General features: G+C 64.2%; 56 protein-coding genes, 1 tRNA gene and 1 other RNA gene (2 of these 58 cut by a window edge). 30 read left to right on the top strand and 28 right to left on the bottom strand.

The window, feature by feature from the left end; translation table 11 throughout:
- The 3 genes in view from MTX35_RS07165 to MTX35_RS07155 are tightly spaced (at most 23 nt apart) and all read right to left on the bottom strand, a layout consistent with a single transcriptional unit that may run on beyond the window.
- Window positions 1–362, bottom strand: partial view of a hypothetical protein gene (locus tag MTX35_RS07165; protein WP_243594309.1) — the 5' portion only. The gene continues 106 nt to the left of window position 1, outside the view; the window shows 362 of its 468 coding nt (coding positions 1–362); it begins with the start codon at window positions 360–362; its stop codon lies beyond the left edge, outside the window.
- Window positions 363–385: 23 nt separating this feature from the next.
- Window positions 386–1,300, bottom strand: coding sequence for a S9 family peptidase (locus MTX35_RS07160; RefSeq protein WP_243594308.1), 915 nt, complete (start codon window positions 1,298–1,300; stop codon window positions 386–388).
- Complete coding sequence (locus tag MTX35_RS07155) at window positions 1,297–2,307, bottom strand: PHP domain-containing protein (protein ID WP_243594307.1); 1,011 nt, start codon at window positions 2,305–2,307, stop codon at window positions 1,297–1,299. Before MTX35_RS07155 ends, MTX35_RS07160 begins: the two co-directional genes overlap by 4 nt.
- Window positions 2,308–2,427: 120 nt before the next feature.
- On the opposite strand from MTX35_RS07155, the gene MTX35_RS07150 reads away from it, so the two are divergent.
- Complete coding sequence (locus MTX35_RS07150; protein ID WP_243594306.1) at window positions 2,428–3,117, top strand: YceI family protein; 690 nt, start codon at window positions 2,428–2,430, stop codon at window positions 3,115–3,117.
- Here MTX35_RS07150 and MTX35_RS07145 read toward each other — a convergent pair.
- The gene (locus MTX35_RS07145) at window positions 3,098–4,003 is read right to left on the bottom strand and encodes a sterol desaturase family protein (protein WP_243594305.1); all 906 of its coding nucleotides are present in this window, start codon (window positions 4,001–4,003) and stop codon (window positions 3,098–3,100) included. The two genes, MTX35_RS07150 and MTX35_RS07145, sit on opposite strands and share 20 nt — an antisense overlap.
- A gap of 113 nt (window positions 4,004–4,116) precedes the next feature.
- Between MTX35_RS07145 and MTX35_RS07140 the strand changes: the two genes are divergently transcribed.
- The 7 genes from MTX35_RS07140 (at window position 4,117) to tgt (ending at window position 13,432) form a co-directional block, all read left to right on the top strand.
- Window positions 4,117–4,752 (top strand): heme-binding protein, encoded by a 636-nt coding sequence (locus MTX35_RS07140; RefSeq protein ID WP_243594304.1) that lies wholly within the window; start codon window positions 4,117–4,119, stop codon window positions 4,750–4,752.
- Between the two features lie 60 nt (window positions 4,753–4,812).
- Window positions 4,813–5,271 (top strand): Rrf2 family transcriptional regulator, encoded by a 459-nt coding sequence (locus tag MTX35_RS07135; protein WP_243594437.1) that lies wholly within the window; start codon window positions 4,813–4,815, stop codon window positions 5,269–5,271.
- Window positions 5,272–5,357: 86 nt separating this feature from the next.
- The gene (locus tag MTX35_RS07130; RefSeq protein WP_243594303.1) at window positions 5,358–6,041 is read left to right on the top strand and encodes a TetR/AcrR family transcriptional regulator; all 684 of its coding nucleotides are present in this window, start codon (window positions 5,358–5,360) and stop codon (window positions 6,039–6,041) included.
- A gap of 2 nt (window positions 6,042–6,043) precedes the next feature.
- Entirely contained in the window at window positions 6,044–8,332 is a 2,289-nt protein-coding gene (locus MTX35_RS07125; RefSeq protein WP_243594302.1) for an MMPL family transporter, read from the top strand.
- An 89-nt stretch (window positions 8,333–8,421) separates the two neighbouring features.
- On the top strand, window positions 8,422–10,155 hold the full coding sequence (locus MTX35_RS07120; RefSeq protein WP_243594301.1) for an ABC transporter ATP-binding protein: 1,734 nt from the start codon (window positions 8,422–8,424) through the stop codon (window positions 10,153–10,155).
- A gap of 95 nt (window positions 10,156–10,250) precedes the next feature.
- Window positions 10,251–12,110: an ABC transporter ATP-binding protein gene (locus MTX35_RS07115; RefSeq protein ID WP_243594436.1), complete on the top strand. Its 1,860-nt coding sequence runs from the start codon at window positions 10,251–10,253 to the stop codon at window positions 12,108–12,110.
- 83 nt (window positions 12,111–12,193) lie between these two features.
- Window positions 12,194–13,432 (top strand): tRNA guanosine(34) transglycosylase Tgt, encoded by a 1,239-nt coding sequence (gene tgt / locus MTX35_RS07110; RefSeq protein ID WP_243594300.1) that lies wholly within the window; start codon window positions 12,194–12,196, stop codon window positions 13,430–13,432.
- Here tgt and MTX35_RS07105 read toward each other — a convergent pair.
- Window positions 13,386–14,072, bottom strand: coding sequence for a pyridoxamine 5'-phosphate oxidase family protein (locus tag MTX35_RS07105; protein ID WP_243594299.1), 687 nt, complete (start codon window positions 14,070–14,072; stop codon window positions 13,386–13,388). The two genes, tgt and MTX35_RS07105, sit on opposite strands and share 47 nt — an antisense overlap.
- A gap of 137 nt (window positions 14,073–14,209) precedes the next feature.
- On the opposite strand from MTX35_RS07105, the gene MTX35_RS07100 reads away from it, so the two are divergent.
- The 3 genes from MTX35_RS07100 to MTX35_RS07090 are packed head-to-tail and all read left to right on the top strand — an operon-like array spanning window position 14,210 to window position 19,872.
- On the top strand, window positions 14,210–18,634 hold the full coding sequence (locus MTX35_RS07100) for an amino acid adenylation domain-containing protein (protein ID WP_279395734.1): 4,425 nt from the start codon (window positions 14,210–14,212) through the stop codon (window positions 18,632–18,634).
- Window positions 18,635–18,683: 49 nt separating this feature from the next.
- Complete coding sequence (locus tag MTX35_RS07095) at window positions 18,684–19,160, top strand: DUF2231 domain-containing protein (protein WP_243594297.1); 477 nt, start codon at window positions 18,684–18,686, stop codon at window positions 19,158–19,160.
- Window positions 19,153–19,872, top strand: coding sequence for a VIT family protein (locus MTX35_RS07090; protein ID WP_243594296.1), 720 nt, complete (start codon window positions 19,153–19,155; stop codon window positions 19,870–19,872). The genes MTX35_RS07095 and MTX35_RS07090 overlap by 8 nt, the downstream gene beginning before the upstream one ends.
- A gap of 2 nt (window positions 19,873–19,874) precedes the next feature.
- Here the strand turns inward: MTX35_RS07090 and MTX35_RS07085 are convergent, their stop codons facing one another.
- The 3 genes from MTX35_RS07085 to MTX35_RS07075 all read right to left on the bottom strand — a co-directional run bounded on the left by MTX35_RS07085 (window position 19,875) and on the right by MTX35_RS07075 (window position 21,624).
- On the bottom strand, window positions 19,875–20,756 hold the full coding sequence (locus tag MTX35_RS07085; RefSeq protein ID WP_243594295.1) for a M56 family metallopeptidase: 882 nt from the start codon (window positions 20,754–20,756) through the stop codon (window positions 19,875–19,877).
- The gene (locus tag MTX35_RS07080; RefSeq protein ID WP_243594294.1) at window positions 20,753–21,130 is read right to left on the bottom strand and encodes a BlaI/MecI/CopY family transcriptional regulator; all 378 of its coding nucleotides are present in this window, start codon (window positions 21,128–21,130) and stop codon (window positions 20,753–20,755) included. The genes MTX35_RS07085 and MTX35_RS07080 overlap by 4 nt, the downstream gene beginning before the upstream one ends.
- 122 nt (window positions 21,131–21,252) lie before the next feature.
- A complete protein-coding gene (locus tag MTX35_RS07075; protein WP_243594293.1) occupies window positions 21,253–21,624 on the bottom strand; it encodes a MerR family transcriptional regulator in 372 nt (123 codons plus the stop codon).
- A gap of 111 nt (window positions 21,625–21,735) precedes the next feature.
- Here MTX35_RS07075 and MTX35_RS07070 point away from each other — a divergent pair, with 111 nt between their 5' ends.
- The 4 genes from MTX35_RS07070 to MTX35_RS25980 all read left to right on the top strand — a co-directional run bounded on the left by MTX35_RS07070 (window position 21,736) and on the right by MTX35_RS25980 (window position 25,672).
- Entirely contained in the window at window positions 21,736–22,698 is a 963-nt protein-coding gene (locus MTX35_RS07070; RefSeq protein WP_243594292.1) for an aromatic alcohol reductase, read from the top strand.
- Window positions 22,699–22,792: 94 nt separating this feature from the next.
- Complete coding sequence (locus MTX35_RS07065; RefSeq protein WP_243594291.1) at window positions 22,793–23,647, top strand: tryptophan 2,3-dioxygenase; 855 nt, start codon at window positions 22,793–22,795, stop codon at window positions 23,645–23,647.
- Entirely contained in the window at window positions 23,644–24,855 is a 1,212-nt protein-coding gene (gene kynU / locus MTX35_RS07060) for a kynureninase (RefSeq protein ID WP_243594290.1), read from the top strand. Before MTX35_RS07065 ends, kynU begins: the two co-directional genes overlap by 4 nt.
- Window positions 24,836–25,672 carry a PaaX family transcriptional regulator C-terminal domain-containing protein gene (locus MTX35_RS25980; protein ID WP_243594289.1) on the top strand — a complete coding sequence of 279 codons (837 nt, stop codon included), beginning with the start codon at window positions 24,836–24,838 and terminating at the stop codon, window positions 25,670–25,672. The genes kynU and MTX35_RS25980 overlap by 20 nt, the downstream gene beginning before the upstream one ends.
- Here the strand turns inward: MTX35_RS25980 and MTX35_RS07050 are convergent.
- From MTX35_RS07050 to MTX35_RS07025, 6 genes are all read right to left on the bottom strand, one after another.
- On the bottom strand, window positions 25,669–26,412 hold the full coding sequence (locus tag MTX35_RS07050) for a queuosine precursor transporter (protein WP_243594288.1): 744 nt from the start codon (window positions 26,410–26,412) through the stop codon (window positions 25,669–25,671). The genes MTX35_RS25980 and MTX35_RS07050 overlap by 4 nt on opposite strands.
- 78 nt (window positions 26,413–26,490) lie before the next feature.
- Window positions 26,491–27,351 (bottom strand): hypothetical protein, encoded by an 861-nt coding sequence (locus MTX35_RS07045; RefSeq protein ID WP_243594287.1) that lies wholly within the window; start codon window positions 27,349–27,351, stop codon window positions 26,491–26,493.
- A gap of 103 nt (window positions 27,352–27,454) precedes the next feature.
- Window positions 27,455–28,315, bottom strand: a complete 861-nt coding sequence (gluQRS, locus tag MTX35_RS07040; RefSeq protein WP_243594286.1) for a tRNA glutamyl-Q(34) synthetase GluQRS — start codon at window positions 28,313–28,315, stop codon at window positions 27,455–27,457.
- Window positions 28,316–28,701: 386 nt separating this feature from the next.
- Window positions 28,702–28,857: a hypothetical protein gene (locus tag MTX35_RS07035; protein ID WP_243594285.1), complete on the bottom strand. Its 156-nt coding sequence runs from the start codon at window positions 28,855–28,857 to the stop codon at window positions 28,702–28,704.
- Between the two features lie 7 nt (window positions 28,858–28,864).
- Complete coding sequence (locus MTX35_RS07030) at window positions 28,865–29,224, bottom strand: 2-hydroxycarboxylate transporter family protein (RefSeq protein WP_243594284.1); 360 nt, start codon at window positions 29,222–29,224, stop codon at window positions 28,865–28,867.
- 182 nt (window positions 29,225–29,406) lie between these two features.
- A complete protein-coding gene (locus MTX35_RS07025) occupies window positions 29,407–29,700 on the bottom strand; it encodes a 2-hydroxycarboxylate transporter family protein (RefSeq protein WP_243594283.1) in 294 nt (97 codons plus the stop codon).
- A 252-nt stretch (window positions 29,701–29,952) separates the two neighbouring features.
- Here MTX35_RS07025 and MTX35_RS07020 point away from each other — a divergent pair, with 252 nt between their 5' ends.
- Genes MTX35_RS07020 through MTX35_RS07010 form a run of 3 tightly spaced genes read left to right on the top strand, consistent with a single transcriptional unit; the run spans window position 29,953 to window position 32,770 of the window.
- A complete protein-coding gene (locus MTX35_RS07020) occupies window positions 29,953–31,176 on the top strand; it encodes a CoA transferase (RefSeq protein ID WP_308198108.1) in 1,224 nt (407 codons plus the stop codon).
- Window positions 31,177–31,185: 9 nt separating this feature from the next.
- A complete protein-coding gene (locus tag MTX35_RS07015) occupies window positions 31,186–32,121 on the top strand; it encodes a hydroxymethylglutaryl-CoA lyase (RefSeq protein ID WP_243594282.1) in 936 nt (311 codons plus the stop codon).
- A 10-nt stretch (window positions 32,122–32,131) separates the two neighbouring features.
- A complete protein-coding gene (locus tag MTX35_RS07010) occupies window positions 32,132–32,770 on the top strand; it encodes a GntR family transcriptional regulator (RefSeq protein ID WP_243594281.1) in 639 nt (212 codons plus the stop codon).
- A 146-nt stretch (window positions 32,771–32,916) separates the two neighbouring features.
- On the opposite strand, the gene MTX35_RS07005 is transcribed toward MTX35_RS07010, so the two are convergent.
- The 3 genes from MTX35_RS07005 to MTX35_RS06995 all read right to left on the bottom strand — a co-directional run bounded on the left by MTX35_RS07005 (window position 32,917) and on the right by MTX35_RS06995 (window position 36,650).
- Window positions 32,917–34,158 (bottom strand): homogentisate 1,2-dioxygenase, encoded by a 1,242-nt coding sequence (locus MTX35_RS07005; protein ID WP_243594280.1) that lies wholly within the window; start codon window positions 34,156–34,158, stop codon window positions 32,917–32,919.
- Between the two features lie 36 nt (window positions 34,159–34,194).
- Window positions 34,195–35,259: a serine aminopeptidase domain-containing protein gene (locus MTX35_RS07000; protein ID WP_243594279.1), complete on the bottom strand. Its 1,065-nt coding sequence runs from the start codon at window positions 35,257–35,259 to the stop codon at window positions 34,195–34,197.
- A gap of 74 nt (window positions 35,260–35,333) precedes the next feature.
- Window positions 35,334–36,650, bottom strand: a complete 1,317-nt coding sequence (locus MTX35_RS06995; protein WP_243594278.1) for an MFS transporter — start codon at window positions 36,648–36,650, stop codon at window positions 35,334–35,336.
- A 250-nt stretch (window positions 36,651–36,900) separates the two neighbouring features.
- On the opposite strand from MTX35_RS06995, the gene MTX35_RS25975 reads away from it, so the two are divergent.
- Complete coding sequence (locus MTX35_RS25975; RefSeq protein WP_243594277.1) at window positions 36,901–37,617, top strand: IclR family transcriptional regulator; 717 nt, start codon at window positions 36,901–36,903, stop codon at window positions 37,615–37,617.
- A 34-nt stretch (window positions 37,618–37,651) separates the two neighbouring features.
- Here the strand turns inward: MTX35_RS25975 and MTX35_RS06985 are convergent, their stop codons facing one another.
- From MTX35_RS06985 to MTX35_RS06965, 5 genes are all read right to left on the bottom strand, one after another.
- Complete coding sequence (locus MTX35_RS06985) at window positions 37,652–37,894, bottom strand: hypothetical protein (RefSeq protein ID WP_243594276.1); 243 nt, start codon at window positions 37,892–37,894, stop codon at window positions 37,652–37,654.
- Between the two features lie 518 nt (window positions 37,895–38,412).
- Entirely contained in the window at window positions 38,413–39,444 is a 1,032-nt protein-coding gene (locus MTX35_RS06980; RefSeq protein ID WP_243594275.1) for an ABC transporter ATP-binding protein, read from the bottom strand.
- Entirely contained in the window at window positions 39,441–40,214 is a 774-nt protein-coding gene (locus MTX35_RS06975; RefSeq protein WP_243594274.1) for an ABC transporter permease, read from the bottom strand. The genes MTX35_RS06980 and MTX35_RS06975 overlap by 4 nt, the downstream gene beginning before the upstream one ends.
- A complete protein-coding gene (locus MTX35_RS06970; RefSeq protein WP_243594273.1) occupies window positions 40,211–41,050 on the bottom strand; it encodes an ABC transporter permease in 840 nt (279 codons plus the stop codon). The genes MTX35_RS06975 and MTX35_RS06970 overlap by 4 nt, the downstream gene beginning before the upstream one ends.
- On the bottom strand, window positions 41,047–42,258 hold the full coding sequence (locus tag MTX35_RS06965) for an ABC transporter substrate-binding protein (RefSeq protein ID WP_243594272.1): 1,212 nt from the start codon (window positions 42,256–42,258) through the stop codon (window positions 41,047–41,049). The genes MTX35_RS06970 and MTX35_RS06965 overlap by 4 nt, the downstream gene beginning before the upstream one ends.
- 168 nt (window positions 42,259–42,426) lie before the next feature.
- Here MTX35_RS06965 and MTX35_RS06960 point away from each other — a divergent pair, with 168 nt between their 5' ends.
- Together MTX35_RS06960 and MTX35_RS06955 are read left to right on the top strand one after the other, a co-directional pair.
- The gene (locus MTX35_RS06960; RefSeq protein ID WP_243594271.1) at window positions 42,427–43,095 is read left to right on the top strand and encodes a TVP38/TMEM64 family protein; all 669 of its coding nucleotides are present in this window, start codon (window positions 42,427–42,429) and stop codon (window positions 43,093–43,095) included.
- Window positions 43,092–43,703: a CDP-alcohol phosphatidyltransferase family protein gene (locus MTX35_RS06955; protein WP_243594270.1), complete on the top strand. Its 612-nt coding sequence runs from the start codon at window positions 43,092–43,094 to the stop codon at window positions 43,701–43,703. Before MTX35_RS06960 ends, MTX35_RS06955 begins: the two co-directional genes overlap by 4 nt.
- Here MTX35_RS06955 and MTX35_RS06950 read toward each other — a convergent pair.
- A complete protein-coding gene (locus tag MTX35_RS06950) occupies window positions 43,675–45,138 on the bottom strand; it encodes an NAD(P)/FAD-dependent oxidoreductase (protein ID WP_243594269.1) in 1,464 nt (487 codons plus the stop codon). The genes MTX35_RS06955 and MTX35_RS06950 overlap by 29 nt on opposite strands.
- Window positions 45,139–45,197: 59 nt before the next feature.
- Here MTX35_RS06950 and MTX35_RS06945 point away from each other — a divergent pair, with 59 nt between their 5' ends.
- Window positions 45,198–45,800, top strand: a complete 603-nt coding sequence (locus tag MTX35_RS06945) for a class I SAM-dependent methyltransferase (protein ID WP_243594268.1) — start codon at window positions 45,198–45,200, stop codon at window positions 45,798–45,800.
- Between the two features lie 4 nt (window positions 45,801–45,804).
- Here MTX35_RS06945 and MTX35_RS06940 read toward each other — a convergent pair whose 3' ends face one another.
- Window positions 45,805–46,527, bottom strand: a complete 723-nt coding sequence (locus tag MTX35_RS06940) for a hypothetical protein (RefSeq protein WP_243594267.1) — start codon at window positions 46,525–46,527, stop codon at window positions 45,805–45,807.
- Window positions 46,528–46,585: 58 nt separating this feature from the next.
- Window positions 46,586–47,494 carry a LysR family transcriptional regulator gene (locus tag MTX35_RS06935; protein ID WP_243594266.1) on the bottom strand — a complete coding sequence of 303 codons (909 nt, stop codon included), beginning with the start codon at window positions 47,492–47,494 and terminating at the stop codon, window positions 46,586–46,588.
- 137 nt (window positions 47,495–47,631) lie between these two features.
- On the opposite strand from MTX35_RS06935, the gene MTX35_RS06930 reads away from it, so the two are divergent.
- Window positions 47,632–49,029 (top strand): MFS transporter, encoded by a 1,398-nt coding sequence (locus MTX35_RS06930; protein WP_243594265.1) that lies wholly within the window; start codon window positions 47,632–47,634, stop codon window positions 49,027–49,029.
- Window positions 49,026–49,772, top strand: coding sequence for a 3-hydroxybutyrate dehydrogenase (locus MTX35_RS06925; RefSeq protein WP_243594264.1), 747 nt, complete (start codon window positions 49,026–49,028; stop codon window positions 49,770–49,772). The genes MTX35_RS06930 and MTX35_RS06925 overlap by 4 nt, the downstream gene beginning before the upstream one ends.
- Window positions 49,773–50,044: 272 nt before the next feature.
- On the opposite strand, the gene MTX35_RS06920 is transcribed toward MTX35_RS06925, so the two are convergent.
- Window positions 50,045–50,132, bottom strand: a tRNA-Ser gene (locus MTX35_RS06920).
- Between the two features lie 95 nt (window positions 50,133–50,227).
- Between MTX35_RS06920 and ffs the strand changes: the two genes are divergently transcribed.
- Together ffs and MTX35_RS06910 are read left to right on the top strand one after the other, a co-directional pair.
- An RNA gene (gene ffs, locus MTX35_RS06915) (signal recognition particle sRNA small type) lies at window positions 50,228–50,322 on the top strand.
- 54 nt (window positions 50,323–50,376) lie between these two features.
- Entirely contained in the window at window positions 50,377–51,663 is a 1,287-nt protein-coding gene (locus MTX35_RS06910; protein ID WP_243594263.1) for an aminotransferase class I/II-fold pyridoxal phosphate-dependent enzyme, read from the top strand.
- Between the two features lie 69 nt (window positions 51,664–51,732).
- On the opposite strand, the gene MTX35_RS06905 is transcribed toward MTX35_RS06910, so the two are convergent.
- On the bottom strand, window positions 51,733–53,250 hold the full coding sequence (locus MTX35_RS06905) for a DHA2 family efflux MFS transporter permease subunit (RefSeq protein WP_374230251.1): 1,518 nt from the start codon (window positions 53,248–53,250) through the stop codon (window positions 51,733–51,735).
- A 105-nt stretch (window positions 53,251–53,355) separates the two neighbouring features.
- Between MTX35_RS06905 and MTX35_RS06900 the strand changes: the two genes are divergently transcribed.
- Both MTX35_RS06900 and MTX35_RS06895 read left to right on the top strand, forming a co-directional pair.
- On the top strand, window positions 53,356–54,027 hold the full coding sequence (locus MTX35_RS06900) for a TetR/AcrR family transcriptional regulator (protein WP_243594262.1): 672 nt from the start codon (window positions 53,356–53,358) through the stop codon (window positions 54,025–54,027).
- Window positions 54,028–54,163: 136 nt separating this feature from the next.
- Window positions 54,164–55,441: a lipase family protein gene (locus MTX35_RS06895; protein WP_374230254.1), complete on the top strand. Its 1,278-nt coding sequence runs from the start codon at window positions 54,164–54,166 to the stop codon at window positions 55,439–55,441.
- 25 nt (window positions 55,442–55,466) lie between these two features.
- Here the strand turns inward: MTX35_RS06895 and MTX35_RS06890 are convergent, their stop codons facing one another.
- On the bottom strand, window positions 55,467–55,796 hold the full coding sequence (locus MTX35_RS06890; protein ID WP_094612013.1) for a YnfA family protein: 330 nt from the start codon (window positions 55,794–55,796) through the stop codon (window positions 55,467–55,469).
- Between the two features lie 105 nt (window positions 55,797–55,901).
- Between MTX35_RS06890 and phoU the strand changes: the two genes are divergently transcribed.
- Entirely contained in the window at window positions 55,902–56,555 is a 654-nt protein-coding gene (phoU, locus tag MTX35_RS06885) for a phosphate signaling complex protein PhoU (protein WP_243594260.1), read from the top strand.
- Between the two features lie 37 nt (window positions 56,556–56,592).
- Window positions 56,593–56,871, top strand: the start of a protein-coding gene (locus tag MTX35_RS06880) for a transglutaminase family protein (RefSeq protein ID WP_243594259.1). 525 nt of this gene lie beyond the right edge of the window; 279 of the gene's 804 nt are visible here — the first part of the coding sequence; it begins with the start codon at window positions 56,593–56,595; its stop codon lies beyond the right edge, outside the window.

The following is a 56,871-nucleotide window of genomic DNA, read 5'->3' as shown; positions in this document are numbered from 1 at the left end:
CCCTCGACCGACTTGGCGCGATCGGAGATTCCGGTTTGCTCCAGCGCATCGATGGACGGCATGAACTGGGTACAGGTCTGCTGGTAGAGCGCTTCACCGGTGACCCCTGAGGTCGCATCCGTCGGAGCTGCAGGCTCGGCAGCAGGCGGCGGATCGACGGCCGGAGCCGGGGCCGGTGCAGGAGCGGGTGCAGGCGCGTCGACCGTGGTGGTCTCGGCGACCGTCGTGGAGGCGGCGGCAGAGGTGGTCGTGGCGCCAGTTGTAGTGGTCGACGCTTCCTCGCTCGACGGGTCGCTGCTACATCCGACCACCGAGACGGCCATGATCAGCCCGAGCAATCCGGTCGCGATTCTTCGTTTCATCGCAACTGTGTACCACCTGGACCTCAGAGCAGGGTCTGCGCCCGCCCCGTGATGGTGCTGAGCGTCGTCGACCAGGCCACGTTCTTCGGGTCGAGGAACGCGCCGTGTCCGGCTCCGGGCAGAACGACGAGCTCGGGGTCGGTGCTGCCCGCCTTCGTGGCGGCGTCGACGTAGACGCGGCTCTGGTTGACCGAGACGGTTCGGTCGGCGTCACCGTGCAACGCGGTCAGCGGAACGTCGAGGGGGAGGTATTCGATGGGTGAGGCGATCTTGTAGCGACCGGGCACTTCGTTGGGCATGCCGCCGAGAAAGGCGGGGACGAACTTGTCGCCGCCGATGTTCGCCGCTCGTTTCATGTCGAATACGCCGGCCATGATGGTGGCGCTGCGTGGCCGGATTCTCGGTTCCGCTCCCGGTGCATCGACCGGCATCAGGTGTCGAGCGGCCACCCATGCGGCCAGCTGCCCGCCGGCCGAGTGTCCGGCAATGTGGACGCGATCGAGATCGAGCCTCCCGCCCGCTGCGTCCTGTACGACGGTTGCGAGCGCCTCGGTGGCGTCGTCGACGTCGGAGAGGGTGTTGGCCCAGTTGTTCGGCCCACGCCGATACTCGACGTTCCAGACGGCGATGCCCTCGTCGGCGATGGCCGTCGCCATCTGCTGGAAGTACGACAGGTCTGGTTCTTCCTGCCACCCTCCGCCGTGGATCATCACCACCACCGGGAGGAGGGTGGCGGTGTTGTCGGGGAGGTAGAGATCGCCGATGTTGTCCGGCTCGTACCCGTACTTCAATCTGAGTGGGTCGCTGGTCGGACTCGAAACCGGTTGCAGCGCTGCCGAATAGGTCTCTGCGGTGCTCGGTGAGGAGTCGGTGTCGGCCGAGCTGCAACCGACCAGTGCGACCGTCAGCACGCAGGAGAGGAAGTGGCGACGGTTCACGCGCGCCGAGCCGTCCACTCGAGCAGTTCGGCGAGCGGCCAGGTGTTGATCACGCGCTCAGCAGGGACGCCCTGTGCTTCGGCGCGGATGCAGCCGTAGCCCTGCCAGTCGAGTTGCCCGGGTGCGTGCGCGTCGGTGTCGATGGAGAACAGGCAGTCGCGTTCGAGGGCGATGTCGATCAGTCGCTCGGGGGGATCCTGGCGTTCGGGTCTGGCGTTGATCTCGACTGCGGTGCCGAATTGACGGCAGCCCTCGAACACCACGGGGGCGTCGAACGTCGATTCGGGTCGGGTGCCGCGTCCGCCCTCGACGAGCCGTCCGGTGCAGTGGCCGAGGACGTCGACATGAGGGTTGGCGATGGCGGTGACCATGCGTTTGGTCATGGTCTTGGAGTCGGCTCGCAGGTTGGAGTGCACGCTCGCCACCACCACGTCCAGCTCGGCGAGCAGTCCCTCGTCCTGGTCGAGCGAGCCGTCGTCGAGGATGTCCACCTCGATCCCGGTGAGGATGCGGAACGGTGCGAGCCGCTCGTTGAGTTCGGCGACCATGTCGAGCTGGGCGCGCAGACGCTCGGCGGTGAGGCCGTTCGCGACCTTCAGGCGTGGGGAATGATCGGTCAGCGCGCAGTACTCGTGTCCGAGCATCGCGGCGGTGCGCATCATTTCCTCGATGGGGCTGCCGCCGTCGGACCAGTTGGAATGGGTGTGCAGATCGCCTTTCAGTGCGGCGCGAAGATCGTTGTCGCCGATGGGCTCTGCGGCAGCCCGTTGCTCGAGCAGGTAATCCGGGACGTCCTGGGTCAGAGCCTGTCGAATGATCAGCGAGGTCTTGGCTCCGATGCCGGGCAGTGAGGACCAGGTGTCTGCCTTCTTGTGCTCGGATCGCTGTGCGGGACTAAGGGATTCGACCACATCTGCAGCCCTGCGGTATGCCTTGACGCGGTGGGTGTCCGAGCGTGATCGTTCGAGCCAGAAGCCGATCTCTCGAAGCGCGCCCACCGGATCCATGTGGACCATTGTGCCTGCCGGTACCGACACATGTTCACGGGGTAAACGGACAAAACTCTCAGGGAGTTGCCAGGCCGCTCGTTCCCCACCGGCTTGAAGCTGCAACTACCATCGGCAGTCATGACCAAGAAATGGTGGATCGTAGGAGTAGTTGTCGTCGCCGTCGTGGCGCTCGGGCTGTACTTCGGCCCCAAGATCTATGCGTCTCTGCAGGAAGACGACGCACCGGCAGCATCCGTGTCGACCTCCGGCGCGCAGGCCGCGAGCACCGAGAGCATCGACGGACGGTGGATCGTCACCCCGGGCGACGCTGCCAACACGACCGCCGCGGGCTATACCGTCGACGAGCTGCTCAACGGCTCCGACGTCACCGTGGTCGGATCGACGACCGAGGTGGCAGGCAATGTGGTCATCGCCGACGACACCCTCACCGAGGGCCAGGTGGTCGTGATGACCAACTCGATCAGCACCGACAGCGATCGTCGCGACGGCCAGTTCCGCGGCAACATCTTCGATACCGCCACCTACCCGACGGCGACGTTCAGCATCGACTCGCCGATCGATCTGTCCGACCTCCCTCGGGACGGAACCACCATGACCGTCACCGCGGAGGGCACGTTGACGCTCAAGGATCAGACGCGTCCGGTCTCGGTCGAGATGGAGGTACTGCAGTCCGGTGACACGCTCATCGCGTCGGGTGCCATTCCGACGACGTGGTCCGACTACGAGATCGAGCCGCCTTCACTCGGTTTCGTCACGGTCGATCCGTCCGGGACCATCGACTTCCTGATCAATCTGAATCAGCAGTAGCGCGTTCTCGGGGGCCGGCAGGCGTCCATCCCGGCGGTCCGACGAGATATCCGACGCGTTCCTTCCATGACCGCGATGCCGCAACATCCCGCGCGATGTTGCGGTATTCGTGTGTCTGGAGGGTCCAGATGTTGAACGTGTCGACCGGTTTCGTCAGGCCATAGTTGGGGCGCTCGACCTCCTCGGCGTACGTGCCGAAAAGGCGGTCCCAGATGATCAGGATGCCGCCGTAGTTCTTGTCCAGATACTGCGGATCGCGACCGTGATGGACGCGATGATGCGAGGGCGTGTTGAAGACGAACTCGAACGGACGCGGCAGCCGGTCGATGCGCTCGGTATGTACCCAGAATTGGTAGACGAGGTTGATCGAGAATCCGACGAACACCATCCACGGCGGCATTCCCAGCAGGGGGAGCGGAAGCCACATGATGACCTCGCCGCTGTTGTTCCACTTCTGACGCAGCGCCGCGGCGAAGTTGAAGTACTCGCTCGAATGGTGGGCCTGATGCGTCGCCCAGATCAGTCGGGTTCGATGCGCGATGCGGTGATAGCCGTAGAACAGCAGGTCGACGCCCAGGATCAGGATCACCCACGTGTACCAGGCGTCGGCCGGGAGATGCCACGGCGCGACGTAGACGTAGATCGCCGTGTACCCGACCAGGGCGAGTGCCTTCCACGCCGTGGTGGTCGCGATCGACACCAGGCCCATGCTGAGGCTGGCCCGCGCATCCCTCGCGGAGTAACTGCCCCGCGAACCGTCCTCGAGCTTTGCGGCTGCGATCCACTCGATCGCCAACAGCAGCGCGAATGCGGGAATGGCCAGCGCCACGGGATCGCGCAGCGGCTCGGGCAGTGCATTCCACGCCGTACCGACCCACTCGTACATCGAACCTCCAGTGCGTGACAGCCAGGTGGAAAGTGTAACGCTGTCGGCCCAGCTTTCCTACGGCTCGTACCGTGGAAGATGCGCACCTATCGGCAAAGAGAGCGGAGTCGGACTTGTTGCAGAAAATCGCGTCCACGGCCGGACAGGTAGTCGAGTCCGTGGTGGGTGTCGTCGGAATTCGGGTCGGCACCGAGGAACAACCGCACACGAGCCGGCGACTGACCGATGCGGTGGAGATTCGTCGCTACGAACCACGCATCGCGGCCCAGACCACCGTCGACGCCGATGAAGAAGAGGCACGCCAGGAGGGTTTTCGTCGCCTGGCCCGGTACATCTTCGGCGGAAACGGGGGTAAGCAGAAGGTCGCGATGACCGCTCCTGTCAGCCAGTCGTCCGCAGGCTCGCAGAAGATTGCGATGACGGCTCCCGTGTCGAGCACGTCCGGCAGCGACGGCTGGGTCGTTCGGTTCTTCATGCCGGCCGAGTGGACGATGGACACGCTGCCCACTCCCGACGACGACCGCGTGACGTTGACGGCGGTTCCGGCGGAGACAGTGGCCGTGCTGCGTTTCAGCGGTAGCCGCGGCCGGGACGCCGTCGAACCGAAGCTGGCGGCGTTGACCGACACTCTGCGCGCCCACGGCATCGAGATGTTGGGTGAGCCGATGACCTGGTTCTACGATCCGCCCTGGACCTTGGCACCTTTCCGTCGCAACGAGGTGGTCGTCGCGATACCGGACGGTTCCTGACCACTCGGCTCACTGCGGCAACTGCTCGCCACATTCCTATCGGAATGATAGGAATTGAGCGTGCACATCACGGCCAAGGCGGACTACGCGGTCCGGACGCTCGTCGAACTCGCGGCCGTCGGCGGGCAGCGGCCGGCGAAGGCCGAGGCCCTGGCCGCCGCGCAGGGTATCCCGCACAAGTTTCTCGAATCGGTGCTCTCGGATCTCCGTCGCGCAGATCTGGTGTGCAGTAGACGGGGACCCGACGGCGGATACTGGCTGGCGCGGGAGGCGTCGGACATTTCTGTTGCCGACGTGATCAGGGCAGTCGAGGGGCCGCTGGCGTCGGTGCGCGGGCAGCGGCCCGAGGACGCGGAGTATGCCGGCCCCGCCGAGCCGCTCACCCGGGTCTGGCTGGCGGTGCGCGTCAATCTCCGCGCGGTGCTCGAGGCGGTGTCGCTCGCGGATATCGTCGAGGACGATCTGCCGGGCTTTGTGAAAGAGCTGGTCAGCGAGCCGACCGCATGGGCGCGTCGATGACCTGAGTCACATCTGCTGCCAGCTGTGTCGGGATCGACAAAATTGCACTCCACTGCAAACTTGCAGAACCGTGCAACTTCCGTAGGTTGGTAAGCGTGACTTCTCCGACGGGCCTTCGAGATCTGAAGAAGGCTGCCACCCGCGACGCCCTCGGCATGGCCGCCGTGCGTCTGGGCAAGGAGCACGGCTTCGAGGCGGTCACCGCCGACGCCATCGCGCACGAGGCGGGAGTGTCCACCCGCACGTTCCACAACTACTTCTCCAGCAAGGAAGAAGCAGTTCTTCATCACATCGAGGTTTCTGCCCTCGAGTGGTTCGAGCTCCTGCGCGCCAGGCCGTCGACCGAACCGATCTGGGACTCGTTGCGGCACATCGCAATCAACCTCGTCGCGGACCCCGGCCGGGATCTGGACGACACCTTCGCGGCAGCACGGCTCATCGAAGCCAACCCCGCCCTGATGGCACGCAAACTCGAAATGCACCAATCGCTGACCCGCAAACTCGGCGAAGCCATCGCCGAGCGAACCGGCACCGATATCGACACCGACCTCTACCCGAACCTGCTCCAGATGGCCGTCGGTGGTGCCGTCACGGCAGCACTGAACATCTGGGTCACCGACTCCGCAGGCGCATCGACACCGAGGGCCCTCATCGAGGACGCCTTCGACCAACTGCGCGCCGGGTTACCCGAACCCAAGGGTCGTTCCGCAGGCTCCACTCCTGACCCCGAACCTCACACCCCCACGTCCGAACACAACCGAGGAGCTTGACCGTGGCCACCTATCTCTACCGAATCGGAAGATTCGCGTACCGGCGTAAGGGCATGGTCCTCGGACTGTGGCTGGCGATTCTGGTTCTCGCCGGAGTGGGCGCAGCAACGCTGTCCGGCCCCACAGCAAACTCGTTCAACATCCCGGGCACACCGGCACAGGCCGCACTGGACCTGCAGGAGGAGCGCTTCGGCAATGCCGAGGATCCGCTCACCGCCGTCAACGCCGAGTACGTCTTCCAAGCCCCGGACGGGCAAACGCTGGACACCCCGCAGTACACCTCGGCCATCGATGCCACCATCGCCGAGATCGAGAAGATCGACGCCGCCAAGCCTGCGGAAGGTGCTCCGCCGCTGGCCAATCCGGTCGCTGCCAATCAGTCCACCATCGAGCGATACACCGAGGCAGCAGCGGAAGCAGGTACCCCGGCGGACGAGGTAGCAGCCGACGCCGCAGCCACATCACCGTTGAGCCCCAACGGCAACGTCGGAACGGTCACCGTGCCGATCGACGTCGAGCTCGCGGACGTCACCGACCAGATCCGCACCGAACTCGACGAGGCAGCACAGCCCGCGCGTGACGCCGGCCTGACCGTCCTGCTCGGCGGAACCGTCGCGCAGGACACCGCCCCGCCCGGCGGAACGTCGGAACTCGTCGGTCTGGCCGTGGCCGCCGTCGTGCTGCTCATCATGTTCGGATCCGCCGCGGCCGCCAGCCTGCCGCTCATCACCGCCATCGTCGGCATCGGCATCTCGAGCCTGGCGATCACCACGGCATCCGGCTTCGCCGATCTGTCCACGTTCACACCGGTGCTCGCCATCATGATCGGTCTGGCCGTCGCGATCGACTACTCCCTGTTCATCCTGGCTCGCTACAGACACGAGTTGACGCTCACCGACGACCGTGAGGAGGCCGTCGGCCGGTCGGTGGGAACCGCAGGCTCGGCCGTCGTGTTCGCCGGTGCCACCGTGCTCATCGCCCTCGTCGCACTGCGCGTCGTCGGCATCCCGTTCCTGTCGCAAATGGGTCTGGCAGCCGGATTCGCGGTGTTCATCGCGGTACTCATCGCACTGACATTCCTGCCCGCCATGCTCGGCCTCTACAAGGGCAAGGCCTTCGCAGGCAAGCTCAAGTTCGTCAACACTGCCGACCCGGAATCTCCCGATGCCAAGCCCACCAACGGACTTCGGTGGGCCAGGTTCCTGGTCAAGCGGCCCGCGGTCGGCCTGATCGGCGGCATCGTCCTGCTCGGCGTCATCGCAGGACCGGCCACCGGTCTGTCGCTGGCTCTGCCGTCCATCGCCACGTCCGATCCGTCCACCCCCGCGCGTCAGGCCTATGACGTCGTCGACGAAGGGTTCGGTCCCGGACGCAACGGACCGCTCCTGGTCATCGCCGACGCGTCGAGCGTGGCAGAGGCCGATCGGACTGCCTCCTTCGGCAAGGTCGTCGAGACGATCACCGAGCAGTCCGACGTCACGAACGCGCAGATCATCGCCGTCAACCCGGCCGGTGACACCGCGCAGATCCTGGTCACACCGTCATCCTCGCCCAACAGCGAGCAGACCAAGACCCTGGTGGCGAATCTGCGCGACGCCGAGCCGGGCGTGCAGGCCAGCGACGGCGTTTCCTATGGCGTCACCGGGCAGACGGCACTCGAGCTCGACGTCTCCGAACGGCTGCAGGACGCCTTGATTCCGTACCTGGCAGTGGTCGTCGGCCTGGCCTTCGTGCTGCTGATGCTGGTGTTCCGCTCCATCCTGGTGCCGCTGACTGCAACGCTCGGATTCCTGCTCAGCGTGCTCGCGACCTTCGGTGCCACCGTGTTCATCTTCCAAGAGGGCGGGCTCGGCCTGATCTCCAACCCGCAGCCGATCGTCAGCTTCATGCCGATCTTCCTCATCGGTGTGGTGTTCGGCCTCGCGATGGACTATCAGGTGTTCCTCGTCTCGCGCATGCGTGAGGAGTTCGTCCACGGTGCCGCCGCCAAGGATGCCGTCGTCAACGGCTTCAAGTACGGCGCACGAGTGGTCACCTCGGCCGCGGTCATCATGATCTCGGTGTTCGCCGCGTTCATCGCCGAGCCGGACTCGTTCATCAAGTCCATCGGCTTCGCGCTCGCGGCGGCCGTCTTCTTCGACGCGTTCGTCGTGCGCATGGTGCTGATTCCGTCGGTGATGGCGCTGCTGGGCGACAAGGCCTGGTGGCTGCCGAAGTGGCTGGACAAGATTTTGCCCAACGTCGACATCGAAGGTGCCAAGCTGAAGACGGCCCCGGAGAAGACCGCCTAGTTCCCGCCGGCCGGTCGGCCGAAGATTACCCGCAACACTCGAAAAACGGAGAGACTGTTATCCATGTGTACGAGTAATCTTCGGCCATCATGCTGATCCCCCTGCTGCGCACGTATCTGGCTCCGTACAAGATGCCGATCGTCGCGCTGGTCCTGCTGCAACTCGTCGCGACCTTGGCGGCGCTGTTCCTGCCCAGCCTCAATGCCGACATCATCGACAACGGTGTGACCGTCGGCGACACGGGCTACATCGTGTCCGCCGGCGGAGTGATGCTGTTGGTGTCGGGAGTGCAGATCATCAGTTCTGCCGCAGCGGTGTTCCTCGGTGCTCGCACGGCCATGAGTGTCGGACGTGACCTGCGCGGGGCCATCCTGCACCGCGTCGGCACGTTCTCTGCTCGCGAGGTCGGCCAATTCGGCGCCCCGTCGCTGATCACCCGCAACACCAACGACGTGCAGCAGGTGCAGTTGTTGATCATCATGGGCTTCACCATCGTGGTGATGGCTCCCATCATGTGCATCGGCGGCATCGTGATGTCACTGCGTGAGGACATCAGCCTGTCGTGGATTCTGCTCATCGCAGTGCCCGGCCTCGCGATTGCAATGAGCTTGATCATCGTTCGGATGGTGCCGGCGTTCCGCTCCATGCAGAAGCGCATCGACGCGGTCAACCGCGTATTGCGCGAACAGATCACCGGGATTCGCGTCGTGCGGGCCTTCGTTCGCGAACAGTTCGAGGTCGACCGTTTCGGTGCGGCCAACACCTCGTTGACCGAGACGGCACTCAAGGTCGGTCGGTTGATGGCCTTGATGTTCCCGACAGTCATGCTCATCAGCAACGTCACCAGCGTCGCCGTCATCTGGTTCGGCGGTCACGCCATCGACAACGGCACGATGCAGATCGGTTCGCTCACTGCGCTTCTGAGCTACATCATGCTCATCCTGATGTCGGTGATGATGGCGTCGTTCATCGCGATGATGGTGCCGCGCGCATCGGTGTGTGCCGATCGCATCAGCGAGGTTCTGGCCACCGAATCCTCGGTGGTGCTGCCCGAGAATCCCCGGACGTTCGTGTCCTCACCGGGCACGGTCGAGCTCGTCGGGGCCGAATTCTCCTATCCCGGAGCCGAATACCCGGTGCTGTGCGGGGTGAATCTGACTGCCGAGGCAGGCAAGGTCACCGCCATCATCGGCGGCACCGGATCGGGTAAGTCGACTCTTGTCAATCTGATTCCACGGCTGATGGACGTCACCGGCGGTCAGGTGCGGGTCGGCGGTGTCGACATTCGCGAACTCGATCTGGACCTGCTGCGATCGGAGATCGGATTCGTGCCGCAGAAGCCGTACCTGTTCTCCGGCACCATCGCCAGCAATCTGCGGTACGGCAAGGCCGACGCCACCGACGCAGAATTGTGGGAGGCGCTCGAGATCGCCCAGGGTGCCGACTTCGTGCGCGCGATGCCCGACGGCCTCGAGACTGCCGTCGCGCAGGGCGGCACCACCGTATCGGGAGGTCAGCGCCAGCGGCTCGCCATTGCCCGGGCGCTGGTACGCAAGCCCAAGATCTACCTGTTCGACGACTCCTTCTCCGCTCTCGACCTCACCACCGACGCCAACCTTCGCGCGGCGCTGCGTCCGGTGACACGAGATGCATGCATGATCGTTGTGGCTCAACGAGTGTCGACCATCGTCGACGCCGACCAGATTCTCGTGCTCGACGACGGAAAGCCGGTGGGCGTGGGTAACCACGAGCAACTGATGGACACGTGCCCCACCTACGCCGAAATCGTCGACTCCCAGCGGCAAGTCGCAGGTGCACTGTGACCGACATCGACACCACCAAAGATTCCACAGCCGGCAAGGATTCCGCGGCCGAGCCTTCCACCGAGAAGAAGAAGGGCAGCCGCGTCGCGAAGGCGCTGCCGGCCACGAAAGCCAAGAACTTCAAGGGCTCGTTCAAACGCGTCGTCGGTTTGCTCGCTCCGGAACGATTCCTGCTGAGCCTGATGCTCGTGCTGGGAATTGTCAGCGTCGTCCTCAGCGTGGCTGCGCCGACCGTCCTCGGGCACGCCACCAACCTGATCTTCAACGGAGTCGTCGGCGGAGATCTCGAACCGGGTCAGACGAAAGAACAAGCGGTCGAGGGCCTTCGGGCCGCCGGTAACGACACCGTCGCCGATCTGGTCTCGGGCATGGACGTCACACCCGGTGCGGGAATCGATTTCGGTGCCGTCGGAACGGTCCTGCTCTGGGTGCTCGTACTCTATGTGGCGTCTGCACTGCTGGCGTGGGGCCAGGGCTACATCCTCAACATCGCGTTGCAACGTCGAATCCTGTTGCTGCGCGGCAGCGTAGAGGCCAAGGTGCATCGCCTGCCGCTGCAGTACTTCGACAACAATGCCCGAGGCGAGACGCTCAGCCGCGTCACCAACGACATCGACAACGTCTCGACAAGCCTGCAGCAGACACTGAGCCAGCTGATCACCGGCATCCTGACCGTGCTCGGCATCCTCGGCGTGATGATCTGGATCTCACCGTTGCTCGCTCTGGTTGCGCTGCTGACGATCCCGGCCTCGTTCCTGGTGACCGCGCTGATCGCCAAGAGGTCGCAGCCGCACTTCGTGGCGCAGTGGCAGCACACCGGCAAGCTCAACGCCCAGATCGAGGAAACCTACACCGGCCACGAGATCGTCAAGGCGTTCGGCCGCCAGGCGGAGGTGGAACGCGAGTTCGGTGACCGCAACGAGAAGCTCTTCCAAGCAGGCTTCCGGGCGCAGTTCATCTCCGGTCTGATCATGCCGATCATCATGTTCCTCGGAAATATCAACTACGTCGTCGTCGCCGTCGTGGGCGGTCTTCGCGTGGCGTCGGGAACACTGAGCCTGGGCGAAGTGCAGGCGTTCATTCAGTATTCGCGGCAGTTCACTCAGCCGCTGTCGCAGGTCGGCGCGATGATCAATCTGATTCAGTCCGGAGTCGCGTCCGCCGAACGCATCTTCGAGGTGCTCGACGCCGACGAGGAAGACCCGGACGTCGTGCCTGCGTCCAGCCCGACGGAGCGTCGCGGACGCGTCGTGTTCGACGACGTCTCGTTCAGCTACTCGCCGGAGCAGCCGCTCATCCAGAATCTATCGCTCACCGCCGACCCGGGACATCTGGTGGCGATCGTCGGACCGACAGGAGCCGGCAAGACCACACTGGTCAACCTGATCATGCGGTTCTACGAGATCGATTCCGGCCGAATCACACTCGACGGTGTCGATACACGCCAGATGACGCGCAACCAGCTGCGCTCACGAACCGGCATGGTGTTGCAGGACACCTGGTTGTTCGGTGGCACTATCCGCGACAACATCGCCTACGGCGACCCGACCGCCAGCGAGGAAGAGATCCTCGAAGCAGCTCGGGTCAGCTATGTCGACAAATTCGTCCATTCGTTGCCCAACGGATACGACACGATCATCGACGAGGAGGGCAACAACGTCAGCGCCGGTGAGAAGCAGCTCATCACCATCGCCCGTGCCTTCCTGGCCAAGCCGCTGATCCTCATTCTCGACGAGGCCACCAGCTCGGTCGACACTCGCACCGAGCTGCTGGTGCAGAAGGCGACGGCAGCGCTGCGAAACGATCGCACCAGTTTTGTTATTGCGCATCGCCTCTCGACCATTCGTGATGCCGACACCATCGTCGTGATGGAGAACGGCAGCATCGTCGAGCAGGGCAATCACGAAGAATTGCTCGACGCCAAGGGTGCGTATTACCGGCTCTACAGCAGTTGAGTGCGCCTCCGCCGCAGTGGCGTGAATAAGTGCCGCAGAGGGCACTTAACCGCACCACTGCCGCGCAGCGGCATACTGACGCGGTGAGTTCCTCCAGTTTCGGCTTCGATATCGGCACCCGGCTCGACGGTGAGCTCGGGCGCACCGGCACCATCCACACCCCGCACGGAGACATCGCCACCCCCGCGTTCATCGCGGTGGGCACCAAGGCGACCGTCAAAGCGGTGCTGCCGGAGGCGATGAAGGAGCTCGGCGCGCAGGCTGTGCTCGCCAACGCGTACCACCTGTATCTGCAGCCGGGCTCGGACATCGTCGACGAGGCAGGCGGGCTGGGCAAGTTCATGAACTGGCACGGTCCGACGTTCACCGACAGCGGCGGATTCCAGGTCATGTCGCTCGGCGTCGGGTTCAAGAAGGTCATCTCGATGGACGCCACGCGCGTGCAATCCGACGACGTCATCGCCGAGGGCAAAGAACGTCTCGCGCACGTCGACGACGACGGAGTGACGTTCAAATCCCACCTCGACGGCTCCAAGCATCGGTTCACCCCCGAGGTGTCGATGCAGATTCAGCATCGCCTCGGAGCCGACATCATGTTCGCGTTCGACGAATTGACGACGCTGATGAATACCCGCGGTTACCAAGAGAAATCGGTCGATCGGACGCAGGCGTGGGCCAAGCGGTGCGTCCTCGAGCACGAACGTCTGACGGTCGAACGCGCCGACAAGCCGTACCAGGCGCTGTTCGGAGTGGTGCAGGGCGCGCAGTACGAGGATCTACGACGCAAGGCCGCGCACGATCTCGAAACGATCACCGGAGAGACGGGACGCGGCTTCGACGGCTACGGCATCGGCGGCGCACTCGAGAAGCAGAACCTCGGCACCATCACCCGGTGGGTGAACGAGGAACTGCCCGAACACAAGCCGCGGCACATGCTCGGGATCAGCGAACCGGACGATTTCTTCACCGCCATCGAGAACGGCGCCGACACGTTCGACTGCGTCAATCCCTCACGCGTGGCGCGCAATGCGGCGATCTACGTGCCGTCGGGACGCTTCAACATCAACACTGCCAAGCATCGACGCGACTTCACCCCGATCGACGAGAACTGCGACTGCTACACCTGCGCGCACTACACCAAGGCCTATATCCATCACCTGTTCAAGGCCAAGGAAATGCTTGCGTCGACGCTGTGCACCATCCACAACGAGCGTTTCACGGTCAAACTGGTCGACGACATCCGAGCCTCCATCGATCAGGGACGCTTCGCGGAATTCAAGACGGAGTTCCTGGGTCGCTTCTATGCATCGAAGACTGCGTGAGCTGATTCTCGAGCTCTGAAATGCGCTGTAGCAGTTCCTGTTCCCGTTCGGCTGCTTTGCGCTGGTAGACCTCGGAGAGGTCCGCGAGGTATGCCGCGTCGTAGCGGGGGATGATGCTGCGGGTGCAGTTCCAGTCGAAGGCCTCGACGTCGATGACGACGCTGCGTTCACACGTGGCGGCGACGGTCGTGTCGCCGATCTTTCGCAGTCGGTCCAGCAGTTCGGGATCGTCGGTCTTCTCGACGGTACGTGCCCGTCCGTAGAGCTTGAGGCGTTGACGCTGAGGGTAATTCACCAAGAGCAGGGCGACGCGGTCGTCGTGATCGAGATTGGCGGCGGTGACGTATTGATGGTTGCCGGCGAAGTCGGCGAATCCCAACGTTCGGTCGTCGAGCACCTGCAGGAAGCCTTTCGGCCCACTTCGATACTGGATGTAGGGCCAGCCGGACTCGGCGACGGTGGCGATCTGGAACTGATCCAGCGCGCGAATCATGGCCTTCTCGCGAGTGTCGAGAGGCGTCGGGCCGTCATCGGGTCGCTCGGTCTGTGAGCCGTAGGCGGTGTAACTGCCGTCGACCTTCTGTCGCGCAATCGCAGCGGGACCGAACATCAGATGGTGATAGTGGTTGCTCTGCAGCACGGGTGTCACCTTAGGGCAATCCCCGTGTTGTGCGACTTCAGGCCGCTGCCGGGTGCCGGCGACACCTGGCCGCTGACTCGGCGAGGTAGCCTATTACTACCGAGTGTGTAGTAGCAGAATCGCCGTGGGGGTCCACCATGAACGACGACGTCTTACCTGTGAGTTCGTCCCAGGCCGACATCTGGATTGCCCAACAGTTCATGCCGGACGTGCCCTTCACCATTGCGTACTACGTCGACATCATCGGCGCTGTGGACGTCGACGTGCTTGTCGAGTGCGGCAGTCTGGCGCATCGAGAGTTCTCGTCGTCGACGATGCGAATCATCGAGGTCGACGGCAGTCCGAGGCAGCGGTTCGAGCCTCGGGAGACCGAAAGGGTCGAGATCCTCGATCTCCGCGGACACGACCGTCCGGCCGATGCGGCCATGCAGTGCATGAACGACGATTGTCGGACGCCCTTCTCGATGGACGGACAGCTGGTGCGGTTGCGTGTCCTCCGCGTCGGGGACGGTCGCGTCTTCTGGTACACCAGAGCCCACCACATCGCGCTCGACGGTTATGCCTCGATGAAGGTGCTCGAGCGGGCCGCGGCCCTGTATGCCGCGGTGCAAGGCGGCGTCGAGCCACCACGGATCGATCCGACGACTCCGGCAGCCCTTCTCGCCGAGGACGAGCGCTACCGCACCTCCACCCGCGCACGACGCGATCGAGCGCATTGGGAGTCGACCGACCCGGGATATGCCGGGCCTCTCGGCCGGACGGCTCGGCCTGCGTCGGTGCCGATCGTCGTCGGCGAGGATAGGTCGATCTCTCCGGCCGCTCCGGGTCATGCCACGTCGACCGTGGTGATCGCGGCATTCGCTGCCTTCCTCTCGCGCATGAACGATGTAGACGACGTCGATCTGTCTCTGCCGGTCTCTGCGCGGCCGACGGCGATGCTGCGCCGGGCCGGATCGTCGTTGTCGCATGTGGTGCCGTTGCGGTTGCCGGGCATCGGATCGGCGACAGTGAACAACGTGATCAAGTCGGCCGAGGTGGCGGTCGGAGCCGTGCTCCGACACCAGCGCAGCAGGCCGCCGGTGTCCGAGCGTGGGAATGCCCTGCACGCAGGGCGTTTCGGTCCGACGATCAACGTGATGATGTTCGCGAACACCGTGGCCGTCGGGGACTTCGACGGCGAGATCAACATTCTGACCACAGGCCCCGTGTCGGATCTTGCCGTCAACATCTATTCCGGTCGAGGCGGAGCGCGTCCGCGCATCGACTTCGAGGCCAACCCTGCCGCGTACACACCGAGCGACCTCGCTCGCCACCACGAACGGTTCCTGCACTTTCTCGACCGTTTTGCCGAATCCGGCTGCGGGGACACCGCGGTAGCAGACCTCGACCTGTTCCTGCCCGAGGAGCCACGAACGACGCCCGCGTCGGTGGGCGCGACCACGACGGAACAGGGATCACTGAACGAGGTGTACTCGACGGCAATCACACAGCACAGCAATCGAATTGCACTCCAGGACGCCGACGTCTCGATCACCTACGGAGAACTGGCCGCACGAGTCTGCGCACTCGCATCCACCTTGACTGCCCGAGGAATCGGTACGGAGGACCGGGTCGGTGTGCGCATCGGCCGATCTATCGAGGGGGTCGTCGCGTTCTGGGCGATCGCACGCGTGGGTGCGGTGTACGTTCCGGTCGACCCGAATCATCCCCGCGAGCGGGCACACTTCGTGCTGCGTGACAGCGGGGCGGTGTTGGGTCTGCGCACGGGCGGCGGAGAGATCGGTGAGGTGGAGTGGCTGAACCTCGATGATGTTCTCGCGGAGGGAGGCCCGGACGATGAAGCTGCGCCGACGACACCGCACCACGCGGCATACGTCATCTACACCTCCGGCTCCACCGGCACTCCCAAAGGCGTCGTCGTGACCCACGATGGCATCGCTGCTCTGGTGCAACAGATTCGGAGCAGCTACGACATCGACGCCGAGTCACGAGTCTGTCATCTCGCCTCACCCGGATTCGACACCGCCATCGTCGAAGTGCTTGCTGCAGCAACCGCGGGCGCGGCCGTGGTGATCGCACCGCCGGATAGCTACGGCGGCGCAGAACTGTCGGATGTGATTGCTCAGCAGGCAATTACCCATCTGCTGATCACGCCGTCGGCTCTGGCGACGTTGGATCCTGCGGCACTGGCAGGTGTCGGGACTGTCATCATCGGCGGTGAGGCGGCACCGCAGGACGCGGTCGACCGTTGGTCGGTGGGTCGACGACTGCTCAACGCCTACGGCCCCACGGAGACGACCTGCAGTGTCACAATGACCGAGCCACTGCATCCGGGCAGCGCGGACGGGATCGGACGAGCCATGGTGGGTGCGGTGATTCACCTTCTCGATCGCACTCTGCGGCCCGTTCCGTCGGGCGCGGTCGGCGAGATCTACATCGAGACTCCCGGCGTTGCGCGCGGATATCTCGGCCGCACCGCGGACACAGCGGCGCGTTTCGTCGCGAACCCGTTCGGCAGCAACGGGAGTCGGATGTTCCGCAGTGGAGATCGGGCACGTCTGCGCGGCGACGGTACGCTGGAGTTCCTCGGCCGCACCGACGATCAGATCAAGATCCGGGGAAATCGTGTCGAGTTGGGCGAGATCGACGCAGCGTTACGGGCGCATCCGGAGGTGGCTGCGGCGTCATCGGCATTGCGTCGCAGTCACACTGGCGACCTGCGTATCGACGGTTACGTCGTTGCGGCGAGCAGCGAACACGTGCTCGACACCGAGCACATCCGCCGGGAGCTTTCGGAACGATTGCCTGCCCACATGGTGCCGGCGACCCTCTCGATACTCGACGAGATTCCGCTGACGATCAATCGAAAGGTCGATCGCGGCGCACTTCCTCTTCCGGACCTCACCCCGTCGACGACCGGTGCTCGAACCGAGCCGTCCGGTGCCACCGAGGAGATGGTGGCCGTAGCGTTCGCGCGCGTGCTCGGAACGGACGGCATCGATTGCGCTGCGTCGTTCTTCGACCTCGGCGGCGACTCGCTGGCGGCGACCAGAGTTGTCGCATCCGTGCGGGCCGAGGCCTCGGTGGACATCGGCGTGCACGACCTCGCCGGTGCGCCCTCCGTTCAGTCCTTGGCTAGATGTATCGACGATCGTAGACGTATTGGGAGGCAGCAGAATTCGCGGCCCGAACGCGGAATGTCGGAGGGGGTAGTCGCAATTCCGCTCGCTCCGCAGCAACGCCACATCGATCGAAGCGCACGGCTTCCGCTGTACAACCTGCCGTTCACGGTCACGATTTCCGGGGAGTTCCACGCGGCGGCAGCTGTGCAGGCGATGACCGACCTGATCGATCGGCACAGCACGCTGCGGACGCGCTACCCGGATGTCGACGGTGTTCCGGTGCAGCTTGTCGAGTCGGATTCGGCGAGGGCGGTACCGAATCTGGACATTGTCGACTTCGACGACGCCGCGGTGGTGCAGACGCTGGAGCACCCCTTCGACGTGCGCACCGAGTTTCCGATCCGAGCTCGCCTGTTCGCAGTAGCGCCCGATCACCACGTGCTCGCATGCGCTGTCCACCACAGTGCAGCGGACGGGTGGTCACTGGGGCTGTTGGCGTCGGATTTCGTACTGGCTTATCACGCCAGGATTGCCGGAACGGCACCGTCGTGGCCCGAATTACCCTTGCAATACGCCGATTACAGCGTCTGGGCCGCTGACCGCGATGTGTCGGCCGATCTCGACTTCTGGCGCGCGGAATTGGCGGACATACCCAGCTCCAGGGGCTTGCGGTTGGACCGCAGTCGCACGCAGGACTGGGACTTCTCCGGCGCTCGCACGTCGCTTCGGTTCGACGCAGCCACCACCGAGAGAATGACCGATCTGGCACAGCGTTGCGGGACAGGACGATTCACCGTGCTGCGCGCAGCACTGTTGATTCTGCTCGCCCAGACGACGGAATCCACCGACATCGTCATCGGTACCCCGGTTGCCGGTCGCGACGACCCGAGACTCGAGCAACTCGTCGGAACCTTCACCAACACCGTCGCCATCCGGACGAAGATCGCCGCGGCCGCGACGGTCGGGGACGTTGTGCAGTTGGCCCGTGCGAGCGAACTACGGGCCTTCGACCATGCATCGGTGCCGTTCGAGGATGTCGTCGCCGATCTCGCTGCTGACTCGACGGATGGGCGGCACCCGATCTTTCAGGTGGCGCTGTCGTGGGACGTGTTCAATGCCGCGACTTTCGACGTCGGGGACGTGCGCTTCGAGATCACACCGCGGCCGATCGATATCGCCAAGTGCGACCTTCATTTTCACGTCACCGAACGTCGGGACGGCGAAGGGAAGACAGGAGTGGAGCCCGCGGAACGACCCAGGGGCGCTATCGGTACGGACATCGATATCGTCTATCCCACAGAATTGTTCGACGCGAATTCCGTTGTCGCACTGGGGCGACGTCTCGAGCAGATCTTGCATGCGATGGTTGCAGCACCTGACTCGGCATGGCGAGCCCTGGCAGCACTCGAACCGTCGGCGCAACTACTACATGGTGTGTAGCATGTGCGGTGCGTGAGGTGCACGCGACTTCGAATCAGCGGGAGAACGCATGTCCACCTTCAACGGTCTACCGGCCCACATTCTGCTCGTTCATTTCATCGTGGTGCTGGCACCGTTGACCGCGCTGCTCGCCATCGCGGCGAGTATCTGGTCCGGTGTGCGCAGCAGGCTCGTGTGGCTCATTGCGGCCCTGGCGGTGTTCACGTTGGTGTTGACGCCGCTGACGACCGAAGCCGGTGAGTGGCTGGAGAAGCGAGTGCCCGAGACCGCTGCGGTCGAACAGCACACCGAGATCGGCGACTGGATGATCTACTTCTCCGTCGGTCTGGTCGTCGTCGCCGCGGCACTCGTGTTCCTGCATCTGCGTGAGCGTCGCGGCAACGCGCCCGTGCGGTGGCAGTCGATCGCGGTGGTGGTCTTGGCAGTGGTGATCGGAGCGACCACAATCGTCCAGGTGTACAGAATCGGTGAGTCCGGCGCGCGCGCCGCGTGGGACGACGTATCGGTGACGGCCGGCGATGAGTGAGCCAGAGCCAAGCCTGCACGAGCACGAACCGCACGGAGATCTGTCCGGTCGGCTGAACTGGCTACGGGCCGGGGTGCTCGGTGCGAACGACGGCATCGTGTCCACCGCCGGTCTGGTCGTCGGTGTCGCAGCCGCCACCACCGACAAAGGATCGCTGCTGACCGCGGGCGTTGCCGGCCTCGTCGCAGGAGCCGTGTCCATGGCGCTCGGGGAGTACGTCTCGGTGAGCACACAACGTGACGCCGAGCGTTCGCTGTTGATCAAGGAACGCCGAGAACTCGACGAGCAACCCGAGCAGGAACTGGCCGAGCTCGCGGCACTGTACGAGGCCAAGGGCCTGTCGGCCGACACTGCGCAGACCGTCGCTCGCGAACTCACCGAACACGATCCGTTTGCCGCACACGTGGACGTCGAGCTGGGAATCGACCCGGATGCGCTGACCAATCCGTGGCAGGCGGCTGCGTCGTCGGCGGTGTCGTTCATCAGCGGGGCACTGCTCCCGTTGCTGTCCATCCTGTTGTTGCCTGCTTCGCTGCGTATCCCGGTGACGTTCGTCGTGGTGCTGCTGGCTCTGGCGTTGACCGGAACCATCAGCGCACGCCTCGGTGGAGCGCCGAGTCGCCCGGCGGTGACTCGCATCGTGATCGGTGGTGCGATCGCGATGGCCGTCACCTATGCGATCGGCCAACTCGCGGGCGTCGCGGGTATCTGAGATCAGCGGAAAATCGAGGTGGCGGCTTCTCCGGTTTCGGGTGCCACCACATCTTGGACCACGTCGAACAAGCCCACTGAGATGACGGTGAACGCAAGGATCAGAACCACTCCGGCGGCGAGGATTCCGCGGTCGGGCCGGTGCCGTGCTGGTTCGCTGAGGGCCTGCACGCGGCGAACGACGTCACCGCCGGTACTGGCGAGGGTGCGGGTCTCGTGGTCGAGATGAGCGCGAAGCAACGCAGTCCTGGCGATGGCAGACAACGTATCTCGACGGCCGAGAGTCGCTGCGCTCTCGTCGGCCTGACGCTCGGCGGCGTGCCGGACCTTCGACGGAACCGGCCGAAGAATCGGATCCAGTCGAGCCGCGATTTCGCACATCTGAATCCACACGCTGTGGCGGTGCCGTAGGTGCGCACGCTCGTGTTCGACCACGGCGCGTAATTCGTTGTCCGACAGAGCTTCCGCGAGGCCGGTGGTGATCACGACGGCACCTCCGCCGGAGGGGACGGCAAAAGCGTCGGGAACGTCGGAGTCGACCACAACGATGCCGCCCGTCGCCCGCGCCTCGTCGCCGAATTCGGATGCGATCGACGCACCGACGGCAACGCGTCGAACATGGCGGGCGACCTCGACCACACGCCAGACCATCCACGCGGAGATGATGATTCCCACCGCTATCCAGGCAAGCTCGCCTGACGCCAGCAGCACCGCGGCAACCGCGGCCAGAGATGCGGCGACTGCAAACGCGGTGACCATCGACAGGATGGGCAACAGGACGACGGCGGTCGACGGATTGAGTCGACGGTCGAGTTGATCGGCTCCGAACCCCAGCACCAGCGACAGCACCCACGGCAGGACGGCCACGACCAGGAGCAGGGTCATGGGTGGTGCTCGGCTGCATCCGACTTGGCCAGCAGCTCGCGCAGCGTCGCCTCGTCCTCGGGATCGAGTGCGGCCACGAAGTTGGCCAACACATCCGCTCGTTCGGCTCTCGTGTCGAGTTCGGTGCGCATTCGCATCGCGGCCCGCAGTGCGGGGATTTCGTCGACCGGGGCGTTGAGGGTGTAGACGAAGGACCGTCCGCGCCGCTCGCGATCGACGAGGCCCTTGCCGTGCAGGCGCACCAACGCGGTCATGACCGTGGTGTGGGCGAGCTCGGAGTCCAGATGCTCGCGGGCCTGGGCCACCGAGAGTTCCGTGTGCTCGCCGAGCAGCTCGAGGATCGACTCCTCCAACTGTCCTGACGCTCTACGCACTTCGATTCCTCACTCGATCCGACTACGTCGAGGATAGTTCAGCGGGCGGCGGTACCGACACCCGAATCGAGGTCGACTACCGCCGAGTTCAGATCAGGGCGACTCGGCCATGGTCCTCCAGTCTAGGTAAGGAGGTCTGCGTGGTCGGTGCTACGGAGGAAGTCGATGACGGCATCGCGGCTTTTCTCGAGGCACACGATTCGGTTCTCCACCACCCGCAACTCACGCGCGAGCTCCTCTGCAGCAGCGCGACCACCCATCGCCGAATAGTGCTCCGGCTCAGGAGTTTCGATGTCGAGGACGATCTTGATCATGCGCGTGGAAAGACCTGCCTCGACGAGCGCGCGCACGTGGCGTGCGTGCTCGATCTGCTCGTCGGAGTAGTCGCGGTACCCGTTTGCCGACCGCGCAGCGTCGATGAGTCCCTGCTGCTCGTAGTACCGCAGCATCCGTGCCGGTGCTCCGATCGCATCCGCTGCCTCACTGATTTTCATGCCGGGGTCCTTTCGTCGGTGGCCACCGATTTGACCTTGACAGTGATGTCAACGTTTATGGTCGCAGACGTGTTCGGCACCCGATCCTCGGGGAGCCGAAGAAAGGAACACATGACCAACGACTGGAATGGCCCGTCACGGAAGATCCTCGTCATCGGAGCCGGTGAACTCGGCATGCCCGTCCTACGCAATGTCGTCCGTCGAGCCGCTGGCGTCGCGGAATCTGCCGTCGACGTCTTGCTCCGTGGGACCACCATAGACTCGACCGTCCCGGCCAAGCAGCACGACGTCGCGGAGATCCGCGAACTCGGGATAGGCATCGTTCGTGGTGACCTGGTCGAAAACACCGTCGATGACCTCGCTGCGGTCTTCGCCGACTACGACACCGTCATCGGCTGCACCGGGATCACCGCAGGACTGGACACTCCGATGAAAGTCGCGCAGGCGGCCTTGCAAGCGAAGCTTCCGCGATACTTCCCGTGGCAGTTCGGTGTCGACTTCGACGTCATCGGCCGGGGCAGCCCCCAGGACATCTTCGACTCCCAGCTCGACGTGCGGGATCTCCTCCGTTCACAGCACGACACCGAGTGGGTGATCATCTCCACCGGCATGTTCATGAACTACCTTTTCGACGCCGGCTCCGGGATGGTCGACCTCTCGAACGACACCGTCAATGCCCTCGGGACCGTCGACACCGCAGTGACCGTGACCACGCCGGAGGACATCGGCGCGCTGACCGCGGAAATCCTCTTCGCCGAGCCGCGCATCCGTGACGAGATCGTCTTCGTCGCCGGGGACACGATCACCTACGGCCAACTCGCCGAGACCCTCGAAGGAGTCCTCGGTCGTCCGTTCGCGCTCCAGGTGTGGTCGGAACCGCTCCTGATGGCAGAACTCGGTGCAGACCCGGACAACATGACCCGGAAGTATCGCGCCGTCTTCGCACAGGGACGCGGTGTCGCATGGGACAAGGCCGACACGTTCAATGCCCGGCACGGGATCCCGACCACGACGCTCCGCGAGTGGGTCGCACAGAACCTCGCCGAGCGCACCACCACTGTTGTCGACCGTTGATGGACACGCCGATCCACTTACTTACGGATATCTAGCGGGCGGCACATTTGTGTAATACGGTGGACTCACCAGCCCACCACCTCGAGGACGATCCATGAGCGTCGAAGCCAATACTCGCGCGATAGAGAAGACTGTCGTCACCGACTTCAGTGACCGCATGAGCTACGGCGCGTACCTGGACCTCGACACGTTGCTCAGCGCCCAGAAGCCGGTCAGCACCCCGGAGCATCACGACGAACTGCTGTTCATCATTCAGCACCAGACCACCGAACTGTGGCTCAAGCTGGTGCTGCACGAGACGCTGGCCGCGCGGGCGGCGCTGGATGCCGACGGCATCGGTACCGCGCTGAAATGCGTCGCCCGCGTCAAGCACATCCAGAAGACGCTGACCGAGCAGTGGTCGGTGTTGGCGACGCTCACCCCGACTGAGTACTCCCAGTTTCGAGACTTCCTCGGCAACTCCTCGGGCTTTCAGTCGTACCAGTACCGGGCCGTGGAGTTCGTCCTCGGCAACAAGAACGCGGGCATGCTGACGGTCTTCGAGTCCGATCCGGCTGCTCACCAACAGCTTTCGACGCTATTGCACGAGCCCAGCCTGTACGACGCTTTCTGGCAGTCGTTGGCGCGGCAGGGATACGACGTACCGGCATCGGCCCTCGACCGTGACGTCACCGCGGCATACACGTTCAACGAGGACCTGATGCCGCTGATCAAATTCGTCTACGAAAACCACACCGAACACTGGGCGGTGTACGAGGCATTCGAGGAGCTCGTCGATCTGGAGGAGAACTTCCAGCTGTGGCGTTTTCGGCACATGCGGACGGTGCTCCGTACCATCGGAATGAAGAGTGGGACAGGAGGGTCGAGCGGCGTCGGATTTTTGCAGAAGGCACTCGAACTCACCTTCTTTCCCGAATTGCTCGCTGTCAGAACGGAAATCGGACGATGACGGAACGCGCGCTGGAGCTCGACAACAAGGACCCGCTCCGGAGCTATCGCGAGAAGTTCCTCGGTAGTGACGACCCGTCGATCACCGCATATCTCGACGGAAACTCGCTGGGCCGGCCCACCAAGGCCAGCGTCGAACGCATCAATGCCTTCATGACCGACGCCTGGGGCGGACGGTTGATCCGCGGCTGGGACGAGCAGTGGTTCGACCTCCCCGTCACCATCGGCGATGCCCTGGCCGACGCCACCCTCGGGGCTGCGCCCGGCCAGACCACCATCGGCGATTCGACGACGGTACTGCTGTACAAGCTGGCGCGGGCGGCGATCGCCCTGCGGCCTGGCCGCACCGAGATCGTCATCGACCGGGACAACTTTCCGACCGACCGATACTTGCTCGAAGGTATTGCGGCAGAGTCGAATATGACTCTGCGATGGATCGAGACGGACCGCCGCGGTGGTATCGAACCGGAACAACTCGCCGAGGTGGTGGGGGAGAACACCGCCTTGGTGGTGATCACCCACGTCGCCTACCGGTCCGGCTTCCTCGTCGACGTGGCCGAGGCGACGCGTATCACGCACGAGGCCGGCGCGCTGATGCTGTTGGACGTGTGTCATTCCGTCGGGTCGGTACCGCTCGAACTCGATTCTTGGGGAGTGGATCTGGCCGTCGGGTGCACCTACAAGTACCTCAACGGAGGTCCGGGTTCACCGGCCTTCGCGTACGTGCGCAGCGATCTTCTCGACGACTTCGTGCAGCCGATCTGGGGCTGGATGGGCCGGGCCGATCCGTTCGAGATGGCGCAGGGTTACGTTCCGGCACAGGGTATTCGACGCGTCATCAGTGGCACGCCGTCGGTGTTCGGGATGATCGCAATGCAGGACACCATCGAGATGATCGCCGAGGTGGGGATGGACGCGATACGCGCGAAGTCCGTCGCACTCACCGAATACGCCCTCGAACTGGTCCGCGAGATGCTGGTACCGCTCGGGGTGGAGATCGCCTCACCCGAGGACTCGAATCGACGCGGCGGTCACGTCACCATCGACCATCCCGAGTTCAAGGCGATCACCGCTCGCCTGTGGGAGCGGGGGGTTATCCCGGATTACCGTGCGCCGCAGGGTATTCGGCTAGGGTTGAGCCCTCTGAGCACCTCGTACCGAGAGGTGTATCTGGGAATCGTGGCTATCCGTGACGAACTCCGCGCCTAGCACCGCCGGGGCCATCCTCGACGACTTCGACTCTCGTCCCGGAAGCGCCACCTCACTCGTGCGCACGGTGCTCGGGGCCTACGTTCGCCCGCTCGGAGGGTGGTTCGCCATCGCCGATTTTGTCGTGTGGATGGACGCGCTCGGGGTGCCACCGGAGAGCACGCGCATCGCAGTGGCCAGGTTGAAGAAGAAGGGCGTCGTCGAATCGAGTAATCGAGACGGCCGCACCGGCTATCGCATCACCGAGCAGGCCGACACCATGTTCGCACGGGGCGACGGTCGGATCTTCAGCTTCCGGCGGATGGCCGACGGCGATCCGTTTCGACTGATCTCGTTCACCATTCCCGAGACTCAACGCGCCGCGCGCCACCAGCTGAGGCGTCGACTCACCGGAATTGGCTGCGGCACAGTCTCACCCGGTCTGTGGATTACACCCGAGTATCTCGCGCCCGAGGCCGGTGCCATCGTCGACGCGTTGGAGCTCTCGCCCTACGTGACGACGTTCGTCGCGTCCGAGATCGCGGCTCCCGGCACGCTGCGTGAGAGCGCCGAGCTGTGGTGGGATCTGGCCGGCATCGCCGATCGTCATCGGGCATTTCTCGAGGCCTTCGACGGCGGGTCCGCGGCTCGGAATCCCCGCGACGCGTTTGTCACGTTCGTGCCGTTGCTCGACGAATGGCGCGTCATTCCCTACGTCGACCCTGGCCTTCCGCCGTCCATGACGCCGGAAGACTGGCCGGGCACCCGGGCCGTCGCCACGTTCGAGACGGCCCGGGAGCGTTACTTCGACCTCAGTACGGAATGGGTCGCGTCCTAGCCATCCTGGTACGACGGCTCGCGCTTCTTGATGTACGCGATGACGCGGTAGGTGATGGGCAGGACGAGGACCTCGACGAGTGTCTTCCACAGGAATCCGACGACGACGTAGTTGATGAAGTCGGTCCATGTGCTGATGCCGATGACGCCTGCGGCGATGGCGCAGAAGATCAGCGTGTCGAAGAACTCGCCGACGACGGTCGAGCCGATCAGGCGCGCCCACAGGTGCTTTTCCTTGGTGCGTTCCTTGATCTTGACCAGGACGTAGGAGTTGAGCAGCTGGCCGACGGCAAAGCCGGCGAGGCCGGCGAGAACCAGTCGGGGCACGACACCGACGACGGTTTCGAGTGACTCTTGGTTCTCGTAGAACGAGGCGGCGGGAAGTTCGATGGCGATCCAGAAGCACACCGAGGTGAGGATCAGGGAGCCGAAACCGAGGTAGATCGCGCGGCGAGCTGCTTTGAAGCCGTAGACCTCGCTGAGGACGTCGCCGAGGATGTAGGCGAGGGGGAACAGGAAGAATGCGCCGTCGGTATTGATCGGCAGGATCTGCAGTGGTCCGAGCATGACGTCGGAGGAGGCGAAGAAGGCGACACCTTTGCTGGCGGCCACATTCGAGATCAGCAGCGTCGCGACGAAAAGCGCGACGATGGTGGGGTAGTAGCCCCGGCTGATGTGAGCGAACGTGGCCTGCCCAGACTCGGTGCCGCCGTTGGCGGCGGTGGGTTCGGTAGTAGTCACTGCTCGATCCAAGCACCGAGACGACGATGGGCGCGAATCCCCGGTGAGGGATGCGCGCCCATCGAGGCGGATTGCACGTCAGGCGACGCGGCCACCCACGGTGACGCGGTAGGCGTAGGTGCCGGCGATGATCGTGATCGGGATGGAGGCCAGCAGGCCGATGCCGAGCAGGAGTGCGCCGACAATGTTGATGCCGACCAGGGCGAGGGCCAGCACGAAAAGGGTTCCACCGTTCGAGGCAATCGCCTGAGCGCTTGCCTTGATGGCGGGAATCGGCTCGTCGCCGCGGTCGATGACGAACTGGAAGGTCCACCATGTGAAGAACGTGATGACGATGCCAGGGATGATCAGCAGGACGAAGCCGATGCTGGTGGCAATGCCGACGAGGACGCCGGCGATGATGACGGCGGCAACATTGCCGAACTGGAAAAAGGACCCGAATGCAGGCTTGATCCCGTCCACCTCGTGCAGAGCGCCGCGGACGAGTGCCGCCTGAATGAGGAGCGCGACGACGCCGACGACGACACTGAAGATCAGGCTGAAGACGACGTTGTCGGAGCTCAACACGACGTTCAAGACGCCCTGGATGATCGCGGCGATCAGGACGATGCCGACCCAGACGAGGGCGTTGTCCTTGAACTTGTTGAAGGCGTAGCCGATGGCCGTTCCCACGGACAGCTGCGTCGGCATAGGTGACTCACCGAACGCCGGTGGCGGTGGATAGTTGCCCTGCGGGGGCGGTGGGTAACCACCGGGTGGTGGGTAGCCGCCTTGCTGGGGGTAATCGCCGGGAGGAGGCGGGTAGCTGCCCGGAGGTGGGTAGTTGCCCTGCGCAGGGGGTGGGTAGTTGCCGGGTGGTGGGTAGCCGCCGCCCTGCGGCGGGGGATAACCACCGGGGTTCTGTGGATCCTTGTCGGGGTCGTAGCCGCCTGAGGTCATGGTGTCCTTCTCCCTCGGGATGAGTTGTCGCGGTCACTGTACGTCCGATTCGTGCGCAGTTGGGTCCTGTCGCGTTGCAACGTGATCTCGATCGGTCGGTAGGTCAGGTATTCGCGGGGTCGAACACCCACGGTTCGCGCGGTACCAGCGTCGGCTTCCACTGTTCGAGCAGTTCCTCGGCGTTCTTCGCATTCGGCACGCCGAGCGAGGTGGTGATGAGCGACCACGCGTCGGGCCGCTCGCGCAGCGTCACAGCGCCGTCACGCTTGGCCAGACGCTTGCCCTCGACGTTCAGAGCGAGGGGCACATGAATGTACGTCGCGGGGGTCAGGCCCAGGAGTTGGGCGAGGTAACCCTGCCGCGGCGCGGAGGTGAGCAGGTCGTCGCCGCGCACGATCTGGTCGACGCCTTGCGCGCCATCGTCGACGACGACGGCGAGGTTATAGGCGGGGACGCCGTCGGATCGGCGCAAGACGAAGTCGTCCACCTGGCCTCGGAAGAGTCCGTGCAGTTGGTCGACGATGGTGAATTCGGTTACCTGCGAAAGCAATCGGATGGCGGGTGGTCGGTCCTTCGCTGCTCTCTGGTCTGCGGTCAGGTTCCTGCAGGTTCCCGGGTACGCGCCGTCGGGTGCATGTGGGGCCGATGCGGCTTGCAGGATTTCCCGACGCGTGCAGAAACATTCGTAGGTCAGCCCGGCGGCGGAAAGCGTGCGAATCGTGGCGTCGTAGATTTCCCGACGCTCGGATTGCCGCATGATCGGCCCGTCCCAGTCGAGTCCGATGGCGGCGAGGTCGTCAAGTTGGCGTTGCTCGGAGCCGGGTTTCACGCGATCGAGGTCTTCGACGCGCATGACGAATTTTCGTTCGGTGGAGCGGGCGAAGAGCCAGGCTAGTAGTGCGGTGCGGAGATTGCCGAGATGGAGATCGCCGGAGGGACTGGGAGCGAAGCGTCCGGCGGGCATGGGAGCAGCTTAGTTTCTGGTGTGTTGGGGACCGAAGCCGTAATCCGAGTTCGCCCACGACCGAACAGATGTAGGCGTTGTAAATTGCATTTTCCGCACCGTGTTGCTAAAACACCAGCTCAGCACAATTTCCCTGTATGGGTAAGTCTGCAGACCGGATGTGGGATACACGAGATGCAGTGTTGCTGTTGCTGTGGCTGTAGGAAGAGGCTGCATCGGGACAAACGCCACCTGCGGATCGACATTAAGGCAATACAGAACACCGCCGGGTGGGCCGCGGGCCCTGTCAAAGACGATGTGATTGCTTGTGCCACAACATACTTGAAGTCGGAGGGATACAATTCTGGCCCTGAAGCGTGGGGGTCCGGGGGGGATTCGCCCGTCGATCACGTCGCGATGACGTCCTGGAAGTCGATCGCTACGCTGCTGACGGACGCCAGGATTGCGGGAATGAAGGCGTTGGCGACGAGTTTGTACCAGAGGTCGGCGCGCCCTGCGCCAGGAAGTTCGGCAGGGGTAGGAAGATCTTCGCCGCTGCGCACGGCACAATCAGGAAGACGTAGCTGTGGATCGACGGTACAAAACTCGAGATGGCGTCGGCGACCATGAATAGCGGTCCGGCAGTGAACAACCGATGATCGTGCTGCGGATCGCGTCTGCGGGGTCGATTGGCTTGCCGACGCCGGTAACGCTCAGCTTCGGCTTGCCGACCGCCAGTTCGCCGTCGCCGTTGAAGTTCTTGAACATGTTCGGCTTACGCTTTCCGAGGAACGCAAGCAGCCCCGCGGCGGCAATGCAGATAATGTTGGCGACCACGACGGCCGTTACGAGCAAATACAGATTGTCCGACGCGGATCCTCCGCTGTTGGTGGCGATGAGCTCCGAAATCGGAATTGCTCCTGCCGCCACACCTCCGCCGAGGACCGGGTCGACGACTTAGAACAGCATCTTGCCGAGCCCGTAGCCGGTGATCTGACCGATCAGGCCGAACAGTGTGAAGCAGATGGTGATGGTGATGCGCGATCCTGCCTTCATCAGCAGTTCGCGGTCCATGCGCAGGAGCTGCCGACGATCAGGGCTGCGACGACGAATTAACCGAACGCCGACAGGTCGTAAAAGTAGGCGATGGCCGTCGACGTGCTCTCGGGAATGAGATTGTAGCTCAGCAGTACCGCTGGAACCATGATGGCGAGGATGACGCCGCCGCCGATGCGGTTGAAACCTGGGATCGCGTTGCCGATCACGTTGAGTAGACCACCGATTGCGATGGTGACCGCGAAGCCGGCGGTCATGCCCCCGGCCGGCGTGAACAGATATGCGACGACCACGACGAGAAGCGCAATGGGTACGAACCACTTCATCGGTAGCCCGAGGGCGGCGTTCATGACCGGCTTTTTTCGCCACCGCCGGTGGGGTCGACCGTGGGTTCGGCCGGACGTGCTGTGGTCACGATTTCTCCTGAGCTGAGCGCGTCTGGACCGGGGGGTTCGGGCTGGACAGGGCGTAAGCCCGTCTGGACTTGCTTACTCAAGCTATGTGTTGTGAGTCACGGCGTGGATATGATTGTATACATACGGAGCTTCAGCCTGCTCTAAACCTACAACTATTGCGTTGTTTGCATACAACTAGGAGTGGAAGTGTCCGTAGCTGCAGGTCACGATGCAAGGACCACGGGACCGTTGGACGGCCTCCGGGTTGTCGAGATGGGACAGCTGATCGCCGGGCCGTTCTGCGGTCAGATTCTCGGAGACCTCGGCGCCGAGGTAATCAAGTTGGAGCAGCCCGGCAAGGGTGACCCGATGCGGGAGTGGGGACGCAGTATGCCGGAGGGTGAATCGCTGTGGTGGTCGGTCGTGGGCCGAAACAAGAAGTCCATCACCGTCGATCTGCGGACCGCCGAAGGGCAGGCCGTCGCCAAACGGCTAATCGCCCAGGCCGACATCGTCGTCGAGAACTTCCGGCCCGGAACACTCGAGAAGTGGGGTCTCGGGTACGAAGAACTGTCCGCCGCCAACCCGGGTTTGATTCTCGCCCGGGTGTCCGGATACGGGCAGACCGGACCGTACTCCTCGCGCGCCGGTTACGGATCCATCGGAGAGGCCATGGGCGGCTTGCGGTACGTCGTCGGCGACCCGATGACGCCGCCGTCACGCGTCGGCATCTCGATCGGCGACACGTTAGCCGCGGTGTTCGCTGCTCTCGGTACGTTGGGTGCGGTCTACGAACGCACACGCAGCGGCCGCGGCCAGGTGGTCGACTCCGCAATCTACGAGGCCGTGCTCGGCATCATGGAATCCATCGTGCCGGAATGGGTGATCTCCGGATATCAGCGTGAACGCAGCGGCGCGGTGTTGCCGAACGTCGCGCCCAGCAACGTCTACCCGACCGCCGACGGCGGCTGGATTCTTGTGGCCGCGAACCAGGACACGGTGTTCGGCCGCCTCGCCAAAGCCATGGGCCAACCAGAATTGGCAACGGACCCGCGCTTCAGCACCCACCGCGCCCGCGGCGAACGCCAAGAAGAGCTCGACGACATGGTCGCCGCGTTCACGGTCGAGCACGACAGCGGCAGCCTCGAAGACCTCCTCCTCGCCCACGCCGTGCCCGTCGGCAAGATCTACCGGCCCTCGGACATGTTGAAGGACAAGCAGTTCATCGCCCGCGAGTCCATCATCACCACCGACCACCCCACCCTCGGTAAGGTCCCGATGCAGAACACCTTCCCGCGGCTGAGCCGCACCGACGGCAGCGTCCGCTGGCCCGGACCCAGACTCGGCGAACACACCAGCGACGTACTCACCTCAGTTGGCCGATACAGCGACGACGACGTCGACGCACTGCGCGCCGCCGGAACCATCTGATGATCTTCGGTGAACTGCTGGCGTCCGCCAACCTCGTGGAAGTCGGGCCTGCGCGACGGACTTCAAGCAGTCCTCGACGTCCTGAGCGCCGACCGTAAACTCGACATCCTTACCGGTGTCCTCGACGCCGGGTTCACCACCGTCGAGATCACCTCGTTCGCGCATCCGAAAGTGCTGCCGCAGTTCGCTGATGCAGAGCGCCTCATCGCCGAAGCGCCGCGGCGCGGCGGCGTTCGCTACAAGGCACTCGTCCCCAATGTGCGCGGCGCGCAACGGGCCTGCGCCACCAGCATCGACGAAATCGTCGCCGTCATCCCGGTGGACCCGGGCATGGCGCTGAAGAATCAGAACGCGACGCCGGAGAAGTTGCTGGCGGACTTCGACGACATTGTTGTCGAGGCGCATCGAGCCGGCAAGACGGTCAGCGCCGCGATCGCCACCGCGTTCTTCTCCCCGTGCCGCGGGGCCGTCGACGTGGCCGAGCTGGACCACGTCGTGACGCGGGTAGTCGAGGCCGGCACAGACTCCCTCTACCTCGCTGGGACGTCCGGAATGGAGACACCCACCGAGTTCGCTGACGGAGTGCGGCGAGTGAAGGGTCGCTACCCGGGCATGCCGGTGGGCGTACATCTGCACAATCGCAACGGACATGCGGCCGTCAACGCCCTCGCTAGCCTCGCCGCCGGCGCCGATTGGCTTGAAGGCTCGTTCGGCGGACTCGGAGGAGACATGTGGTTCCCCGGCGATCCGTCCGTACTCGGTAACGCGCCGATGGAAGATCTCGTTGTACTGTTCGAATCACTCGGCATCACCACGGGTATCGACCTCGGAGCATTCCTCATGGTGGTGCAGAAAGTCGAGACCTACACCGGTATCCCGTCGTACTCGTTCGTCTCCCGCGGTGGCACCCGTCATGAACTCGCTGATGCACAATGGCCTGCATGACAGTGTGGCCATGTCCGAGCTGAGCGACACGATCTTCGAACTGATCGTCTCCGGGCAGTACGACGGCGGGGAAAAACTGAACGAAGTCGAACTCGCTAATCGCCTCGGCGTCAGTCGCACCCCGATCCGCGAGGCTCTCAAGACCCTCGCCAACACCGGCGTCGTCGTCATCGAGAAGAACAAGGGCGCTCGGGTCAACGCGTATTCGCCCGAGTCGGTGGAGGCTGCATACTCCGCTCGCTCGTTGCTTGAGCCCGCAGCGGCGCGGCTGGCGATGGATTACCTGTCGGCCGACGACCTTACTGAGCTCCGCGTATCGGCCGAGACCATGTACGGGATGGTCACCGGGTCGGCGACGGTAGCCGATATCGCCCTCGTAAACAACGAGTTTCACACATCGATCCTGTCGAGATGCCCCAACCGGCGGATGGCCGAGATGTCGCTGGGGATGCTCAAACCGATGGTCGCGTCCCGGACGTTCGGCAACTACACACCGGCCGAACTGGTACGCAGCGCACTGCACCACCTCGAGATCGTCGACGCGCTGAAACACAAGGACGGCGAGTGGGTCGAGGCAATCATGCGCTCCCACATACGATGCGGATATCACAGTGCGCTGAAGACCGTCGAAAGTCCGGCAGCGAATTAGCCGCAACTGGCGAACACTTCGGAGACGGACCGCTCCGTTGTTCGTGAATGCTCCGCCGCGCAGTACTCAACACTGGCACGGCATCGTCAGTAAGCGCGGTCCGAGCGGTTCCCTATTGCCTCCAACGCACGCAGAGGAATTCTGTGCTATCGCACTCCGCCTGTACCCGGCGTCGTCGAATGCCTTCCGGACCAATGCCACGCATAGCTCGGATCGTCGCTGGCTAGTGCGCCTTCCCCGAGTTCGAGAGGGCTGAAAGTATCCACCATGAACGCCATCTCGTTGCTCTCGGTCATTTGCGGTGAGTCGAGGTATGCCTGGCGCCCCGGGCCGTGCGTGTAGGCGGCGGGATGCAGTGACACCGACGCGTTCGCGATCCCCGAACCTTTCCTTGCAGCAGTCTCTCCAGCGTGATAGAACATCACCTCGTCCGAGTCCACGTTGGAGTGGTAGTAGGGCACCTTGATCGCTGCAGGGTGGTATTCGAGCGGACGCGGCACGAAGTTGCAGATGACGAAGTTGCGCCCCTCGAATATCTGGTAGGCGACGGGTGGTTGAACAATCTCTCCGGTAATCGGTGAGAAATCTCGATAGTTGAACGCGTAGGGGTAGAGGCAACCGTCCCAGCCCACCACGTCGAACGGGTGATGGTCGTAGGTGACGATCGAGCCTAAAACGCCGGAGGAAGTGCGGTGTTTGACGTACACATCGGTGTCGACATCGGCTTCTGGGCCTGTGACGGTTGTCGAACCCTGCGGTACCCGTATATCGCGTTCGCACAGCGGCGCACCCTCGAGGAACTGTCCGAATTCGCTGAGGTACCTCTTGGGAAAACGGATGTGCCCAGAGCCTTCGACGCAGAACGCTTTGAGCGGACCGAGTTCGTCAACCCTGAGGGGAATCCATCTGTGGATGGCGACTCGGGGGATGACGACGTTGTCGCCCGCCTCGACCTCGATGCGTCCGAACACGCTCTCGAGGATCGCGCTTCCGCTCTCGATGTAGATCACTTCATCGCCGATACCGTTGCTGTACAGCACACTTGGACTGTCCGCAACCACGTAGCTGATGCGCACGTCGACATTGGACAGGATGAGACGGCGGTGGCGGACGAGGTCGCTGCCCTTGTATTCGTCGTGGGCGAACAGTTCAGGTAGTTCGAAGTGTCGCGGTCCGAGTGGGTGGTTGACTGTCGTCGACAAATCACCGAGTGCCCAGTTGCGTGAGTCGACGAGGTTCGACGGCACACCGCGATGGTAGAGCAGTGATCCGGTGGAGGAGAAGCCCTCCTCGCCGATAAACTCTTCGTAACACGGCGTGCCGTCTTGCGCGTGAAACAACGTGTGTTTTTTCGAGGGAATCTCACCCACGGCGCGGTAGTACACCATTTTCAGTTCCTTCCATCATGTCGAGGCAGTTGCACGTCAGCACGCCAGCTCGTGATCGCGGAGCCACGCTGCGACGGTGTCGCCGACGAATGCAACCTTTTCCGGTTGCCCCGACAGGTAGTGGAGCCCTTGTTCGACTGCGGTCAGTTGCTTGTTCTCGTGCTGCACTGCGTCGAACATGCCGGTTGCATACGACGGGAAGCACACTTGGTCGGCTGTGCCGTACATGATCAACGTAGGCACAGTGATTCGCGATATGTGTTCGTTGCCGTCGCAATTCGAGTCGTCGATGCTCCACTGGGACAACCAGGAACGCAAGCTGCTGTAGTGGGCCAACGAGGCCGGCATCATGTTCGCAACCTGCGTGGGGCCCCACATGGTGCCCGGTTGTCGGTCGGACGGATCCACAGTTACGTCCAGAAAGCGCGGATCGGCCGTCGTCCCGTGGACGACGAAGGGCAGGTCCTGCAACTTCCCACCCTGACGGCTCAGCTCGGCGAGCTGCTCGCGCACCCACCTTGTAATCCGTCGGTTGCGAGCCGTCTGCGCGTCGCGGTACCTAACAAGGTAATCGCGATCGAACGGTGGGGCGAACCGACCGCTGAACAGGTCGAGGTCCTCGTCGCGTTTGAACGGATCGTTCTCGTCCACAACGGCTGGGTCGATCCAATCTGTGAGCACCTGCGCGCGGCCGGGGTGGGCCATCAGCTGCAGTACCCCGTCGACCGGCGGTAGATCGGCGCGGGTGAGGTCCGGTGGATCGCCTGCGGGAGTTGCGGTGATGGTCGGGTTCTCGGCCTGGCTTTGGTACATCGCTGCGAGGCCGCCGCCACCGGAATTGCCGATCAGTACGACCTTGTCGTAACCGCGCTCCCTTAGGTGCCGGACTGCGGCACCGACGTCGAGCACACAGTTCTCCATGGTGAGCGTGCTGTCGTTGCCGACATATCTGGTGGCCAGTCCCACCGCGTCTATGCCGCGCGACGCCAAAGTCTCGAGGAGGTAGTGGCCCATGAAATTCGACGTCGGGTGGACAATGAGCGCTGCGGTGCGGGCACCGCTCGGAGCGCGGTGCAGCGCTCCCCATATTTTCCCTGCCATCCGGGCTACGCCGGAATATACGTCGATACTGTCGCTTGCTTGCATGGGTATTGCGAGGAGTTCCTTATCGCTATTCATAGTGCGAGTTCCCTTCCGCGGCTCTCGTCGATCCAGAGAGCGCCGATCAACGACAAGAGAGCGAGCGATCCGAACAAGCCCGCTGGCGCGAGCGGGCTGCCTGTCCATGTGATGAGAAGGGTTGCCACGAAGGGGGCGGTGCCGCCGAGAAGAGTGTTGGCGGTGTTGACGCCGAGAGCCAAACCGGAGTAACGCACACGGGCAGTGAGCATTTCGATCGCAGTAGTCATTGCCGTGCCATTGACCATACATACCGATCCGAAGAGGATGGTCTGACCGACAATGGCGCCAAGGACGCTGCCGGAACCCATCATTGTGAATGCGGGGAGCGCCACGACGATGCCCACCGATGCGGAGCCGATCAGTACCGGTCGCCGTCCGAACCTGTCGCTGAGCAAACCTGACACGGGGAGCAACATGGTGCCGACTCCCACGGCGATACACGAGCACAGAAAGGCAAAACTGGGGCTGTGATCGCCCTGCGTTTGTAGGTATGACGTGGAGTAGACCGAGCCGACGTAGTATCCGCCGGTGCCGATGGCCAGCATCAGGATGATTTTGACAACTTCCGCGCGGGAAGTTTGTAGCAACGCTAGGACGGGAGTCTTGTGGACCTCCACCACATCGGAGGCCTGCACAGCCCGAAACTCGGGCGAATCCTCCAGCGTCAGCCTGATCCACAAACCGACCGTTCCGAGTACGACGCTGATCAGGAACGCTACCCGCCAGGCCCAGTCGTAGAGAACCTCCTCCGACACGCTGGTAGCGAGTAGCAACGCGATCATGGACGCGAGCAGCGAACCGAGAGTGCCGCCGGTGTTGACCAGTGCGGTGTACAAACCGCGGTGCTTTGCGGGAGCGCTCTCAGCGACCAGAACATTTGCCCCGCCCAGCTCGCCGCCCGCCGCAAAGCCCTGAACCGTGCGGCACAGCACAAGAGCGATTGTGGCCCAGATCCCCCATGTGACGTAAGTCGGTAGGACGCCGATCAATGCGGTCGCACCGGTCATCAACACGATGGTGCCCGTGAGTGCTGGTTTGCGGCCGTACTTGTCGCCGATTTGTCCGAAGAGGATTCCACCAGGAATTCTGACGAAGAATGCGACAGCGAACGTCGCAAAGGTGGCCAGCAGCGCTGTCGCCTCGTCTTGTTCGGCGAAGAACTTGGCACCGAGGATCGTGGCCATCAACCCGTAAATCGCGAAGTCGTAGTACTCGACCACTGTCCCGAGGATTCCCGCACGCAGGACCTTGCCGGGCGGTTGGCGGGGAGGTGCTCCTGGTGATGCCTGAATCTGCTGCGGTTCGGCCATCGACGGTCCTTCCAAATATGAACTGCCTGGGGTCATTATTTGAACTTTCCGACTGTAACGTCCATCACTTCTCGGAGTCAATGAGCAAACTGTGAGCGCTTCAATATTCGATCGATGTGAGCAAACTGCGGATGTGGCACGATCGTTCGAGCGTGACAGAACAGAAGCCGTCGCCGCGATAGCAGGGGAGGGGAGCGTTGACGATGTCGAATTGCTTGACCCTGTCCGCTGATGGCGTGGTAGGTCCATCGTGAATATCTCGTCGACGGTTGACCAAGCTCTGCGAATTCTTATACAGCTGGGAGAGACCCCCGATCAGTCCCCGGCCGACCTCGGGCGCGCGCTCGACATGAACCGGACCGCGGTGCACCGACTGCTTGCAACACTGCACGGCAGGGGTTTCGTCCGACGTCACAACGGCGCGGCGATCTACTCTCTTGGCGCGGCGGTGCTGCGACTGGCCGATTCGATCGAGCCGGACGTACAACAGGTAGCCCGACCGATCATCGAACGGCTCGGCGATCTCACGGGCGAGACGGTGGTCCTGTTCCTTCCGGACTTGACGGGCCCTGAGCCGTCGGCTGTGGCAGTTGACCAGGTTCAGACGGGGTCGCACGTACTGCGAGTTCAGTTTGAGATCGGCCACCGCATTCCCCTCCACCAAGGTGCCGCATCACAAGCAATCCTTGCGTTCTCGGACGGCGACGTTATTGACTCCGCGATGACGTCAGCGCCCGACCCCGACGCGCTTCGTCACGCCATCGACTTGGTGAGATCGCGCGGGTACACCTTTACGCACGACCAGCTTCTCGTCGGCGTAGCCGGCGTCGCATCCCCGATCATCGGCAATCGTGGTGTGCTGGGAAGCATCTCGATTGCAGTTCCCGCAAGCCGAGCCGCACAGATGAACGAATGGGTTCAACTATTAGTGGACGCTACTTCGGAGGTGGCTGCGCTCTTGAAGTAGTGGGCTGCAGCCCGCGCTGTGCGTCAGGTTTCTTTCAAGGTGCTGCTGCACCTGGCTCGAATGTAGGCGAATGACGGCCTCGGTCCACACGGGATTCTCGGCCTGCAACGCGTCGATGGCTACGAACGGGTACCAGTCCCCAGTCGGTCGTTCGACCCGCGTTCACCGCGTCGAACAGCTCGGTGTTGATGTGGTCTGCGGCACTCGATGGGGCCACCTGCCGCTGCCCGCCGCCGGAATGAGCGCCGCCGAAATCGTTGCGGTCGTCCACACCCATCGCACGGGCACCCCGTCGCAACACACCCCGCGCCGCCGGATGCCGCGACAGGAGCTCCGCCAGGGCGTGTTTGTCCCGGTGCGATTCCTTCGCGTGGCTGCGGCGGGGCGTCTGCTGGGGTGGTCCGGGTCCGTGGATGAGGGCGCGTTTTGGGATCGGGAACCGCGGCGATGCCATACCTGGAGTCCGACGCAGTGATCGGGGTCAAAGAATCGATCATCGCCCCGTACGAGAAGCGCGAAGCGGGCGCAGACACAATCTGGATATCCGCATACGACTTCGTTCTCGCGCAGGTAACCGGCGCCGCATGGACGTATCCCCAGACTCATGCGCCCTTTCGTGCCGAGCGATGCCCGAAATCAGACGCAACACGCAGTACGCGGCCCGACTTTACAGTTTGTCGATCGCTCTAGAAGAGAAGTTTGTCAGGATGTCTTGACGGTGCGGTAACTGTAGTTTTCGTGGGCGTGCGAGACGAATGCTCCGCGTCAGACCGCAGAGCAGGGGCTTACCGACCGTCACCGAGCAACAACAAACCTCGCCCCACCCGGAATCGTCAATCCCACTGCGTCCCCAACCCGCACCGCAGATCCCGCCGCCAGCTCCACCTTCAGGACTGTCGACCCCACGGTCACGTCGGCGATGCTCCGAAATCCCGTGGGTCTCAAACCCGAAACGACTCCCCGAACCCCGTTGTCATCCAGCGTGATCAGCTCATGCCGAATCAGCAACACGGCAGGTCCGGCCGGAAGCGAGACCCCTTCGACCTCCAACTCCCCGAGCTCGGAGCGATGCACCCTAACCCCATCCCATTGACCCTCGATTTCGTTGACCCCACCCATCAGTCGCGAGACCGCCAGCGTGCTCGGCCGCGTGTAGGCCGTCGCGATATCCGAGTGATGTTCGAGCCGGCCGTCGATCAGCACGGCCACCGAATCGGCCAGCACCGCCGCTTCCTGCTGATCGTGGGTGACGAGCAGCAGAGTCTGATCCAGCGTCGAACGCAATTCGCGAACCAGGTCGTGCATCTCGGTGCGCAACACCGGGTCCAGCGCACTGAAGGGCTCGTCCAACAACAACACTCGCGGGGAGCCCGCAAGTGAGCGCGCCAACGCCACCCGTTGGGCCTGTCCACCCGAGACCTCGGAGACCGCTCGATCACCGATGTCGCCGAGATGCACCAGGTCGAGATAGTCGCGGGCGCGTTCGCGCGACCGCTTACGACTCTCCCCAGCCGCGCGGTAGGCAAAGCCGATGTTGTCGAGAACCGACATGTGCGGGAACAACATCGGACGCTGGAACACCATGCCGACCCCGCGATTCTCGGCCGCAACGTTATTCACTTCGTGGCCGTCGATGCGCACCGTGCCGGCAGTGGGTGAATCGAGTCCCGCGATGAGCCGCAGCGCAGTGCTCTTGCCCGAGCCCGACGGCCCGAGAATCGCCGTGCACGAACCCGGCGGCACGGTGAGATCCAGTGAGTCGAGTGCCGCAACCGATTGGCCGGCATGCACTTTGGTGAGTCCGTGAACGGACAGTTCGACGCTCATCGTGCACGCCTCCGACGCAACCGGGGCAGCATCAGCACCAGCAACAACGGCGGCACGACGGCGGCGACCGACAGCGCAGCCACCACCGAATCGTTACCGGTCCCGGCAGCGAACGAGGCCACAAGAATGGGCACGGTGACCAGTCTGCCTCCACCGATCAACAAGGTGATCACATAGTCGCTCCACGCCACGAGGAACGCGAGCAACGCAGCCCCCGCCAACGCCGGAGCCAGTAGGGGAATGCGAATCCGCCGCAGCACCATGGCACTCGACGCACCGAGTGTGCGAGCTTCTTCCTCGTAGCCGATGTCGTACGCGCCGAATGCCACTCGCATCAGGTACGTCGTGTAGGGAATCGCCGCGACGGTCAGCAACGCGACCACTGCCACCGTGCTCGGAATGCGCGAGCGCAGCACCAGAACATCGAGTCCCAAGGCCACGGCGAACGGGGGCAGGGCCACAGGCGCGAAAAGAACACCGGCCACGACAGCGGGGAAGCGCACAGTACCGTTCACCAGGGCGCGAGCGGCCAACGCGCCCAATGGTGTTGCGATGGCGGCGACGGCCAGAGCGAGAAGCGTCGACCGAACGAACGCATCGAACCCCCCGGCGTCGAGGGCACTCCGAACGCCGTCGAATCCCCAGTCCTGCGGAACCGAACCGGGAAACGACCATCGATTGCTGATGGCCCACAGGACAATCGGAATCAGCGGCAGCAGGAACCACACGACCAGAACGGACCTGCCGACAGCGGGAAGAACCCTGCTCATTTCCACGCTGCCGATCTGCGCAGATAGTGCAGTGCCACCGCGGCCACGACCACTGTCAGGGCCGTGGCGATCGTCGCGGCAGCGGCTGCCTGCGGACGCGTCTCGAGATCGATCGAGGTGAACAGGCGAATTGCCATCACCGACAACGGTTCCGGATACGGTCGCCCCAGAATGCGGGCCACCTCGTACGAGCCGACGGTGTAGGCGAATGCGATGGCCGCCGATGCGATCAGTGCGGGCCGTGCCAACGGCAGCGTGACCAAACGGAGCCGAGCCCACCGGCCGGCACCCAAGGTCGCGGCCGTCTCGTCGAATGCAGCTACGCGGGTGGCGAGCGTCCCCGCGACGACGACGGCCACGAAAGCCGATTCCTTCCACGCATATTCGGCGACGACGGCTATCCACCACCGTCCGCCCACCAACTCCGGCCAGCCACCGTCGGTCAATCCGAGAATGCGGGGCAGCATCCCTGAATCTGCCAGCAACAGCGCCATCGCCGCCACGCCGATCAGGTGCGGCACCGTGACGGTGACCCCAGCAGCGACCAACGCGGCGCGTCCACCCGACAACGCCGTCAGTGCCGCGGCAAGCCCGATCACCGTGGCCAATGCCGTCGAGACGATGGCAATCGACAGCGTCAGCACCACCGAGCGCCATAGGTCACCGCCCAGAGCGGAGTACGCGTCGACCGATAGTTCGGGGGTTCCGACCAACGGCATCAGACCCAGGCTCTGCAGCACCACGGTTCCGAGACCGCCGCCGACGACCAGCACGACCAAGACGACGGCGGGGAGGACCGCCGCTGTGCCGCGAAAGCTCCTCGTGGACGCGCTCACTGACCGGCGAGCACGCTTCGACGCCATCCCTCGTCGAGCGGGGTCACCCAATCTGCCGAGAGTTCGGGATGCGCGTTTTCCGACAGCTCCTCGTAGGAGGGCAGAACCGTCGAGCTCGGCAACGCCTCGAACTGCGCGCGGGCGTCATCGGGCAATCGGTCGATATCGAGCACGGTGAACTGCCCCCACACGTCCGGCGTCGCCTTCGCGAGTTGCTGCTCGGGCGACAACGCGAGATTGGCAACCACCTGCGCGGCGGCCGACTTCCCCGACGTCGACGGGATGGCAAGGAAACTGGCATTCCCGACGGTTCCCTCGTCGAGAGTGAGGACACGGGTCTCCGGGGGATAGGTGCCGTCGGCGACGAGCTGGGGGAGCGTCGCGGGGCCGTAGGTCATGGTCATGTCCACCTGACCACCGGCATAGAGGGCGTCGAGCTCCGAGGAGGACTGCGGATACGTCGTTCCTTCGCGCCACAGTGACGGGGCGAGCTCGTTCAACTGATCGAACAATGGCGGGGCGAGTCGGTCGTAGGAGTCCTGATCGAACTGAGCGGGAACCTCGTCGCCCCCGCCGGAGGCATTGATCAACGCCTCCCGCACGAACACCGAGCCGGTGAAGTCCGGGGGAGCAGGGTAGGTGAAGCGGCCCGGGTTCGCGCGGGCCCAGTCGAGCACGCCCTCGAAGGTCGTCGGCGGATCCGGGATGGCGGCCGCGTTGTAGACCAGCGTGAATTGAGCTTTGTGCCAGGGTGATTCGCAGTTCTCGACCGGGGTACCGAAGTCATCGAGCAGCAGCGGATCCCCGGGATCGGTGAATTCCATGTTCGGCAGATTCTGCGTCCAGCCGCACAGCCACGCCCCAGCTTGCTTACCGGTGCCGAAGTTCGCGCCGTTGACCCACACCAGATCCACTTCGCCGTCGGTGACCCCGGCCTGCCGCTCGGACAGGATGCGGTTGACGGCGTCGGTGGTCGATTCCACCGGCACCCGGCGCAGCGTGACGCCTTCTTCGGCGGCCGCGGGAGTGAGCACGTCGTCGACATAGGCATTGCCCTGCTCGTCGCCGCCGTACATCCACAGCGAGACGGTCTGCCCCTGTGCCTGCTCCTGGATCTCGCTCCAGGACAAGTCCTCGGCGCGCGGAGCCTCCGATGATGGTGCCGCGCAGGCCGTGAGCAGCAGCCCTGCGCTCGCCGCAATCGTCACTGCGCACCGTACTGATCGAATCACCGTGGGCCCTCCAGATCAACCGAAGCAGTCGTCGTCGACGCTGCCCTCACCACCGTAATCGGTCGAATGAGACAACCGCTGAACACGCGGGCGTACCGGTCGTGTGCACAATGGATCCTGACCGCCGGACGAGAGGTACACACCGTGACGCAGGACCGCCCGACGCGTAGTCGCCGAGGCACCACCCTGAAATTGCTCGCGGCTGCCGTGGTCGTCATCGCTCTGGTGGTCGTGCTCGGCACCGTCGACCTACCCGATCCGTCGTTCATCCGTGACCGAGTGGCATCGGCCGGGCCCTGGGGCATTGCGCTGTTCGTCGTGCTCTATGCCGTTCTGTCGGCCACTCCGTTCCCCGCCAGCACGTTGACCATTGCGTCGGGACTGCTGTTCGGGTTGGCGGTGGGCGCAACCGTCGTGGTGTTCGCCGCCACGATGGGGGCGTATCTCGGGTACTGGGGAGCGCGGGCGCTGGGACGCGGGCAGGTGGCCCGCACGGAGTGGGACAGGCTCCGCCGGCTCGACGCCATGCTCGGACGACGGGGATTGCTGTCGGTGCTGCTCGTGCGTTTGGTGCCGCTGCCGTTCTCCTTGGTCAACTATGCGGCCGGAGTCAGTGCAGTGGGGCAGCGGGACTACGTGGTGGGCACCATGATCGGCATCGTGCCCGCGACCGTCGCCTACACCGCGCTCGGGGCCTACGGGACCTCGCCGTTGTCGTGGCCGTTCGCCATCGCACTGCTCGCGGTGCTGGCGATCGCGGCCGGCTCGGCTCTGTTGGCGCGACGTCTGGGACTCACCGGAGCTGCCGAATGATCGACAGCTTCCTGCGCCGCCACCTCGACGGCCCACTGGATCGCTGTGCCCGCGCGCTCGACCGACCCATGATCACCCCGGACCGCATCACCGCCGCCGGACTGGTGCTGGGCCTGGGTAGTGCGCTGGCGGCGGGCCTGCAGTTCTGGCTGCTCGCATTGGCGTTGTGGATCGTCTCCCGGATCGCCGACGGTGTGGATGGGCCGCTGGCGCGTAGGCGGGCGACAACAGCCGGTGCCGGCGGATTCTTCGACATCACAGCCGACTTCGTGGTCTACGGCACCACGGTGGTGGGCGTCGCGGTGGGTGCGTCGGCCGCGTACGACGCCCCGTGGTGGCCGTTTTTGCTGGTGTTGTTGGCGTACTACATCAACGGAACCGCGTTCCTCGCGTTCTCCTCGATAGCCGAACGCAACGGCCGCACGATCGACGACGGCCGGTCGTTGTCATTCCTCGGGGGATTGGCCGAGGGTGCCGAAACCATAGCGGTGCACAGTCTCTGGCTACTGTTGCCGGGAATCTCGTGGCAGATCGCGGTGGTCTGGGCGGCGGTGGTCGCGGTGAGCTCCGGTCAACGGATCATCGCCGGGTATCGCGCCCTCTCCTGATCCACAGGCTCCGACCTTTGGCCAAGGCCCCAACTGCTCGCGAAATCACCGGAGAACCCAACTGCGCCTTGACGTCCGCGATAGCAGCGTTCCACGGCCCGTCGTTGTACGTCGGATACGGGTGCGTGGCCCCGGCGAGGTCGCGGGTGCGTAGCCCCTGCTCGATGGCGATGATCAGCTCCCCGATCGTCTCGCCCGCACGTGGACCCACCACGCAGGCACCGACGATGCGACGCTTGCCGTCGAGCACCAGCGTCGTCGAACCGTTCGTAGTCCTCTCGGTGACGGCTCTGTCGACGTGATGGTGGTCCAGCTTCTGCAGCCGTAACCCTCGCTCCCTCGCGGTCCGCACATCGATTCCCGCCGAGGCGATCTCGGGATCGGTGAACGTCACCCGTGGAGTTCCCGTCGTGCTCACTTTTCGGTTCAGACCAAGTGCCGCGTTGCTCGCAGCCAGGCTGCCGTGCACACCGGCAGTGTGGGTGAACTGCGGATGGCCGGTGAGATCTCCCGCCGCCCAGATGCGGGGATTGGTGGTGCGCAGATGCTCGTCGACCTGAACGAATCCGTTGTCGTCCACTTCCACACCGGCCGAATCCAATCCGAGGGACGCGGTCCGCGGAGTCCGTCCGGTGGCGACGAGCACCCGATCGAAGTCGATCTCGACACCCGTGTCGGTGGTGGCCGAGCCGTCGTCGATGCGCACGACGGCGGTGGAGGTCAGCACTCGCACGCCCTCGTCGGTCAGTGCCTGCGTCAGAATCGAGGTTGCCGACGCGTCCTCGCGGGGCAGGATCGTGGCAGACCGTCCGACGAGGGTCACGTCCGACCCGAGCCGCGAAAATGCCTGCGCCATTTCGCAACCCACAGACCCGGCACCGATGATCAGCAGTCGCTGCGGTAGGTCCTTCAGATCCCACAGGGTGTCGCTGGTCAGGTAGTCCACGTGCTCGATGCCGTCGATCGCCGGCACCGTGGGATGGGCACCGGTGGTCACGATCGCCTGACCGAAATGCAGTCTTCGCGTACCGACCATCACCGTGCTCGGCCCAGTGAACACTGCGTCGCCGTGGATCACGTGCACCCCGGCCTCGGTGAGTGCCTCGGGTGAATCGATCGGCGTGATCTCGGCGATCGACTCGTGCACGTGCTGCATCACGCGCCCGAAATCCACGCGCGGTGGCTCGGTGTCGATGCCGAACCGGGACGCCGACCGGACCGTCGCTGCCACCGAAGCCGCCGCGAGCAGTGCTTTGGACGGCACGCAGCCGGTCCACAGGCAGTCGCCGCCGGTGCGTTCGCGCTCGATCAATACGACGCGAACGCCGAAGCCCGCCGCGGTCTTCGCGGCCACGATGCCGGCGGTACCGCCGCCCACCACGACCACGTCGGCGCGGTACTCGGGCACACTCGAAGACGAACGACGGATTCCCATGCCTCCCACTATGCCCGCGCCCTGGAGGGACCGAGATGAGACGACCGACGAAATATACGATGTCGGCCCGCCTGTACGACGTGATCTCCTTCGAATGGCCCGTATATCGCGCCGGCCGGGAGGCGGCGTTCGAGCTGCTGAATCTGCCTGCCGGAAGCCATGTTCTGGATCTCGGCTGCGGGACGGGCTTGAACTTCGCCGGGTTGCAGCGGATGGTCGGACCCACCGGATCGATCACCGGAGTCGACGCCAGCCCGCAGATGCTCGAACAGGCCCGACGGCGAGCTGACCGATCCGGCTGGAACAACGTCACGCTCGTTGCAGCCGACGCCACAGCCCTCACCGGCGCGGATCTGGGAGAGACCCCGTTCGATGCGGCTCTGAGCACCTACGCGCTGTCACTGATGACGCCGTGGCAGGCGGCTCTCGAATCGATGATCGCGCATACTCGCGAGGGCGGAGTGGTGGCCGTCGTCGACATGCAGCGACCCGTCGGACGGGCCGCGGCCTTGACGCCGCTCGCGAAGCTTGCGTGCCGACTCGGTGGATCGGACATCGAGGCTCACCCGTGGACGGCGATGACGCCACCACTCGAACCGCTGCACTCCGCGTCGGTACGGGGCGGACACATTCAGGTTCGCGTGGGATCTGTGTCGAGCTGAGGATTCACTTCTTCTGGCGTCGACTACCACCGTGCCAGTCCTGCTGCACGCCCGCTTCGTCTTCTTGTACCCCGAGCGCCTTCAGTTGGGGAAGCTCACGCAGGCTGCGCTTCATCTCGGCGAAGCCGGGGAAGCGAGCGAGTCCGATGACGTTGTCCCACAGCGGCACTGCCTCCTCGTCGCTGGGTGGACGGCTGATCACCGGCCCGAAGAAGGCGACGCCGTCCGGCGGCTCGAAGGCGATGATCGGTGTGCCGACGTCCTTGCCGGTGAGCGACAGCGCATGATCGGTTTCGGCTCGGATCTCCTCGTCGAGCGACGAATCGTCCAGTGCCGCAGTGTGATGGGTGGGCAGACCGACTTCTTCGAGGATCGGCCCAAGGAACGCGGCGGTGCCGCGATGTCCGTGGCTCGCAGCGTCGTCGGGCACCACCTCGGTGTCGAAGATGTGGGTTCCGAGTGCCTCGTACAGTGGTCCGATCGCGGCCGGCCCGTGCTCGCGACGAACAGCGGCCGCCGCCCGCAACAGTCGCAGACCTGCGGTGTGCCCGGCCTCGTATTCGGGTGGGAAGTGCGAGTCGTAATCGATATGGGAATTGAGCAGTCGTAGCGAGATGAACCGCCAGTCGACGCTGTAATCGCGCTGTGCTTGGACCTTGCGGACCCATTTGCTGGTCATCCAGGCGAACGGGCACACCGGATCGAAATAGAAGTCGATATCGGCCATGGGGGGCGCTCCTTCTGACGACGGTTCCTTGTTCTCGACGGTATACGCCGCAGCGATCTCAGTTCTCGCCCAACAGAGCAGCGCGCTGCTCGTCGACCACGGCGCGAATCGCGTCCACCACCGCCGAGACCTCCGGCCGTCGCAGTGTTTCGCTCCGGGTGACGAGCCAGTAGGTCAGTTTCACTGCGATGGCGTCGGGCAGGATTCGTTGGAGGTCGGAGTGACGGTCGGCCATGAAGCACGGCAGCAGTCCGATACCTGCGGACGCGCGGGTGGCCTCGACGTGGACGAAGACGTTGGTGGAGGTGACCGATTCACGCATCGTGGGGGTGAAGTTGGGGGCCAGGTCGAGATCGTCGACGTGCAGCATCGAGTCGATGAAGTAGATGAACGGGTGCGCGGCCAGGTCGGCCGGGATCTGTGGCGTTCCGTGCTCGTCCAGGTATGTCTCCGATGCGTACAGGCCGAGGCGGTAGTCCCCGAGCCGGATGGCCTCGGCGCGGTGCACCTGTGGTTGGCCGACGACGATCTCGATGTCCAGGCCCGATCGTTGCTGCGACGCGCGCCGGGTTACGGCGACGATCTCCACGGACACTCGAGGATGCGTTCGCTGCACTCGTGCCGCAGCGGGAGCTGCGATGTAGGCACTGAAGCCGTCGGTCGCCGAGATACGCACGACGCCCTCCAACGCACCCGCGTCGCTCGAGACCAACGTGCGCAAGGCGTCCTCGACGGCCTCGGCCGCGGTCAATGCGCCGCGGCCCAGCTGCGTGAGCTCCCAGCCTCCGCCGGCGCGGGTCAGCACTCGTCCGCCGAGCGTGTCCTCGAGCGCGGCGATGCGTCGGGAAATGGTCGTGTGGTTGATGCCCAGGTCGTCGGCCGCGGAACTGTAGCGACCGGTTCGGCTCACAGCGAGGAGCACCAGTAGGTCGTCTGCACTGGGGATCTTCGCACCACCGAGCGTCATGTCTGCAGTTTTGCAGATCCGACCTGCGTTCATGGCTCTTGCGTCGACAAAGATCTGCACCAATACTCAGAGCAACCCGCCAATGTGTGGTCTGTCACAAACATGAAGCCGAAGTGCCGAGTAACACAGGAGAGTCAATGAGCGTCGATCAGCCGCTGGCAGGACGGTCCGAACCTGACCCCGATGCCACCCCCGCAGGCCTCAAGAAGGTAGTCGGGGCATCGATGGCGGGCACCATCGTCGAGTGGTACGAGTTCTTTCTCTACGGAACCGCCGCGACACTGGTGTTCAGCAAGATCTTCTTCGCCGCCGGAACCAGCGAGCTCGACGCCATCCTCGCGGCCTTCGTCACCTACGCCGTCGGCTTCGTCGCACGTCCGTTGGGCGGCATCGTCTTCGGCCACTACGGCGACAAATACGGCCGAAAGAAGTTGCTGCAATTCAGCCTCGTCCTCGTCGGCGGAGCCACGTTCCTCATGGGCTGCCTACCGACCTTCGAGGCGATCGGCTACTGGGCACCGGCACTGCTGGTGACCCTGCGATTCATCCAGGGCTTCGCCGTCGGCGGCGAATGGGGCGGTGCGGTTCTCCTTGTCGCAGAACACAGCCCGAACAAGTCCCGCGGATTCTGGGCCAGTTGGCCGCAGGCAGGCGTGCCCGCGGGAAACCTGCTCGCCACCGTCGCGCTGCTGGTGCTGACGACCACCCTGTCCGACGAGGCCTTCCTCAGCTGGGGCTGGCGAGTCGCGTTCTGGCTCTCTGCCGTCATCGTCTTCGTCGGCTACTACATCCGCACCAAGGTCTCCGACGCCCCGATCTTCCTCGAGGCCCACAAGCAGGCCGAGGTCATCAAGGCCGCGTCGTACGGCGTTTTCGAGGTCGTCAAGCGTTACCCCCGCGGCGTCTTCACCGCGATGGGTCTGCGCTTCGGTGAGAACGTCATGTACTACCTCGTCGTCACCTTCTCCATCACGTACCTCTCGGTGGAAGTGGGCACCGACACCTCCACGATCCTGTGGTGGATGCTCATCGCCCACGCGATCCACTTCTGCACGATTCCGTTGGTGGGCAAGCTCGCCGACCGCGTCGGTCGTCGCCCGGTCTACTTCGCCGGTGCCGTCACCGCGGCCACGTGGGGCTTCTTCGCCTTCCCGATGATGAACAGCGGCCACAACGTCGTCATCATGCTGGCCATCATCATCGGCCTGATGTTCCACGCCTTCATGTACGCCACGCAGCCGGCCATCATGGCCGAGATGTTCCCGACGCGGATGCGGTACTCCGGTGTGTCCCTCGGCTACCAGGTCACCTCGATCGTCGCCGGTTCGCTGGCCCCGATCATCGCCGTCAAGCTGCTCGACGTCTACGGCTCGTCCGTGCCGATCGCGGTGTACCTGGCCGTGGCCTGCGCGATCACTGTGGTCGCCGTCGTCGTCGCCAGGGAGACAAAGGGATTGGCACTCGAAAGCATCGACATCGCCGACGCCAAGAACCTGGCCACCGAGGCCGAGTTGGCGAAGGCCGGTCTGAAGTGACGGACCTGACCGGACGCTCCGCCCTCGTCACCGGGGGAGCGTCCGGCATCGGGGCCGCGTGTGCACGCGAGCTCGCCGGCCGCGGTGCACGCGTCACCGTCGCCGACGTGAACGACGTTGCCGCAAAGGAATTGGCGTCGGAGATCGGTGGTGAGGTGTGGTCGGTGGATCTGCTCGACACCACCGGGCTGGACGACCTGAAGTTGGACGTCGACATCCTCGTCAACAATGCGGGTATCCAAACGGTGGCACCGATCGTCGACTTCGACCCCGGCGCGTTCCGTCGCATTCAGACGCTGATGGTCGAGGCTCCGTTCCTGTTGATTCGTGCGGCTTTACCTGGGATGTACGCCCGCCGGTTCGGCCGGGTCATCAATCTGTCGTCGGTGCACGGGCTGCGCGCGTCGGAATTCAAGGTCGCCTACGTCACCGCGAAACATGCACTGGAAGGACTGTCGAAAGTGACAGCCCTCGAAGGTGCCGCCCACGGTGTGACGAGCAACTGCGTCAACCCGGGATACGTCCGTACACCGCTGGTCGAAAAGCAGATCGCCGACCAGGCCATCGCGCACGGAATTCCCGAGAACGAGGTACTGGAGAAGGTCCTGCTCACCGAGGCGGCCATCAAGAGACTCGTCGAACCGGCCGAAGTCGCCTCACTGGTCGGCTGGTTGACCTCCGAGAACGCCGGGATGGTCACTGGAGCGTCCTACACCATGGATGGTGGTTGGTCGGCTCGCTAGTCCGCTGCCGCCCCGGCTGCCCGCTGCGCCTCCCACTGTGGGATCAATGTGGATTTCAGTCGCTCAGACTGCAACAAAGTCGCATTCATTCGGATCGGGTCGTCCCCCGCCGTCGGATGAATGTGGCTTTGTTGCACTCAGATGGCCTCGAACGCCCATTGATCCGAACCAGGGGGCCGGATCCGAACCATGGGGCCGGGCGCGAACCAAGGCAGACGGGTGAACAACCCCGAACAGCAAGAAGCCCCCGTGACATGTCACGGGGGCTTCTCTGGCGGAGGATAGGGGATTTGAACCCCTGAGGGCGTTAACCCAACCCGCGTTCCAGGCGAGCGCCATAGGCCACTAGGCGAATCCTCCGTGGGGGAGCTTACCCGGTTACCCCCACCATCTCCCAAATCGGGAGGCGCGAAGGGTGGTGATGCGTTGCCCGACGGGAGGCGGCTACACTTGCCAACGGATCCCGCGCGGCGCGCATCCTGTGAACTCCCCCAGGGCCGGAAGGCAGCAAGGGTCAATGGGCTCTGCCGGGTGCGCGGGGTCCCCTTTATTTCAGTGACATCTGAATTGTCCGGGGAACCCAGTCACCGAGAGGCCGCTCCGCATGCCAGCGCAAACCCAGTTGGGTCTGATGAACCATGAGGAGCTTGCCTCCGAGCACGAGCGGCAGAGCGCGAAGTACACGCAGCTCAAGACCGAGAATCTGAAGCTGGATCTGACGCGCGGCAAGCCGTCACCCGAGCAGCTCGATCTCGCCGCTGAGCTGTTGACGCTCCCGGGCGCGGACTACAAGGACGGCAACGGCACCGATTGCCGCAACTACGGCGGCCTCGCGGGCCTGCCGGAACTGCGCGCCATCTTCGGTGAGCTGCTCGGCATCCCGGTGCAGAATCTGCTGGCCGGCAACAACGCAAGCCTCGAGATCATGCAAGACCTCGTTGTTTGGGCGCTGCTGCACGGTCTGCCCGATTCGCCGCGAGCCTGGTCGGCCGAGCCGAACGTGCGCTTCCTGTGCCCGGCTCCCGGCTACGACCGACACTTCGCCATCACCGAGAGCTTCGGCATCGAGATGATTCCGGTTCCGATGGGACCCGACGGCCCCGATGTGCACGAGATCGCCAACTTGGTGGCGTCGGATCCGCAGATCAAGGGCATGTGGGTGGTGCCGAACTACGCGAACCCCACCGGTGCGGTCTACTCGGAAGAAGTTGTTCGCGCGCTGGCCACCATGCCCGCGGCTGCGCCCGACTTCCGCCTGTTCTGGGACAACGCCTACGCGGTACATCCACTGACCGAGGAATTCGCGCCGTCGTACGACGTGTTGGGCATGGCCACCGAGGCCGGGTTCGCCAACCGTCCGTTCGTGTTCGCGTCGACCTCGAAGGTCACGTTCGCCGGTGCCGGGGTCAGCTTCTTCGGAAGCTCCGAGGAGAACCTCGCCTGGTATCAGAAGCACCTCGGCAAGAAGAGCATCGGCCCGGACAAGCTGAACCAGCTGCGGCATCTGCGCTTCTTCGGTGACGCCGAGGGGGTGCGGGCTCACATGGCCAAGCATCGCGAGATTCTCCGGCCCAAGTTCGCACTGGTGCAGCAGATCCTCGAGGACCGGCTCGGTGCGTCGAAGATCGCGTCCTGGACCGAACCCAAGGGCGGTTACTTCATCAGTCTCGATGTGCTCGAGGGCACGGCTGCGCGCTCGATCGCGCTGGCCAAGGACGCCGGAATTGCTCTGACGGCCGCCGGCTCGGCCTTCCCGTACGGAAAAGATCCGGAAGACAAGAACATTCGTCTCGCCCCGAGCTTCCCGTCGCTCGATGAGCTGGAGAAGTCGATGGACGGTGTCGCGACCTGCGTGTTGCTGGCCGCGACGGAGAAGTTGCTCGAAGGTTAGAGCCTGCGGCATGTGAGCGGAAGTTCGTAGCAGGCTACGAACTTCCGCTCACATGCGGCGCAGCCGCTCTCAGTGCCCGACGACGACCGCACCTTCGGGAGCTGAGGGCAAGGGCCCCTTCTTCAGGAGCGTGGCCGAGAGCACCGCGCCGAGGAGGAAGATTCCCGACGCCCACCAGAAGGTGGTCGTGTAGCTCGCGATTTCAGCGTTGGCCTGCAGCAGAGCCGCATCGGTTGCCGTTGCCATGTTGGAGCTGACATAGCCGGTCGCCGCGTTGGCCGCCACGGTGCTGAGCAGCGCCGTACCGATCGAGCCACCCACCTGCTGCATCGTGTTCACGGTCGCGGACGCGACGCCGGAGTCGTCCGGGTCGACTCCCGAGATCGCGCCCTGCATGGCCGGTGCCATGGTGGCACCGAGGCCGAGTCCCATGATGACCAGGCCGGGCAGAATGTGCGTGACGTAGCTGCTGTCGATGGAGATCTGCGTCAGCAGTGCCATGCCCATCGAGGCCACGACCAGGCCGGTCGTCATGAGGATGCGGGGTCCGAAGCGGGGGAGGATCAGCGCCGTCGACAGCGTCGCGGTGAGGATCAGAGCCGCGATCATCGGCATGAACGCGAACCCGGTGGTGATCGGGGTGTACTTCAGCGTGTTCTGCAGGTAATAGGTCAGGAACAGGAACACCGCGAACATGCCTGCGCCGGTGACGAATACGGCGAGGAACGATCCTGCACGGGTGCGGTTCAGAACGATCCGCAACGGCAGCAGCGGGTGCTCGACGCGCATCTGGATGGTCACGAACACCGCGAGCAGAACGACACCTGCGGCGAGGAAGCCGAGGGTGACCGGGTTGCTCCAGCCGTCGGACTCGGCGTGAGCGAAGCCGTAGACGATGGAGAACAGCGCAGCGGAGACGGCGATCGTGCCGGGGATGTCGAGCTTGGGTCGGACGTCGACCTTGTGCTTGGCCAGGAACAGGAAGGCGCCGACGAAGGCGAGCGCAGCGAAGATCAGGTTGACGTACAGGCTCCAGCGCCAGTTGGCCCATTCTGTGAGCATGCCGCCGAGAAGTAGGCCGAGTGCACCGCCGCCGCCGGCGATGGCACCGAAGATGCCGAATGCCTTGGCGCGTTCCTTCGTGTCGGTGAAGGTGGTGGCCAACAGCGAGAGTGCCGCGGGAGCGAGCAGTGCACCGAAGACGCCCTGACCGGCGCGGGCAGCGACGAGCATGCCGAAGTTGACGGCTGCTCCGCCCACTGCCGACATCAGCGCGAAGCCGACGAGGCCGATGAGGAAGGTGTTGCGTCGTCCGAAGAGGTCGCTGAGTCGTCCACCGAGCAGCAGCAGACTGCCGAACGCGAGTGCGTACGAGGTGACGACCCAGGAACGGTCGGCATTGTCGAAGCCCAGGTCGAGTTGGGCGGCGGGGAGGGCGATGTTCACGATGGTCGCGTCGAGCACGACCATGAGCTGAGCCAGTCCGAGCGTCGCGAGAATCAGCCAACGATTCCGATGCGCACGTTCGTCGACCGCCATGGCAGTCGACGCGGCGTCGCCCACGTTCTCCGATGAAAGGGTGGTCATAGTGTCCTCGGTTCGACTATGCGGAGGTGTACCCTCCGGTTGTAGGGCCAAGGTAGCAGCTAAGTGGAGGAATGTCCTCCGCTTATCGGGTGAAACGGACATCGAATGAATGTGAGAGCGGACACAGCGGCATCGAAGCCCCTCCGGGCGGATGCCGAACGCAATCGACGTCGCATCGTGGATGCGGCCCGTGAGCTGTTCGCTTCGCGCGGTATCGACATCACGCTCGACGACGTCGCCGCACACGCCAAGGTGGGCGTCGGCACCGTGTATCGCCGCTTCTCGTGCAAGGAAGAGCTCATCGACGGCGTCTTCGAGCAGCGCCTCGAGGGGATGCTCGCCAGTGCCGAACGCGCCATCGAAGCGGAGGATCCCTGGAGTGGCTTGGTGGGCTTTCTCTCGGACGTATGCGAGGAAATGGCCTCCGACCGTGGCCTCGGCGATGTCGTTCTCGGGTCGGACGAGGGCTGCCGCGGCATCGCGGAGATGCGCCGACGTATCGATCCGTTCTTTGCGAAGATCGTCGATCGCGCCCTCGAATCCGGTCAGCTGCGTCCCGATGTCGCCGTCACCGATTTCTATCCGGTAATGGGCATGATCGGCTCGACCGTCGAATTCTCCAGCCATGTCGATCCCGCGAACTGGCGTCGGTACTTCACGGTGCTGCTCGACGGACTTCGCGGTGATTCGGTGCCCAGGACGACGCTTCCGGGTCGTCCGTTCACCGACGACGAAGTGGACGTAGCAAAAGCAGCGATGCATCGCCGTCGGCGCTGATCGGGAGAATCCAAAACAGCCCTATGCCTTGTGTGATGCATCACGTAAGGTGTGTCACGATAAGTGCTACACGGGGTAGCGCTCACTTGATGACAAGTGATCGACGTTGGGGGTTTCCAGGGTGCGGTACAAGCGTGTGTTCGGTTCGGCTGTGGCAGTAGCCGCAGTGTTCATCGGGGTGGCGGCACCGGCGTCGGCTGCTCCATCCACGGGTTCGACCGTCGAATCCGACTTCTACATTCCCCCGAGCCCGCTGCCCGCCGGTTCTCCCGGTGATGTGCTCCGGGCGGAGCCGTCGCATCTCGCACTCTCGGTGCCCGGAATCGGCGGGCCTCTGCCCGGTGCGGCAACGCGAATCATGTACCGCAGCAACGATTCCAACGGCGAAGCGAATGCCGTCACCGGAACCTATATCGATCCTGCCGCGCCGTGGACAGGGCCCGGCCCGCGTCCGCTCGTTGTCCTCGCCCCGGGAACCCAGGGTCAGGGTGACCAGTGCGCGCCGTCGAAGATGCTGAACAACGTCATCACCTACACCCCGCCGCTCGGCTTCATGGTCGAGTACGAGGTGCTCGCGGCGTATTCGCTTCTGTCCCAGGGCTATGGCGTCGTGATCACCGACTACGAGGGCCTCGGTACCCCCGGTGCGCACACCTACGTCAACCGCGCATCGGAGGCACACGCTGTGCTAGACGCGGCCCGCGCAGCCCAGAAGCTGCAGGGCACCAAGATTTCCGCGGACGGCCCGGTCGCTGCGTACGGCTACTCGCAGGGTGGTGGCGCAGCCGCTGCTGCAGCGGAACTCGCCGATGAGTACGCACCCGAGATGAACCTCGTCGGCACCTACGCCGGCGCACCTCCGGCAGATCTGAAGGCAACCCTCGAGCAGGTCGACGGCACCATCCTCACCGGTGTGATCGGCTACACCCTCAACGGTCTGCTCAACTCCGACCCCGGTCTATTGCCGATCGTCGACGAGAACATCAACGACGCAGGCAAGGCCATGCTGAATCTGGTCGCGAATCAGTGTGTCGGAGAGACGATTCTGAACGTCGGGCTGCATCGCACCAATGAGTACACGAAGACCGGCGAGCCGCTGTCGGTAGTGCTGGACAGATTGCCCGTTGCCCAGGAGATTCTGGCCAAGAACAAGATCGGTGAGCGGACGCCGAACGCGCCGGTGCTGATTCAGTCCGGTACGTCCGACGACATCGTGCCCCACGGACAGGCAGTCGGTCTTGCCAGTGACTGGTGCGGCAAGGGTGCCACCGTGCAGCTGAGCGCCGCGCAGGTCCCGGCCATCGTCCCGGGTTCCGGTGCCGGACACCTGATTCCGGACATCCTCGGCCTCGGCGAGGCGCAGAACTGGATCAAGGACCGCTTCTACGGAGTCCCGGCACCGTCCAACTGCTGATCGATGGAGCTACGGCCCGCGCGACTCAGCGCGGGCCGTACATGATCACCGCGACGCCGATCAACGCGATCGAGGACCCGGCGATGTCCCAGCGATCGGGCCGGAAGCCGTCGGCCACCATCGCCCACAGCAGGGATCCTGCAACGAACACCCCGCCGTATGCCGCCAGGATGCGACCGAAATTGGCGTCGGGCTGCAGCGTCGCCACGAAGCCGTAGGCACCGAGGGCGATCACGCCCGCTCCCGCCCACAGCCACCCGCGATGCTCGCGAATGCCCTGCCACACCAGCCATGCCCCACCGATCTCGAACACGGCTGCCACCGCGAACAGCATGACCGACTTCACAATGTTCATGCGACAAAGGCTCCCACAGCGCCGACCAGGTGTAGAAGGATGCGATCGGGGGTACATGACCTCAGGCCCCGCGTCGAGGGCCGAGTCGGTAGGGGTGAGTAGTACATGCGGGACAGTTACACCGAGACGCTCGAGTCGATGGCGTCGAAGTTGTCCGAAATGTCGAGAATTGCCGAAGAGGCAATGGCCGACGCCACCCGAGCATTGCTGACGGCCGATATTGTCCTGGCCGAGCGGACCATCGAATACCGCGAAGAGATCGACATACTCGCGGTCGAATGGGAGCACGGAGCCTTCGGCTTCTTGGCCCTGCAGGCACCCGTAGCTCACGATCTACGACGCGTCGTCTCCGGTATCAACATCGTCGCCGATCTGCAGCGCATGGGCGGTCTGGCCGTGCACATCGCCGAACTTGCTCGTCGCCGCCATCCCGCACACGTACTGCCGCCCGAGGTCGAGGGCGTGTTCGAGCAGATGGGGCGAGTTGCCGTCGCGCAGGCCGAGGCGACGCAACGCGTCCTGGAAACCCGAGACGCCGAACTGGCCGACCAACTGCGAATCCAGGATCAGGAAATGGACGAACTGCACCGCAGCCTGTTCATGCTGACCTCCGCACCCGACTGGCCGCACGGCGTGCCGGCCGCAGTGGACATCACGCTGCTCGGACGCTTCTACGAGCGATACTCCGACCACACGGTCGAGGTCGCCAAACGAGTCATCTTCCTGGTGACCGGCGGTCGCCCCACCGACGAGTCATAGTCTGCGCGAACGGCCCGAAGATGGCAGGATCGGCACGATGAAACGTGACGTCTCTGCGTACCTCGATGTCGACGTGACCGAGGCCAGCACCCTCGAGTTCCAGATCGCAATCGCACCGCATCCAGGAACCGATGTATGGGAAGCACTCTCTTTCACGCTCGACGGTCAGCCGATCGAGGCGCAGGAGATCAGCGGTGCTCACGGCACTCGCATCCACAAGATCAACGCCGGCGTCGGGAAGCTGGAGGCGTCGTACTCGGCGACCATCTACGGCAACACCGAGCCGGCTCCGGTCTCCGATTACGATCTCTCGCTG

This window comes from Rhodococcus sp. ARC_M12, assembly GCF_022810385.1.
GTDB lineage: Bacteria > Actinomycetota > Actinomycetes > Mycobacteriales > Mycobacteriaceae > Rhodococcoides > Rhodococcoides navarretei.
This window is presented reverse-complemented; position numbering and strand designations above follow the sequence as displayed.

Excerpts from the sequence above, each read along its gene's own strand:
- MTX35_RS07155 (WP_243594307.1), bottom strand. The coding sequence starts at position 2,307 with ATGGATCCGGTGGGCGCGCTTCGAGAGATCGGCTTCTGGCTCGAACGA.
- MTX35_RS07150 (WP_243594306.1), top strand. The coding sequence starts at position 2,428 with ATGACCAAGAAATGGTGGATCGTAGGAGTAGTTGTCGTCGCCGTCGTG.
- MTX35_RS07145 (WP_243594305.1), bottom strand. The coding sequence starts at position 4,003 with ATGTACGAGTGGGTCGGTACGGCGTGGAATGCACTGCCCGAGCCGCTG.
- MTX35_RS07120 (WP_243594301.1), top strand. The coding sequence starts at position 8,422 with ATGCTGATCCCCCTGCTGCGCACGTATCTGGCTCCGTACAAGATGCCG.
- MTX35_RS07100 (WP_279395734.1), top strand. The coding sequence starts at position 14,210 with ATGAACGACGACGTCTTACCTGTGAGTTCGTCCCAGGCCGACATCTGG.
- MTX35_RS07095 (WP_243594297.1), top strand. The coding sequence starts at position 18,684 with ATGTCCACCTTCAACGGTCTACCGGCCCACATTCTGCTCGTTCATTTC.
- MTX35_RS07090 (WP_243594296.1), top strand. The coding sequence starts at position 19,153 with ATGAGTGAGCCAGAGCCAAGCCTGCACGAGCACGAACCGCACGGAGAT.
- MTX35_RS07085 (WP_243594295.1), bottom strand. The coding sequence starts at position 20,756 with ATGACCCTGCTCCTGGTCGTGGCCGTCCTGCCGTGGGTGCTGTCGCTG.
- MTX35_RS07075 (WP_243594293.1), bottom strand. The coding sequence starts at position 21,624 with ATGAAAATCAGTGAGGCAGCGGATGCGATCGGAGCACCGGCACGGATG.
- MTX35_RS07070 (WP_243594292.1), top strand. The coding sequence starts at position 21,736 with ATGACCAACGACTGGAATGGCCCGTCACGGAAGATCCTCGTCATCGGA.
- MTX35_RS07065 (WP_243594291.1), top strand. The coding sequence starts at position 22,793 with ATGAGCGTCGAAGCCAATACTCGCGCGATAGAGAAGACTGTCGTCACC.
- kynU (WP_243594290.1), top strand. The coding sequence starts at position 23,644 with ATGACGGAACGCGCGCTGGAGCTCGACAACAAGGACCCGCTCCGGAGC.
- MTX35_RS07045 (WP_243594287.1), bottom strand. The coding sequence starts at position 27,351 with ATGACCTCAGGCGGCTACGACCCCGACAAGGATCCACAGAACCCCGGT.
- gluQRS (WP_243594286.1), bottom strand. The coding sequence starts at position 28,315 with ATGCCCGCCGGACGCTTCGCTCCCAGTCCCTCCGGCGATCTCCATCTC.
- MTX35_RS07025 (WP_243594283.1), bottom strand. The coding sequence starts at position 29,700 with ATGAACGCCGCCCTCGGGCTACCGATGAAGTGGTTCGTACCCATTGCG.
- MTX35_RS07010 (WP_243594281.1), top strand. The coding sequence starts at position 32,132 with ATGTCCGAGCTGAGCGACACGATCTTCGAACTGATCGTCTCCGGGCAG.
- MTX35_RS07005 (WP_243594280.1), bottom strand. The coding sequence starts at position 34,158 with ATGGTGTACTACCGCGCCGTGGGTGAGATTCCCTCGAAAAAACACACG.
- MTX35_RS07000 (WP_243594279.1), bottom strand. The coding sequence starts at position 35,259 with ATGGCAGGGAAAATATGGGGAGCGCTGCACCGCGCTCCGAGCGGTGCC.
- MTX35_RS06995 (WP_243594278.1), bottom strand. The coding sequence starts at position 36,650 with ATGGCCGAACCGCAGCAGATTCAGGCATCACCAGGAGCACCTCCCCGC.
- MTX35_RS06985 (WP_243594276.1), bottom strand. The coding sequence starts at position 37,894 with ATGGGTGTGGACGACCGCAACGATTTCGGCGGCGCTCATTCCGGCGGC.
- MTX35_RS06980 (WP_243594275.1), bottom strand. The coding sequence starts at position 39,444 with ATGAGCGTCGAACTGTCCGTTCACGGACTCACCAAAGTGCATGCCGGC.
- MTX35_RS06975 (WP_243594274.1), bottom strand. The coding sequence starts at position 40,214 with ATGAGCAGGGTTCTTCCCGCTGTCGGCAGGTCCGTTCTGGTCGTGTGG.
- MTX35_RS06955 (WP_243594270.1), top strand. The coding sequence starts at position 43,092 with ATGATCGACAGCTTCCTGCGCCGCCACCTCGACGGCCCACTGGATCGC.
- MTX35_RS06950 (WP_243594269.1), bottom strand. The coding sequence starts at position 45,138 with ATGGGAATCCGTCGTTCGTCTTCGAGTGTGCCCGAGTACCGCGCCGAC.
- MTX35_RS06945 (WP_243594268.1), top strand. The coding sequence starts at position 45,198 with ATGTCGGCCCGCCTGTACGACGTGATCTCCTTCGAATGGCCCGTATAT.
- MTX35_RS06940 (WP_243594267.1), bottom strand. The coding sequence starts at position 46,527 with ATGGCCGATATCGACTTCTATTTCGATCCGGTGTGCCCGTTCGCCTGG.
- MTX35_RS06935 (WP_243594266.1), bottom strand. The coding sequence starts at position 47,494 with ATGACGCTCGGTGGTGCGAAGATCCCCAGTGCAGACGACCTACTGGTG.
- MTX35_RS06930 (WP_243594265.1), top strand. The coding sequence starts at position 47,632 with ATGAGCGTCGATCAGCCGCTGGCAGGACGGTCCGAACCTGACCCCGAT.
- MTX35_RS06910 (WP_243594263.1), top strand. The coding sequence starts at position 50,377 with ATGCCAGCGCAAACCCAGTTGGGTCTGATGAACCATGAGGAGCTTGCC.
- MTX35_RS06905 (WP_374230251.1), bottom strand. The coding sequence starts at position 53,250 with ATGACCACCCTTTCATCGGAGAACGTGGGCGACGCCGCGTCGACTGCC.
- MTX35_RS06900 (WP_243594262.1), top strand. The coding sequence starts at position 53,356 with ATGAATGTGAGAGCGGACACAGCGGCATCGAAGCCCCTCCGGGCGGAT.
- MTX35_RS06890 (WP_094612013.1), bottom strand. The coding sequence starts at position 55,796 with ATGAACATTGTGAAGTCGGTCATGCTGTTCGCGGTGGCAGCCGTGTTC.
- phoU (WP_243594260.1), top strand. The coding sequence starts at position 55,902 with ATGCGGGACAGTTACACCGAGACGCTCGAGTCGATGGCGTCGAAGTTG.